This window comes from Halorientalis persicus, assembly GCF_900110215.1.
GTDB lineage: Archaea > Halobacteriota > Halobacteria > Halobacteriales > Haloarculaceae > Halorientalis > Halorientalis persica.
On sequence record NZ_FOCX01000007.1, the window covers coordinates 1 to 56,371 of the forward strand.

The following is a 56,371-nucleotide window of genomic DNA, read 5'->3' on the forward strand; positions in this document are numbered from 1 at the left end:
GTCACCGCCGACCACGCAAAACATTTCATTTTAGCTGTATGTGAAGAGTTCGAAGATGATTTGATTGTGGTGCTTGATGGAGCACCGTATTTCCAGGCGTCGGCCGTCACGGACCTAGCGGCCCGTGACGACCTCGCCTTCGTGACGCTACCCTCGTATTCACCGGAGTTGAATCCGGTCGAAGAATGCTGGAGACAGCTGCAAAAGGCTCTTAGCAACCGTTTCTTTGACTCGCTCGACGAGCTAACAACAGCGATCGACACCGCTCTCGACAAACTCTCTGTTCCTAAAGTGAGCAATTACTTCTAGTGTCTACTATAGTCGCGACAAATGAAATTTGTGAGCAAATGCTCTCCAAGATATAATCGGTATCCGGATATCCAACCGGATCCTCAGTCGTTCAGTTTCCGTTCGCCACTCCAAACACACTGCCAGCAGGGGAACTCACCCCGAAGTTCTGGACAATCGCAGTCCGACTCATCGGCATTGTTCTCGCTTGATTCACTGTTGTGCTCCGGTTCGGAAGCAACCCCACCATCGGCCGCGACGGATTTCGCGTTCACAGCCGCCAGAACAGGGTCGCGAATCGCGACCGCCACACGATGTTTGCAGCCACCGTCGAACCGTTCGTCGGCCGGGCACGTACACGCCGTCGGCAATCCATCTCGAACAGTTACAACGTACTCGTGCTCGCTCGGATCGGCGTGACTGCAGTTGCGAACGCGAACACCCTCGGCGACGACCGAGAACTCGAAGGCTTCGTACTGGGCACGCTTTGCGACACGGCTCGAAACGTCGAGTCGTTCCAGTGGATGCATTCAGATCGAGCACCCGAGAAGGCGCTCACCCACCGGTGCGCCACAAAGAACGCACAGGACGACACCCGATCAGGAAACCTCGTAGCGAACGATGTCCGACCGGCCACAGGTCGGACACGCCTCGCCATCTGGATCTACGGTCGTCCCGCAGTGACGACACTCGTAAACCACCTGCGTGCTCGCCGTCCCCAGTAACGCCCGGTGGAAGAATCGCTTCATGCCGACACCCCCAGTCGGTCACGAACGAGTTCACGATTCGACCGCACCGTGGCCGGGCAGACATCAGCAGCGTTCGCGAGGGTACGTTGTAGGACTGACTCGCCCTGCTCGGCCGCAGCCACTGCCAGACAGCCCGCCGCGAAGCCGGCTGGGTTTGACCCGCTGATCAGCCCTGCCGTCTGCGCTCGTTCGGCGAGGTCCCGCGCCAGTCGCCGCGTGTCCGCAGCTACCTCGACGGCCGAGGCCAGTTTCGGGACGAACGCGACCGGCTGCCGTGGTGGGACGGCCAGTTCCAGTTCTCGCTGCAGGACGCGGTAGGCATTCCGAACCCGACTGCGTTCGACCCGCCCCACCGCGACAACCTCGTCGAGCGTCCGGGTGTGGCCGTTGCATCGACAGGCCGCGTACACGCAGGCCGTCGCCATCGCCTCGATCGACCGCCCGGGGAGGAGCGACGCCTGCTGGGCCGTCCGGAAGAGTGTACTCGCCTGCTCTCGGAGACTCCGCTCCAGACCGAGCGCCGACACCATTCTCGCGATCTCCGTACAGCCGTGGCCGAGGTTCCGTTCCGCCTTGGAACGCCACTTTGCCCGACTGTGCTCGCGTCTGAGCCGGGAGAGTTGCCGTCGCTTCCGGTCGGGGAGGGAATTGCCGTTGGCGTCCTGGTCACCGCCGATCTCCGTCGACAGCCCCCGATCGTGCCGTACGTTCGTCAGCGGCGCGCCCGTCCGTTCCCGTTCTCGATCGTCCTCCGGGAAGGACCGCGGACCACGACGGTCGACCCGGGCGGCTTCGATTATCAGTCCGCACTGGTCACACCGTGTTTCGCCGGCCTCGGTGACGACCCGGCCATCGCATTCAGGACAGTCGTTCGTCCGCACGCTCCCAGTCGTTTCTTCGTCGACACACGTTTGGTAGATGTCTCTCGTAGCCATCTCGAATCAGCGCGACCACTGCCTGTGGCCCCGCACCCCCCGGGGGCCACAACCAAACACGGAGATGCGAGACACTCAGTTGTGTTTGGAGCGACTTTGGCACACACTGTGGGAGGGACGGATCGCCCCATGAGAATCGTCTAGCTTCAAAACAAATTTAATCCAGACATGAAGAGAGGAAATCAAGGTACGAGGTGCGGTCCAACGTGTTACCGCGACCGGAACTCCCATCTCTCTGGACGACAGCACAGGCACGCTCTTCGGACAAAAGCAAGCAATCCAGCACAGGAACAGGAGCAACTGACCAGCCACTTCCAGCAGTCCCCGACGAGCCACAGACACGGCCGTATATCGAGATTCGGCCGACCGATACGCCACTTGATCCCGGGACTGTCGCACACGGCATCGATGTTCTCGTCACGGCGTTGCAGGAGGCGAGTCAGGATGGGCTCTGGCACACACTCATGGACTCCGTGCAACAACCCCATGTCGAATGGGTCCTCGTCAGTGACGGCCGCTCCGATGCACAGATCCGGTATTTCGTCGGCACGGACGACAACGAGTTACTCCCGGACGTCAAACACGTTCTCCGAACGGCGCTCCCGAACTCCTACGAACTTCGGGAGGTGACCTGGCACCCACGCCAGATATACGAACAACTGCCGGTCGCAGCCACTCCGGAAGATTGCCATCCACATCCGGCGATCACGCCCGCTCGACCGTACGTTGCCGGCGTCGAGTATTGTGGTCACGCGAAGCGGAGATCTGACTGGCAGGCACCGTTGGCACCATTCGAGGAGATCATCGACAACAGCGAGGCTCCCCAACACCACCGCAACCAGAACCAGCGCGAATCCCGGCGCGTCCCGCTGGCAACTCTAATCGAAACGATGCGCGAGGCCAACGTCCCCGTAATCTATCAAGCGGTCTGTCGGTCCTACGACGACTGGACGGGCGACCGACGTTCCTACCTCCAGACGCTCCGGGACGACGAGGACTGGCTGATGGACCTCATCAGCCAACGGTCACAGGAAGAGAAGCGGGCGTACCAGCCACCCCCCGAGGACCAGGCCCGTATCGACGCAATCAGGACCCGGGACCCAGCGCGGTCGCTGTTGCTCTCGGCACGGGCAGTCGTCCTGACGCGAACCGATCCGCCCCTTGCCGACAGCATTGCGCGTGAACTGACCAGCGTCTTCGGCCACGTCGGGACACAGTTTCACGAGGTCCGCGGCCAGCTCCGGACGGATGACGACCTCCATCCCGCGAACCGCAAGCCACCGGGCGCACAGGTTTTCCACGATCTCGTCGATCGGACAGTTTACCCGGCGACGTACACCGGTCCCCGGACACGGCTACCGGGTGTCTCAACGACCAGCCGCGGGCTCGTCGTCTGCCCACCGGAACTGCCGAACTTCTGTCTCCTCGGGGGGCAGGGACTCACACCGGACGGCAAACGGGCCCTCGGGACCCGGGCCCGGGAACGGACTGGTGTGGCGTTGCCCCCACCGGACTTGTTGGCCCACTACACGGGCCCGGGGATGTCGCTGTGTATGCCGCTGACCCACGACCGGGATCCATACGGGCAGCCACTCTCGCTCCCCCCAGCGGAGCAGGATCGACACATCGTCGTCGGCGGTCGTACGGGGGCCGGCAAGTCCATCCTCGTCGAGACGGCGATGCTCACGAACGTCGACGCCACCGCTGGGCTGGACATTCTCATCGACTCGAAGGGGGGTGGCACCGCCGAGGAGTACCTGCGAGCCCACTACGCCCAGCACGGTGACCTCGACGATGTGCTCTACTTCGACTGTACGGAGGTGTTGCCGGCGCTGTCGTTTTTCGATATCCGGGCGCTGCTGGACGCTGATGTCCCTCATTCCGAGGCTGCCGCTCGCGTGGCCGGCCAGTACGAGGAGATTCTCCGGGGGCTGATGGGAGCCGACCGGTACGACCGGGCCGTCGACGCGCCGAAGGTCATTCGCAACCACGTCAAGGCGCTGTTCGATCCCATCCACGGCGACGAGACGTTCGGGCACGACGATCTCTATGCATCCTTGCGCCGAACGATGGAGATGGAGGCCCCGCCGACCGTCACCACCGACGGACTGGAGGAGTACTTCGACAACTTGGTCGAGCGCGACCGTGAAGTCTTCCAGAAGGTTCTGGGTGGAGCCGTTGGTCGCGTCGACACGATCGCCACCGACGAGCGACTCGCGTCAGTGTTCAACCACACACCCGGCGAGGGTGACGCGGCGTTCGATTTCGGGGAGTTGCTCGACGAAGATCGCGTCGTCATCTTCGACTTCGGTGGCATGGAGGACCGAATGAAGCGGACGCTGACGTTGGTCCTGCTCTCGAACCTCTGGACGGCGCTGAAAGCCCGTGCCGAGGCTGCCGACGCGGCTGCCGACCTCCCACTGGTCAACCTCTATCTGGAGGAGGGAGCCGAAGTCGCGGAAACGGAAGTGATGGACACACTGCTGTCACAAGGCCGGTCGTTCGGGCTGTCGGTATTGTTGGGCGTGCAGTTCCCCGAGCAGTTGAAATCGTCCGATCCCACGACCGAAACCTATCTCGAAGCCCTCAATGAAGTGGCCACGACCGTCGTCGGCAACGTCTCGGTCACCGACGACCTCGCTGGGGCACTGGCCACCGAGGACATGGATCCCGAGGCCGTCGCCCGTCGACTCAGTGCGCTCCAGCGCGGGGAGTGGTTCGTTCAGCCCGCCGCCCCGTTTGGCGAGCCACGGCCGCGGCCGTTCCTCGCGGAATCGCTGGCCCCACCGCCTGGCCACCCGGCCAGTGACCAGCCGTTGACCGCCAGCGAGGGCCAGGCCTTCGAGAACGCGTTCGAGTCCGCGTGTGACCGGACGCGTAAGACGGCTGGGTTGGCCCACATCGATGCTGGAGCGGTGCCAGCCCCGGACACAGAGGAGGAGTCCACGGACCCAACGACCGACCCGAATGCAACAGCAGCAGAGCTCACCGATCCAGACATCCGGCGGGATTCGCTCCTCCCACACACCCAGCGACGCCCCGACTGTATCGCGTACGACGCCGACGCCCACACCCTCCGGTGTACGTCCTGTGACAATCGCTACGATCCGACGGTCGACGGTATGCGTGATGCCATCGAGTGCTGTCACTCACTGGTCGATGTCGACCGTGATGACATCCCTGTCTGTGAGATCAATCTGAAACTCTCACCCGAGGAGATCGAGGCGTCGGAGTGGTCGGTGACGCAGTTGCTGTTCCTGCAGGCCGTCTACAACGCACAACAGCTTCGCTTCGACGTACTCGAATACGACATCGTCCGGGATAGCATGGTCCGGTTGCGGGAGTACGTCGGCATCGAGTACGACGCTGTTCTGGAGTTGGTCGATGCAGGGATCCTGCGGGACCACGGGAAAGAGCCTCACAAGCTGTACTCGCTGGCTCCCGACGGTCGCGAAGTTATTGGTGAGAGCTACAGTCGCGGCGTCGAGTTCGGGCACGGGGCCGGCGATCTGGAGGAGTCAGCCCAGCACGTCCTGTTGGTTGAGTTGCTCCGTCGGTATTTTGTCGACGAATTCGCGGAAGATTCTGCCTCGGCTGTCGAGCAGGTCGTCCCCTATTACGAACTGCAGGAGGGGGAGGCCCCAGCCGCATCGTTCATGGGTGATGGCGAAGACACGGCCGAGGTGGAATCGGTCGAACGGCGTCGGCTGGACGTGGCCGGCCTCGATGCTGACGGGGAGGTTGTCGTCGTTGGTGAGGCCGAACGGTTGAACAACGACAGCCACGAAGCGATTCCGGCCGATTACGACAAGATGGCTGCCTGTGAGCCCGAGGAAGCGATCTGGGCGACGCTGACGCGAACGGACGCACACGAAGTGCTGGAGACGTTGAACGATCCCGCTGACGGGGAGCCGAGGGTCGAGAAAACGTACAGCAAGAATACGCCGGCACGGGACATCAGAATCGACACGCCGGGAGCGACGGAGATCTACCCGATCAGCTATCTGCGACGGTTGCTTGGAGAGGAGTGACCACCAAACCACCAGGGAGGACAGTCACTTGATGGAAACAGCAGTACCGTGGTTTAGTTCCGCAGGTTGGTCACGGTCATCAGGTCGGTCAGATATTCAGTTTCGAAGTCTTCGTCAGCGACGACGAGTTCGGCACCGGTCGAGCGGGCAGTCGCGGCGATCAGGAGATCGCGGACGGACATCTCGTCCCCGCCGTGCCGGAGTTCGTTCTGGATGCGTGCGGCTTCCATCGCGACGGTTTCGCTCAGGTCGATAGAGCGGACACCACCGATAGACTGGCGGGCGACGTGAGCGGAGATGTCGTCTCGCCACATCGCGCCGTTGACGAACTCGTAGATGCAGATAGTCGAGGTGAACCACGGTTCGTTATCATCGAGATACGACACGGCGTCACTCTCATCGCGCTTGTAGGCAAGAATAGCAGACGTGTCCAGAAACAGCATATCAGAAGCTCTCCCGGCTCCGTTCTATGTTCCTCTCGATCTCGTCAAGAGCTTCGTCGGAGAGGTCGCCCTGTTGGATCGGTTCGTCCTCGCCAGCGATCCGCGTCAGGAACTCGTCCCACGTCTCGTTATCCTGCTTCAGGTTGTCGAGTCGCTCTTTCGTCGATTCGTCTACCGGGATCGAGGTTCGGCTCATACTAATTTATTCTAAATTCATGGTATTGTGTCTTTCGCCGTTGACCTCCTCCACCTCCGTGTGAACGCGGAGGAATCCCGCCACGGGATTGGAACAGCGAACTACCGGACCCGGACTCCGAGAGGTCATAATTAAAGTAGCAACATCGATACACCGAACCCTGAATGTCTGGAATTGGTCGTGGCTGCGCGCGCAGCGGCTGCGAGGGCGAACACCGTGAGGCCTCGGAAGGCGAGCGGGGAACGCGAGGTCTTCGACCTCGGTTCGAGCGGGCGATGCCCGCGAGAACGACGTGACCCGCGAGCAGCGAGCACGGAGCGGAGGGTGGGGCGGTGGGTCGTGGGTGGTCTGGTCCACAGCAAAAAGAAGGGCCATCGCGAGCAGGGAATTAGTCCGGGAGTTCGCGCCGTCCCGTCCGGACACACTCCCAACACGGGAAGCCGTCCCTGAGCTCGTCGCAGTCACAATCCTTGTTCTCGTCAGTCACCTCGGACCCATGCCCACCTTCGGTTGCCGTCCCTCCATCCGCTGCAACCGTCCCAGCAACCGCCGCGTCTAACACCGGCTCACGGATGGCCACCGCAACCCGATGCTTGCACGCCCCATCGAACCGGGCATCCGCAGGACAGTTACAGTCGGCTGGCAGCCCGTCGTCGATCGTCACTAGGTACTCGTGATCGGCCGGGTTTTCGTGACTACAGTTCTGTACCATGATGCCGTCGTCACTGATCGCAAACTCGAAGGCTTCGTACTGGGCTCGCTTCGCCACTCGGGTCGTGAACTCCAACTGTTCCAGAGGAGTCATCGAATCAGGGCACTCACGAGAGCGCCCGCCCATCGGGGCGCGCTACAACCCCACGAGTGGCGACCAGATCTTCCACGAGAAGCACGCCCCTGACCGGGTCAGGGGATCTCGTAGCGGGCGATCTCCGACGACCCACACTGCGGACACGGCTCAGCGTCGCCGTCGACTGGCGTCCCGCACCGACAACACTCGAAGACGACTGTCCGCCCCGCTGTACCGAGCAGAACGCGCGACCAGAACCGCCTCATGCCATCTCCACTAACCGACCACGAATCTCATCACGGTGCCCCCGGACCGTCGCTGGACAGACGTTGGCCGCCTGGGCCAGATCGGCCTGTTGTACGTTGATCCCGCGTTGGCCTGCAACGACGGCCAGACAGCCCGCCGCGAACCCAGCCGGATGACAGCCCGACGCCAGGCCACGCTCCTGGGCCCGTTCGGCGAGGTCGGTCGCAGCACACCGCGTTTCCGGTGGAATATCCAGTGCAGAGGCCAGCTTCGGGACAAACTCCGCCGGCTTCTGTGGAGGTATCTGTAACCCAAGTTCGCGCTGCAGGACCAGATACGCGTTCCGTACGCGCGATTGGCCAACGCGAGAAACAGCCACGACCTCCTCGATCGTCCGGGTCTGGCGTGCGCACCGACAGGCTGCGTACACACAGGCCGTTGCCACCGACTCGATGGCCCGCCCGGGGAGCAACCCCGCATCCTGTGCCGTTCGGAACAGCGTCGACGCCTGCTCGCGGATACTCCGGTCCAGGCCCAGCGCCGCGACCATGCGGGCGATTTCCGTACAACCATGCCCCAGATTCCGCTCGGCTTTCGACTGCCACTTCCCGCGGCGATGCTCACGTCGTAACCGCGCCAGTCGTCGTCGTTTCCGCGCTGAGAATGTGTTGCCCTGGGTGTCGCGACCACTGCCAATCTCCGTCGAGAGTCCCCGATCGTGGCGCGCGTTCGTCAGCGGCGCGCCCGTCCGTTCCCGTTCTCGACCGTCTTCCGAGAAGGACCGCGGACCACGACGGTCAACCCGGGCGGCTTCGATGATCAGTCCGCACTGCCCACAGCGGGTTTCGCCGGCCTCGGTGACGACTCGGCCATCGCATTCAGGACAGTCGGTCGTCGGGACGCTCCCAGTCGTTTCCTCGTCGACACTCGTTCGATAGATGTCTCTCGTCGCCATCTCGAATCAGCGCGGCCACTGCCTGTGGCCCCGCACCCATCGGGGGGCCACAAACCACACCACAGGGCACTGCTGATCCTCATTGGAAAATCCGACTGTATTGTTCCAATCCATGGAGAACGTCGTCCAAGACGAGTTTTGTACGGCAGGGAAAGGTGTCCAATAGATTTAACACCACGAGCTCCTTCTAAATCGTTATGCCCAGTCAACAGCCCGAGCCGAGCGATGAACAAGAGCTGGCAGAGATTCGGGACGAATATCCGAGTGGCTGGCGCGTTCTCACTCAACACGAGAGCGTCGGTTACATGATTGATGCACTAATGGATGCACCAGACTACCACTTCAGCAAGTCAAAGTTGGCAGAGAAGGCAGGGGTAAGTCGACAGTCCGTCCACACACATCTCGATCTCCTCTTGCGGCTCGGTATCGTTGAGGTCGTCGACGATGCGTCTCCAGCGAAATATACGCTCAGCTCGGACAACGAGGTGGTGAGAGAACTTCACCGACTCAACGGACTTGTAAATCAGAAGCTCAACGAACCGTAGCGATGGACGGGCGAGCCCGTATCGTATGGAAACTGGCACGGAACCACACGTGGGGGTCACCGATCCCCGCCGAGGAGTTGATCCGACTGACAGCAACAGACGAGGATTACGACGAGATGCAGGGTGATCTCGAAGAAGTGTGTGACTACTCGTTCGTCGCTCGTGACCCGGACGGAATTTATATACCGAACGGCCAAGATGCCCACGTCGAAGCCGCAAATTGGCTCCGCAAAAACACAGAACGCGAGGACTTCGTGATCGCGAGTACGCTTTCCCGTCTCCCGCAAGAATGGCTGGATATCGACAACGACGGCACCTAGGCCTTAATACATTGTTCTTGGCCTGATACTAACAGGCCGCAACGCTGGGCCTGAAATCCCGTAGCGGGATTCCTCCGCGTTCACGCGGAGGAGGTCAATCACGAGACTGATTCATTCTCGTCCTCTGAATCGGTCAACAATTCGGTCAACCTGTCTCGGTTAGTATCGATCCCATGCTGGTCGACGATATCGAGCGCGGCGAGAACCGCGCCATCGTTCGTGATTCCATCCGCTGTGAGTTTCCGGAGCCGTGTGACTGCGGCCGCTTCGTCTGTGGCACACCGATGGAGGTCGGGCACGAGCTCAAGCGCCAATTGCTTCCAGTCAGTGGCCGTGCCAGTGAGTTCGAGCGACCAATCGTCAATGGCCCCGTCACGTTGGTAGCCGTCCATCGCGTGGTCGGCGAGGAGATCGTCGACGAGTATGGACTTACAGACGGTTGGTCCACCACCCCTGAACGTGGGATCGATTACCGTCTCGAATGCGTCAGCCGACCGGATCTCACGTTCGATGTGCAGGGAAACCCCATCGTGTTCTGCAAGGATACTCGCTGGCTCGTCGGCACTCACCTGCCGGGTGAACGTCGCAGGCCCGGACGCGACGACTGTCAACTCCGCCACCGATGGGTCTGGTTCTGTCTGTACGTCTGTCCTCTGGGTCGGTGTGTCGGGTACATCCGAACTCATCGTTTCGTGAAGGGGCTGCTCCCTCCACCCTTGGAGGGGGACAAAAACACAGCCTCCGAGAATCGATCAGGATGGGCACGTAGCCGACGTTTAGAGCGTCATACTACGGTTTTCATACCTGTCCTTTGCCTGCCAATCCGATCGGTACAGACGATGTATCGACCGAATCAGACGCACGAACCCACCAATCTGATGGGCACACAAATTGAGGCTTGGAGTTACTCACCGGCCGCGTTCAGCGCACTGTTCAGCTCGAACAGTTCCTGCACGACATCGCTCTTGGCGACTCGATACCGGCGAGGTGATGAGTTCGCTACTTCCTCAATGATCCCGGTTTCTACCAGGAGATCGATGTATTTGCTCACTGTCTGCCGGGTCACACCAGTGTGATCCGCCAGTTCTGTCTTGGTGAACTCCCGCCCCGGCGGAAGGGTGAGGATGGCATCGATGAGGATCGGGACGCTCTCGTGCTGAAACAGATAGAGGACGCCGCTCGGGTTCTCTAAGCGGGCCTCCTTGGTATCCTTCTCCGCTGCCGGGTGTTTCTGCGAGGACTCGCTCATACTGCTGGTTTACCGGTGTAAGCATATAACTATTCTCCCGGACGTAAACGCGCGTTAACGTACTCTTATCAGGAAGGGGTAGGAAACGAGGGATATGCGTAAGCCGTCGGTGAAATGTGCTCTCCTCGCCGCGATGATAGCTGAGCATCGGTGGGGATCACCCATCGTTGAAGAGAATCTCCTCTCTATTGCTGCTATCGAGACAAATGACTACCCCACTGCTAGCGATATATTCGACGATCTGCGGTCCAAACCCTACATCACGAACCAAGGTAACCGAGGGATCGAACTCGACAACAGTGAGTTCAGTCAGCTGGCCGATGTCCTCTACCACGAGTGCGACTGGGAACCGTTTGAGATCAAGAGCCGACTGAAGCACTACGAGGGCTGGGAAAACCACAACTGGGCATAACCGTGTTCAGCCCGCAGTGGCAGGCGATCTTAAGATAGATATGCAGACACACTGAGCAGGAGACGCATTCCCAGAAACCTCAAAATCAATCTACCCTAGGAACTGTTCTATGACAGTCTGAGAATGCTGTTCAGGGCTCAAATCCGAGGAGACGGGTAACTGCCACTACATGGTGTCGCCTTCCTTCAGCTGGTCGTCGACTGCGTCGATGACCGTCGTCGCGGTCGTACTGATCCGCTGAAGCCTGTCAGTGATCGTGTCCGTCTGGTCGTCAGCCCACACCGCCAGATAGAACGCCGCATTGCTCGTGTCGAGGCAGAAGTACCGCCCGACGACGTACGCCACCGCTTCGGCTTCGACCTCGCGTTTCGCCCGTTCGCTGTCGTCGGCCACCTGAAAGTGCAACAGCGCATGGGCATACTCGTGGATCAGTGTCGTCACGAGGTCTGCCTCGTTATCTCTATTCTTGGCTTTCACAATCGGTTGCTCGTCCCGTCCCGACTGACTACAGACACCTTTTGCACCAGAGTAGGTCCATTCGGACTGAGCAACAATACGGACCTCGACATCGAGAGCGGATGCCGCCTCCTGTAGTGCGTCGACCAACTCGCTCCCGTCGCCGTACGTCTGAGTGTCGAGTTCCGGGAGCGGCTCGCCTTCGGTCTGAGAGACATCGAACACCGGCGCGGGTTTGAACCCGACCAGGCCCTCGTCCCAGTCCTCTGGTGGTGTCTCGTCGTACTCACAGTCCGACTCCTCGTGATACGACGGCGCGTTCTCACATTCGGGACACCGGGTCGTGATGATCGGTGCCCAGATCCAGATCGCCGACTCGCCCTCTGAGACGTGCCTGTCGAACTCTTCTTGCCACGTCCGGTAGCCCGCGACCTTCGTCGCCTCCGGACACTGCTGTTTGATCAGGAGCGTATTCCGATGCGAATACTCGTGGAACCGACTCTGGACATCCAGCCACTCCTGAAACTCCGCGCTGGCTTGTGCCTCGTCGACGAGGTCGGTGAGGGTCTCGACCCACTCGTCGATGGTCGCTCGCATCTGTTCGTCGCGCGTCTCCCGGTCGTCGAATGTCGTGGTATCACTAGTCGCCATCTCGAATCAGCGCGACCACTGCGTGTGGCCCCGCACCCCTCACGGGGCCACAAAACAATTCACTTCAGAGACGGGCTACGGGAGCAGGTTATCTGGCAGATAGTCGCGACAATCAATCGGTATTGCCTCCCACGCCGCTTGGATCGCCTGAAAGCCAGTCCATCCTTCACCCCGGAGTAGTTCACCACACGCCAGACAGAACTCCTCTTCCGTGAACGCACCCCGAGGTCAAGCCCCGGGGCTTCCTGCTTCTACGACGCGCTTTGCACTCACTTCCTCTCGGTGAGGCGTGAGCGTAGGGAGCGCAGTCTGCACAGGCGTTGATTCGGAGCGTCCCGCCCCTAACTGCTTGAGTCCTCTGTAGAGAATATTCTTCGCTGCGTTGAGGTCGCGGTCTTCCGTATGGCCGCACGCTGGACAGGAGTGTTCGCGTACCCAGATTGGCTTGGCTGTTTCCACACCACACACAGCGCACTCTTTGGTCGTTCCTTGTGGTTTCACCTTCTCGACGTGCGTGCCATGGAGGTCAGCCTTGTATTCCAACAGGTCAAGAAAGCGTGACCACGCAGCGTCTTGCTTGTTCTTGGCGTTGTGGCTGGTTTCCAGCATCGGCTTCACATCCAAGTCCTCCACTGCGACGACATCGTACTCTGTGACTAGCCACGTCGTGAGTTTGTGCTGGTAGTCTCGCACCTTCCGCTTGATTGCTCGTTTCGCTTTGGCTACCTTTCGTCGTTGCTTCTCCCAGTTGGCAGAGCCGTGTTCTTTCCGGTCGAGTTTCCGCTGTTCGCGTGCGTAGCAGTCGTACTCGTCGGACAGGTCAAGCGTATCCACAGACAGGTTCTCCGAAGTGTGGATGTAGCTGGTGATTCCAAGGTCAACACCTACGCAGTCTTCGGGTTCAATTTCACTGAGTGGCGGTTTCTCGGGTGTATATTCTACAGTGGTCACGAGTGAGACGTACCACTCACCAGTCGTCTCTTTTTTCAGGATAACCTCGTCAATGTCCTCTGCTGGTGGTACGTCGCGGTCTGCACGGATGTTGAACCAGCCAATCTTTTCGAGTCGGAGTCGGACGAATCGGTCGTCGCCCGTGTTGTAATCCACGTTGAAGCGACTTAACTGATTGTACGACACTGACCGAAATTTACCGTTGCCTTGCCACTGCAACCGCCCAACATCGTAGCCTTCGTTTCGACGTTCTTGCAGCGTCTCTAGGTCGCTGTGAATCTGGCTGATAGCCTGTTGTGCAGCGTGTTGTGACGGTTCGGCAAAGGTCGGCCACTGGTCTGTCCAATCTTTGAGTTTGCTGTGTTGGTCGTAGTCGGATGGCCTGTCGTTGTAGTCCGAGTTGTAGTAGTCCCGGACAGCGTGATTGCGAATCTGCCGGAGAATGTCGATGTGCCGCCACGCTTCGCTTGCCACATCGTCGGACAGGTACGCGCGGAAGCGAAGCGTGTGTTTCATTGTGGTTAGTCGAGTTTTTCGACGGTGAGTTTCAACTGGTCGCCTTCTTCCAGATTGAGTCCCTCACGGACTTCTTCTGGGATTGTGACTTGCCCGCGTTCTCTGAGGTTCGGGTAGCACTTCATCGAACTCATTGTTATTTATTCATACTTAATCGTAATAACGGTTGGGTGTTGTCGGCTTCAACCCCGGGGTCAAGCCCCGGGGCAGTCGCCTTGACCGCCTGTACACGCCCCGTGTTCCAACAGCAGGTAGAGTAAGAACGGCGGTGCAACGGCTTTCCCATCCTCGCTCTGCGAATCGAAGACACGGTTAATCGCCATCCGTCCGTGCTTATCCATCAATATTGCATACGTGTACGTCTCCGGGTGTTGCTCAACCTCACGCTGTATCGATGTCTCGCCAGCATCCTCGCCATGTGGGCGTGGCACACATGGAACGACGGTGAATGCCTCGGATTCGCCCGTGAATGGTTCGAGCGCCGCCTTGCTGCCATCGTGGATCCATCGCTCTCGTGTTCCGTCCGGAGCATGGGCGGATTTCTCCCGTGTATGGCGCTGCAGTTCCTGTTGACAGACGTTCGTCGTCGTGAGGTGTAGCGTCTCGATGATGTGTGACCAGAGGTCGGTATTTGCAACCGCGATCAGGGCGTCACTATCGACGATGACAGGATGGCGAGTGTCATCTGTCATCCGTCACTGCTGGAACACACCATCTGTGTCGAGGGTAGCTGCCTCCTCGAAAGCATCGCGTTCACGCTCAATTTCTTCAAGTGCATCTCCTATAAGAACGATAGCGACTTCCTCCGAGAGGTCACCGCGTCTGTACTGCTCATACAGTTTGATTTTCTCTTCATCAGAGAGTGTTTCTCGGAGTTTCTCTTTGAGCCCTTCTCGCGCGAGTTCGCTGATATTGATCCCACCGAGACGCATCTGGTCGACAACCTGACTCGCCTCTTTTTCAGTTGCTCCCCTGAACTGAATTTTGTCGTTCTCCATCGCCATCGGTACGTCCCCATAGTCAGCGTGCGGATTTAGGCGTTGTGACAAGCCATCCATGTCATGACAACACCCTCCATCTCAGCATCGATCGCGCCGCACTGGCCTGTGCCTCGTCGACGAGATCGGTGAGGTCTGCAACCCACTCGTCGATGGTTGCTCGCATCTGTTCGTCACGCGTCTCACGGTCGTCGAATGTCGTACTATCACTCGCCCATCTCGAATCAACGCGACCACTGCGTGTGGCCCCGCACCCCTCACAGGGCCACAAAAATCGATCTCGCCAGCGACCGCTACACACAACGACAGAGCGTACCGAACGTTCGAGGCAGGAGAAATGGAGACGATATCGGGGAGTCAGTTCCAGACGACAGGAACACCTTGTTCGTCGATGTCAGTGTCGGTCGTGATGACGGCCTCAGTCTCGCGGGTTCGGTAACTGGCGACGATCATCGCATCATGAAGCGAAAACGTTCCTCGTGAGCCAGCGACGTATTGCAGATCGTCGACTGTCGTCTCAACGACCGAGACCGGAAGGAAACTTCGGAGTCCAGCGACGATGTCGTCCGGTGCGCCGGGAAGTTCAACACCCTTCGCTGGATGGCCCTTCTGGACCCGATAGAGTGTTTCGGCAGCCGCTATTGCGGGGAGTTCGATGACAATCTCGCTCTGTTCTGCGAGTGCGTAAAGCCGATCCGCCTCACTCCCGAGCTCGTCCACGAGATAGCGAATGAAACCGACCGCGTCAGTGGTATAGCGTTTCATACGTCCCAGTCTGACCGTTGCTTCTCGCGGACATCTTCGGTCATCGCCTGTGCTAGCTCTTCCCGATCGGATTCATCCAGACCTTCGACCAACATACCGCGGCCCGAATCGTTGTCGGCGCGGACGAGACGAAGTCCGTCGTCAGTGTCGATCCAGATTACCTCATCACCGGGATTGATGCCGTATTTTTCGCGATACTCCTTGGGAATCGTCGTCTGACCTTTGTCCGTGACCTGCGTCGTCTCTGTCATACTTGCTGGTACGTGTGTAAGAACTAAATTCTTACCGAGCACTGCCGATCGCCGGACAGACGACAAGTTATCTTCTGCTCTCATGATACAGCAGAACACCATGTCGACGAGGCCACCATTCAGCACCCTGCCCGACGATGGTCGGTTGCATTTGCTCTACGGACGACTGGGCATCGTCCGCCGATCGGCCGTCCGAATGAGGAGGTCAGCCCTATCCGGAACCAATTCACTAAGCTTCCGCTGCAGATACTGCTGTGCCTCGTCAGGCGTGAAGACGCCACGGTCGACCATGTCACCGACGATGTCTTTCAGCGCCCGGAACTCGCCCTGGGCAGCGCCGTCACCGACTGGCTTACCGTCAACCCATCGCACCGTCCGGATTGCACCGTTTCCAACTGTGGGTGCATCGGTGACCGTCTCACAGTCGTACGTCAGCCCTAACCAGTGCGTCCTGTAGGCCATCACCTCGAAATCCTGGGCAACCACGAACAACGCCTCGTGGTGGAGAAAGTCCAGGTACTCGGTGACAATCTCGTCTTTCGTGAGTCCGATGGCCATCGGGTCGTGGTTGACCTCGGAGGCCAGGAGGTTCGCCTCACGAACGTACTGTGAGATTGCCTGCTCGTCGGTGCTTGTTCTGAGCGTCCGGCAGAGCAACTGATGGGTTTCTGCTGGACGGTCACCGCCGAAGGGTGTCTCGGGTGTGATATCGTGTTTCAGCCTGAGGTTGCAGGCCCCCCAGTGCGAATAGTGCAAGTTGTACGATCCATCCGGTCGGTCGTATGCGACGAGTGCACGATGTCCCATCGAATCACGCGGGACGGGTGATCGCCCCGCACCCCTTCGGGGGCGATACACATAGCAGGGGGACTCGAACGAAGAACAGAGAGACGAATCGCCAATTGGTAACCGAAACGAATAGTGTCTCTAAGAAACTATTTTGTATTGGAATCAAATCATGGCTCAGTCGAATCAGTGGTTCGAGATCTCAGCGTTTTTCCACCCGACTACGACTGCCAACCTCGGAGAAACGTATCCTTATACGTGGTCGCATCGGTGGTCTCAATTCGAGGCAGTCGCAGTCCGTACTGACGAGGCGTTTCAGCAAATGAAGAAGAGCGGCGTTCAACAGGTGGAGTCGTCGTTTGAGCAGGAGCCCTTCTTTCGAACTGACGCCTTAGTACTTGAGACGGAGGGATCTGCCGAGCAAATGTTGAACGGGATTGTGGGGCGGCTCGGATCACATCTACCGTCGAAATCAATTGTGACGACGACGACATTGCCCCGAGAACCTGAAGTCTCAATCCTGCAGGCAGGACAACAGTCTGACTTCATCGATCGATCTCAGATTCGAAACCTCCTGACGCAGTAGGAAGGCAGCACAGATCCGTTGGACGGAATTGATCCGAGATGGACACGGTCGTGGCTGCCGGCCGCTCGCGGCCGGGAACGTTCGACACAGTACCGACTCAGATAGACACGCAGTTCCGAATATTCAATCCAGGCGGTCGAGTGAGCCGTAGAGTTCCGAATTCTGAATATGGGTGCAGAACTGCGCACACAGTCGACAGCAGTCAGTAGCATCGGTGAACGTCCGAAGACTCGTATCCCAGCGTGCGTTGACTGATCCGAGCATGGCACTCCGTACCGACGGTTCGGTCACCACCATCAATCGTTGTGACCGCTCAGGTGGGGTTGCATCCGCTGCTTGACCAGCCATTCCATCGGTTGAAAGTAAATCCTCGAGGACGCTCCCGATTTCGATACCAACGCCGAGATTGTCGCCAACCTGTGGGGCGATAAAAATCGTGACGTTGCTCGCCCGCGCGAAGGCGATACTCTGTGACGCGGCATCCATCTCTTCCAGTGGAATGCCGACATCGATCGCGAGAAACGCATTGAAGCCTCGATCCCGAAGACAGTCGCGTGTTTCTTGAAGCAGACGCAAGACATCGTCTTCCGCGTACTCGCCGCTGGACTCGTTCCACGTCGCGAACGACGGCACATCCGTTTCGGCATCGGCCCCTCCGGGAAGCAACGCATCGACATCGAACGTCCGATACGGCCCCATCAGATACACGAGAAACTGTTCACGCCGAGCGGGTGAAAGCGCGTCCGAATCGCCAACAGCCTCCGGAATCCGTTCGATAATTCGATCCCGCATTCAGGCTTTCAGTCGAAAGTGGAGTATATAAAAATAGGTGTTCTCAAGAATATTCTACGAGAGAATAACTAAGTGCATAGCGCGCACAGTCTCACGTAGAGCAACCCGATGGTCGAAACTGATCGCCGATCCACAGACGAGGTTCGCCAGCCCGAGCCGCCACTCCCCGAAGAGAGCGGGCTGACGCTTGAGGAGTATCTCGCGATGCAGCAGGCGATCGGACACCCAACCCGGTTTCGCATCCTCCGGACACTCGACATCAACGACGAGCTGAGCGCCGCTGAACTCAAATCCGCGATCGATGTCGAACCCCACAATTTCCACTACCATCTCGATGAACTGGTCGATGTCGGACTCGTCGATAAGCGCCAGCGACAAACGGCCGACAGTCACGGTTTCTACACGTACTACCGGCCGACCGCGATGGGACGTGGCATCCTCGAACACGGTGTCGAGGAGTTGATGCGCCGCGAACGCGAGTTCAACGACGCATACTCCTGATTAATTCGGCTGTCGTCAGGACGGCCTCTCTCCTACGGGCGACCATCTGGATAGCGCCGTAGAATACTACTGAAACAAAGAACTATACTTCTGTGCCCAGTAGATGAAGATATGACCGACTCACCCGACCCCGAATCATTTGCGGACATCAACGAGAAAGTGGGTGAAGAGTGGGAAGCCCAGACTACACCGTACGAACGGGTTAGAGAGGTGATTAACAGAGCATATAGTCCGATCTCGGCCGAGGCTGTTGCAGATGACGCTCGGACCTCACCCAAAACCGCTCGGAAGCATCTTGAAGCACTCGCTGACGAGGGATTCGTAACGACGTCGACGAGTGAAACCGGTGGGAAACGATATCAGCGGTCGTCGGAGTCGCTCGTGGTGGAACAGGCTGCCGAAATCCTGGCTGAAATCTCAACCGACGAGCTCCGAGAACGGGTCGCTGACATGCGCGAGACAGTCCGGGAATATCAGAACGAATTCGGCGTCGAATCGCCCGAAGAACTGTCGGTCACACAAACGAACGAGGTACTCGCCGAGACAGGAACCGGGTCCGAGACGATCGACGAGGACACACTACAGGAGTGGCAGACCACGCGTCGTAATCTCGCGTTCGCAAATGCTGCGCTCTCGATCGCTAACGCACAGAAGTTCGTCACCGACGATACGCATACGTCCAGCGGGAGCATCTCACCCTCGTGACCAATGGGTGGACCACAGTCATCCGAGTCCCATTCGCTACGGGGTGCGATCGACAGACCAGCGTTGATCGCAATTCGGGATTTCTATAATGAGGAAGAACCACTTGCCTCTGCACAGCTTGATGACTTCCTGAATCCGTCTGTCCTCGAAGTCGAACTGGACGACGGACTGTTGGATGCAACAGCGGCTCGCATCGACGTACAGTGGACCACTCGAGACGACTACAAATACCACTATACAGATACGCGCGACGTGAACGTCCGGTGGGGTCGACATCCACACGACGGCGATTACATCCACGTGTCTGGGCTAGAGCACTTCCATCCGCCACCGAACGCCTCGTCCGATCCAACCGACGTCGAGGCGTCCTGTATCGAGCAGTTGCCCGAGATACTCGTCACTCGGGCAGTCCGGACACTCTGGCGAACAGCCTACCACTCCCAGTCGCTTTCGGCACTGAATGCCGGACAGAATCCACCCTAAAAACCCCCCAGAAGAGCACAATAGTACGGTGTCCTCATTTCGGAAACCGTCCTATGCCATAAACCTTCACGGAGACTGTCGGTCGTGGCTGCCGGCCGCTCGCGGCCGGGAGCGGAGGGTGGGGCGGTGGGGTTGGCGTGGACGGGTCGTCCAAAAAGAAGGGAATGTCTCGCTGCCTACTCTCGGATTGTCACGAGCGTCGACCCGGTGACCGCGACCGAGCAGCGATCCTGGTACCAGCTCTTCTTCGCGCCACGGAGGACAACCTGATCGCCTTCTGCCACGGGACGCTTTTGACTTTTCACCCAGATCGTGAACTTGATCCGCGCTGTCTCGTCTGCGATCAGCCCGGTTTGTGCGATGGCCGGGTGCCGGGGCGTCCACAACTGAGCGACTTCACCTTCCAGGCTGACTGTCGCCCGATCGACCTCGGGAACGGCCGCAATCGGCACGACTGTCCCCGGCTCGCGCTGACAGCCCTCGACCACGTCCAGCACCGCCCGTGAGATGTCTGCACCGTCGACGACCCGCGCGGCCAACCGCCGCGCGATGGCTGCTCGCGACCACCCGTCGACCTCCTCGACCAGTCGGGCTGCCTGCTCGTTGATCGTCGCCAGCTTCGCCTGCGAACACGACTCCCGAGGATCGCTCGGTCCCTGTGACGGAGCCACGCTCACCGCACGCTCCTCGAACTCCTGCCGTCGCTTGTGACTGCCTGACCTGGCCACCTCGCGAGTCCGTCGTTCCCGACCCGACTGTTGCCGATCGTCCAGCCGCTGGCGCGTCCGTCTGATTTCCACCTCGCGTGCCGCGAACCGTTCCTCGTCTTCGAGCGTCAGGCTCCCAGTCTGAGTGTCCGGGTGGTTGGTGTCCACCTTCGCCTGTGTCTCCAGTTCGACCGTCGCCCGTAGCTCAGGATCGTCCTCAACTGTGTACGCCGCATCGTCCGCGTACTTCGCGTTCTGTGCATCGACCGTATCTTTATCTACGACTGTCTTTCTAGAAGTCATTGGAGTTACTCTCCGAAGGCGCGCACGCGCCACTGCCGCGATGCTGTGACATCGCGGCTTTCTGCACGGAACTGCCCGACCAGTCACGACTGCGCGCGTCGCTCGCGCCTTCGCGAGCGCCCCACTGGGCGCGAGCGACGCGCGCTTTCGGCCGGCCAAGCAACCAGCACCGCGCGGCGTCCTGCCGAGCGGTGCATGGCCGACCATCGGGAGGCCATCGTGAGCGGGGAGCACCGCGACCCGCGAGCAGCGAGGCAGGGCTCGGAAGACGAACGGAGTGAGTCTTCCGGCGACCCGCCCGGAGCGAGCGGCCAGCTTTAAGCCGTTTCTCGCGTCCGGCCCGGACGGCGGGTCCGTGTCCAGCGCGACTGTCGCCGAGACCGCGCGCCGCCCTGTGGCGCGCGACAGCGCAGGCGGCATCAAGCGCTGGAACGCGAAAGCCCGCGAGGGGCGCAACCGAAAACGCGCTTAAAGCTGGCGTCGAGGGCACATTCATTTTAGCCCGGAACGCGGTCGAGTGACAGAGGAACGAGACCGCGACAGCCCGGAATGGTCGGTCGCGAGCGTAGCGAGGGCGGCACGCGGCGCGCGGTGCGGGCCGGTACGACACACCGAACCAGGAGTGATGCCGACCGACCGGCCAATCCACGCCGGGTGGAACCGACCGGGGCCGCGGGCTGGGGGCGTCCCGTGCGCGACTGCAAGGAGCGAACGGGATCGTGACAGACGAGCCCCGCGAGTCTGTCGGCGACCCCGGCGACGCAAGCACCCACGGCGCGCAGCGAGCCGCGGGACCCCAGCCCGCGGGGGCGGTCCATATCGACTACCCCCACCGAGACTACACAACCGATCCGAACCCATGTGACCAGTCATCCAGCCAAGAACCACCAGACGGGACGGCTGTGGTGATGGGCACGAACGGCTCTGTGGACACCCCGACTCCACAGCTGGCGGGCAGTATCAAGAGGACGCATAGTCAGCAACCCAGTGTACCGTGGCTCGGTACGCCATCGCCGGTCTGTCGGCTGACGGAGTTTGTGTTTCGAGCCAGTCTCTGGGCACCGCGTAGGAGTTATACTACAGTATTACATATAATACACCATGGCAAGTGTCAGTTTCCGGGTCCCCGACGAGGTGAAAGCACGGATGGAAGAACACGACGAAATAAACTGGAGTGCAGTGCTCCGTGACCACATCGAGGAGGAACTACACAGTCTGGAATCGCGGAATATCGCCCACGCAGTTGCGACCAGCGAGCGACTGAGCAGTGCCATCGACGCCGACGAGGTGGCGACGACGAACACGGCAGAAACCATCCGGGAGTTCCGCGATACCCGATACGGAGCGGAACAGTCCTGATGGCCGACATCGTCGTCGACACCAGCACTGTCGTGAAGTGGTACATTCCCGAACAGCATCACGAACAGGCCCGGGCACTCCGCGACGATTTCCTCAACGGCAAACACAACCTGTGCGCACCGGCGCTAATGCCCTTCGAGGCGGTCAATGCACTCACGTACAGCGGCCACTACGATGGTGAGCGCCTTCGCGAGGCCGCACACTCGCTGGACAACTACGGTATCGAACTCGTCGCATTCGGGTCGGTCGGCCCCATCGCGGAGATTACGAATACCGTTGACATCACGGCCTACGACGCTGCCTACGTCGCACTCGCCGTCGAACGGGATGCGACAGCCTACACCGCCGATGGAAATCTCTTGCAGGATCTAGACGGAAGTGAGTATCAAGACACCGTCGCCCACATTCAGACCTACTGAATGATCGGCTCTCACCCACGTCAACGCGACAACCGTCGACATCTCTCTCGTTAGTGGAATCATCGGTATCTGGCAGTATTTATAACTCCGTGACACAACAGTCGCCGGACGAACCGTCACCACAACCGGTTCAGGACCGCAAGAAAGGGAAATTAGAGTGGTGAAACAACAGTGGTGATGTCCAACAGTGATCCAGTCCGGAGCCAGCTCTGTGACAAAGGTGCCCCATACAGCCCCGCGAGCGATGCTCCGGCCAGATGAGCAACGTGGCGCTGCTTGTGCAGTCGGAGCCAGAGTGACAGCATCAACAGCGAAACCGCAAACCGCAAGACGGCATGGTTGTGTGGTCAGATCCACCGTCATGACTGCAGTCGTCAGTGAGGCGTTCGTTTCGGCCTCCTCAGCATCCAGTCAGCATTTTGAGTGTTTCTACGGTATGTTTTCGACCAATTCAGGTCTGTGGAGGTTCCAGTCTGGCGTGGTACTGCACTGTCACCAGAATTGTAAGATTCGAACTGCTTAGTGTTATCTTGCGGTCGAAAACGGGCTTTGTGGAAATCCGGAGACCAGCTGTACGCTTCGAAACGGGCCAGAGACAGCCTCTAAAGCCGCCATTCGCTGTGTGGACGGACTGACGACGCCTCGGTGGCAAACCATGGCGTCCACAGAGCCGTCTGCGCCGGTTATATCGAGACGATTCTGCACCAGCCGGGTGGGTGAATCCGTGTCGATCCATTTTGGCCTATGTGTTCGTACCGTTAGCGAACCTAGTGGCTGAAGCTCGCGTGTGGGCCCACCTCCCGACAGCACTGCACTCTTGCGGGGGTTCTCGGAGATGACCTCTGTCAGTTAATCAGCCGCGGCCGAGTCCGGCGCGTCGGTTGGTCCGTCACTCATTCCAAGGCAGATAGGAGAAGTATCGCCTGATGGCGTCGAGACAGGCCCCGTCGTCACACTCGCAGTCGGCCATATCTCGACCGGTGTAAAACTCCGATCCACCGAGTTCCCGTCTCGTTCCCTCGACACCCAGCGCGAACTCGACGAGCAACGGCTCGACGATATCGATCGTTACCACGGCTGCCAGCGTGTCTCTGGACGCCGTCTTCGGGTGTGATCGGTAGAGTTCTGCTCGGTACGTATCGACACTCTCCCGATCGTAGGCCACACTGTCTCTTGCCAACTGAAAAAAGGACGACTCGATGTGGACTACGACTCTTGGTCAGCGGTCGCCAGCATACTCAGGAAAAAGGAACAGAAGATGGTCTGAACCCCGAGCAGCGTGACGGTGGAGGCGAGCAGGTTCACGCTGGCGCTTGGCACGGCCGCGTAGCCGGTGATCGTCCAGCCGACGACGCCGTAGCTCAACACGAGCGCGCCGGCGGCGAACAGCAGGAGGCCCAGCGACGCGCCGTGTTCGAGCTTGAAGTTGCCGCGAACTCTGCTCGTGATCGGGTCGCGGGGCTCGCGGATCGGGTCCGTCGCCAGCGAACTGAACATCGCCAACGTGCCGACCTGATAGCCGACGACCGTAACCAAACTCCCGCCGATCATCGTCTGGAGGCCGAAGGTCACGCTGCCGAGCGAGGTCCCGAACAGCGACAGCCCCATGACCGCGATGCCCGCGAGCGTGAGCAACGCGGCCGGCAGCGAGAACAGGTAACCGGGCGCGTTCACGAGCATGAACTTGACGTGCCGCCAGCCGTCACGGAAGCTGTCGAGAGTCGCTTCACCCTCGCGCTCGTGGTAGGTGATCGGCTTCTCGGCGATGGTCATGTCCTTGGCCGCGGCGTCCATGATCATCTCGCTGGCGAACTCCATCCCGGTCGTCTCCAGATCCAGCCGGGCCAGTGCGTCGGCGTCCAGCACGCGGAGGCCGCTGTGTGCGTCACTCACACCGGCGTCGTAGAACGTGTTCAAAAACGCGGTCAGGAGCGGGTTGCCGACGTACTGGTGCAGCGGCGGCATCGCACCGGCCTTGATCTCGCCGTCGAGGCGGCTCCCCATGGCGATGTCTACGTCGTCGCGGTTGGCGAGCTTGACCAGTTTGGGCAACTCCTCGAAGTCGTAGGTCGTGTCGGCATCGCCGATGGCGATGTACTCGCCGCGGGCACGCTCGAACGCGTACTTGTAGGCGTTGCCGTAGCCACCCTCGTCCGGTTCGACCACGATCGCCCCGAGTTCGCGAGCAATCTCGGGGGTGCGATCCGTCGAGCTGTCGCTGACGATAATCTCGGCGACCACGCCGAGTTCGGCGATGGCCGTCTTGGCGCGTTCCATGCACTCCGTGATGCCCTCCTCCTCGTTGAGGGTCGGCATCACGATCGTCAGGCTCGGCTCCTGGTCGCTATCGCGCTGTACCAACAGATCGTCGCCGGCGTGGTCCGTCCGTGACGAACCGTCCGACGACTGGCCGACGGACTCGTCCACCCCAGGTGCGGAACCGGACCCGCCGATTCCGCTGTTCGAGTCCGTCGCCATCAGTCCGTGGTCTCTCCGCCGTCGGTTCCGACGCGCGATCGGATCGGCGACCCACCACACTCCGCACAGACCTACGAGCTATCGATCGTCTCGACAACTGGCGCGTTACAGTCGATACACTTGATGCTAGCAGCCCTAACCGCTTTCGGATATCGGCCCACCGTGTTCACCCTCGTCACATAATTGTAACTGACTAGTTGCTAAAGTAATTTATGATTCCATTGATAATTATGTCAGGATAGACGATGATAAATCGGACGAGCGAACTATCCGCTCGGTTCGACGCCGCCGTAGCCGTACTCGCCGTATCCCTGGACGCCGTACGTGTCGGAATCCAGTTCGGTGGTGGTTGTGGTCGCTGTCGTCGCAGTCGTCGTTTCCGTGGTCGTCGTGGTCGTCGTCGCGTCGGCCGTCGACGTGCGTGATTCACCGTCGCCACTGCTCGCCGCGACGCGTCCGTCGGCGTCGGTTCCGTCGCGTTCGGTCGTCGCGTTTCGTGTCTCGGTCGCCGTCATACCTGCGGCCGTGGTGGTCGTCGCACCGGTCGGCACGCTCCCGTCGGTCCGGGTGGATTCGGTCGGCACCTCGGTCGTCTCGATCGGGGTGCCACCGTATCCGTACTGCACGTCGTCCGACGAATCCGCGTCGCCAGCGAGCAGGAACCCACTCGCACCGATCGACGTGATAGTCGTCAGTGCACCAGCCTTGAGGACCGTTCGCCTGTCGATCGAAACTCCCGCCTCTTCCACACCGTCCGATTGCGCTGTCCCGTCCGAATCGGGGGCCGCGTCCGCCTCACTCGACTCGTCCGGTTCGGCCACGTCGTCCGTCACGGTCGGTTCGACCGACTCCCCAGGTCCCTCCCGCACGTCCGCCTCGTCGGTAGTGGGTGAGGATTCGTCGCTCATCGGTCACGGCGGCCACGGCGCTGTGTCGCGACACCGCCCCGGCAAAATCCATATTTTTCCAACACTCTCGATCTCATATCTGCGAACTCGAGCAGCCACACGTAAAGGTGTAAAGTGCAAATTATCATTCGATATTCTTGGCTTCCGGTTTCATAGCAATAATCCAACTTTTCGAAGGTGCGCGTCTCGAAACCGGGCCAAAGGTATTACGGGCGTCAGTCGTAGGCCCGTGAATGACAGATTCGACGGGACTCGCCGTCGGCGAGCGTGTTCCGGACGTTTCCGGCCAGTTGGTCGACCCCGACGGGGCCGAGCGGACGGTGACACTGACGGAACTGCTGGAGGACAAGCCAGTCCTGTTCAACTTCTACACGGCCGATTTCAGCCCGGACTGCATCGACGAGTGGTGTGACTTCCGGGACTTCGACTGGTTCGCGACGGGCGATCAGGTCCAGGTCGTCGGCGTCAGCAAGTCCGGGGCCGCCCTCCACAAGCGGTTCATCGACTATCTCGACCTCGGGTTCCCGCTCTTTGCCGACCCGGATCTGGACATCGCGGAGGCCTTCGGCGTCCGCTACCGGGCGTTCAAGATCAGCAGTCGCGCGCGCCGGTCGACGTTTCTCGTCGACCAGGACCGGCGGGTCCGCTACAAGTGGCTCTCGAATCACTGGCTCGACCCGACCCGTGACACCCCGCCAGTCCGTGAGATCCACGAGGCTATCGTCGAGGAACTGGGGAACGAACCCGAGAATTTCGGGATGAGCTGATCGACAGCCCGTCGCGGTTCAACGGCCGCCGGTCGCCCCGGTTTCGGCGAGCCAGGGTTTCAATAGTAACGAAATCTTTTATTGCCGACACGACGAGGCGAACCCGTGAACGACGAACGACGATCGGCGACGCGCCGTCGGTGTCTCGCGGCCGGCACGGCCGTCACGCTCGGCGGCCTGACCGGCTGTCTGGGGCTGTTCGGATCGGACGGATCCGACGGTGGGGAGCCCACCGAGGGGTCACCGACCGGGAACCTGGCCGAGTACGACGGCCCGCTGCAGGTGAACGGGATCGAACGGGTCGACGGCGGCGGCATCGTGGTCCGGACCGAGGCCACCGTCGAGAACACCGGCGAGCGCGCCAGACAGGCGATGCTCGTCGTGTCCCTGTCCCACACCGAGGCGGAGGGGTCCATCGACCGCCGGCGACCCCTGCTGCTCGCGTCCGGGCAGGAACGAACCGTCAGCCTCGCCTTCCAGCCGCAGTTCTTCGGCGGCGAGGGAGCCGGCCGGCCCGAGCAAGGGGAGTTCCGGTTCGCCACCACCTTCGCGAGCGATCAGGTCGTTGAGGACTACCCCGGACTGGTATCGCCGGCGGCACGGTCGGCCATCGACGGCGGCGCGTCCTGGCCCGCCGCGGCGTACGACCCGGGGGCAAGCGCGCACAATCCCGGGACCACCGCACCAGGGTCCAGTCCGACGGCGGCGTGGACCGCGTCTGCCGTCGAGTTCGCTCACCGCGACACCGCCCCGGTGGTCGCGAACGGCACCGTCTACGCCGGGCGCTCGCTCAGGGCGCTGTCCGTCGACGACGGTACCGAGCAGTGGGCCCACGGCGACCCGCCACGGACGACCATGCCCGCGGTCGGGGACGGCGTCGTCGCCTTCGGAACACCCGAGGACTTCCGCGGCGTCGACGCGGCGAGCGGCGACGTTCTGTGGACGGTCCCGGCCGCCGGGAACATCTGGCAGGGCAGTGGCACCGTCGCCGACGGCACGGTGTACGTGACCGACGACGAGTTGTACGCCATCGACGCCGCATCCGGAGACGTGGTGTGGTCCGAGAACGTGGGCGAGCCGTTGCTCGGGGCACCCGCAGTCGCCGACGGGGTCGTCGTCGCCGGCCGAGACCCGCTCCAGGCGTTCGACGCCGCCGACGGGTCGCTCCTGTGGGCGGCCGCCGGCGGGGAACCCGTCGCCGCGGCGGCCGTCGCCCACGACACCGTATTCGCGCTCAGCGAGTCCCATCTGGCCGCGCTCGACCTCGCCGAGGGACGCACGCGGTGGTTCGCACCAGGCCCGTTCCAAGAGGAGCGCATCGCGGTCGGTGACGAGGCGGTGTATGCCCAGCGCTCCCGCTCGTACCGCCCGGTCGCGTTCGAGGTTACCGACGGCCGAACGAAGTGGGTGGCCGACGGGACCGGGTCCGTCCTCGGCCCGCCAGCCGCGTCCGACGGAATCGTGGTGTTCAACGACGGCGACGGCACGCTACTCGGACTGGACGCCGGGACGGGCGAGCGGGCCTGGACCAGAAGCGTCGGGAACGGCGTCCGCGGGGCGGTGGCCATCGCGGACGGGACCGTCTATTTCAACGAACCAAACGGGCCGCTGTGCGCCCTGACGGCGGAGTAAGCGCCGCCGATCAGGTCGGGTCCGTCCCGTCTCGGACCCACTCCGCCGACCGATACTTCGCGTCTGCACGCTCCCGTGCACGCGTCAGTTCGTCGTCGGTCCATTCGCCGTCGTCGGCGTCGGCCCACGTCGCGAGCGCGTCCGTCAGCGATTCGACGGCTTCGGTCCGGGAACGGTCGGCGTAGTCCGCGATCGCCCCCACCCGCTCTTCGAACGCGTCGCCGGTCACGTCGTGGCCCGAAAAGACCGCGAGGTGGCGCTCGGGTCGGCCGGCGTAGGTGAGTGACCCGTGCTGGATGACGCTGTCCTTGCGACGGTACTGGGCGTTACCGCTGAGTTTGCGCCCGTCGGTCGCCGACACCACGTCGTGGGCCGGGTGGAGTGCCCGGAGGTAACAGGCCGGCTGGTAGACGGCGGGTCGTTGCTCCTCGGCGAAGGTCGCCGGCACGTCCATGGCCGCGAAGGCGTCCATGATCGGCGTACAGAGCAGGTCGTAACACTCCATCAAGTCACCGGGGAGTTCCTCGGCCGGCGCGACGATCGAGTAGGAGATGTCGCCGTGCGTGTCGTGGTAGATGCCGCCGCCGCCGGTCGGCCGCCGGGTGACGGTGATCCCCTCGCGGTCGCAGTAGTCCCAGTCCACAGTCTCGGCGTCCTGATTGTACCCCAGCGAGAGCGTGCTCGGGTCCCACTGGTAGACTCTGAGCGTGCGCGGGCCGCCCCGAGCGGCGGTCTCGGCCGCGATCTCGTCGAGGGCCATGTTCATCGGCCCGTCCCAGGCCTCCTCGCGAATCAACCGCCACTCCCGGTCGGCGAGGTCGGTCATGGCCACCCGTTGGCCCCGGGTCGGCAAAGCGGTTGTGCCCCGCTCGGCCGAGGACGACTGGGACGGCCACGGAACAGTCGTCCCCCGTTCGCTCGGCGCGGACGGCTGGCGTGGCAAGCCTCAAAATCTTACAGTAACCGGGTCCGCCGACCCAACTAACGGAGTGTATTTTGATTGTTTTTCGTATCTCCGACAAACACCGTGTTTCGTAAAGAGATAAGATTTAGTGTTGTCTGTTCATTCGGATTGGTAGAGAGATGGTAGTCGAACGTCCGTATTCGGTGAGCCGCGAGGAACGATCCGGTGCCGCATCGGCGCGTGATCGGCTGTGAGCGATTGGGTGCCGACGACGTGTATGCGGTGTGCCGTCGGCTGTGGCCACTTACAGCGGAGCCCGGACGCCGGCATCGGTATCGAAGCGGTGCGGGGCGACGCGACCCATCCGGTCAACCAGGGGTTGGCCTGCTCGCGTGGGATCGAGGAGAGCCGCGACCCCGACGGCGACTGGCTCACACAGCCACTCGTCCGGGAGAACGGGAAGCTACAGCGGGCGACGTGGGACGAGGCCCTCACGACGGCGACACAGCGACTGCGCGATGCCCACGCGTCGGACCCCGATTCGGTCGCCGTGCTGGGGAGTGGGCAACAGACCAACGAGGCCGCCTACGCGCTCGGGAAAGTCGCCCGCGGTGGCCTCGGCACGCGCAATTACGACGCGAACACGACGCTGTGTATGGCGTCGGCGGTGACTGCCTACTACCAGGCCTTCGGGAGCGACGCACCGCCGTGTACCTACGACGATATCGAAGACGCGGACCGGCACGTCGTCTGGGGTGCGAACCCCGCCGTCGCCCATCCAGTGCTGTTCCGCTGGATCAGCGAAGCCGCCACGGACACCGAGCTCGTCACTGTCGATCCCGTGCGCTCGGCGACGGCCGAGGCCAGCGACCACCACGTCGCCCCCGAGCCCGGGAAGGACCTCGCCCTCGCCCGGGCCGTCCTCGCCCGACTGGTGGCGACCGACCGCATCGACGAGGCGTTCGTCTCGGCGGCCACCGACGGCTTCGAGGCGTTGCTGGCGACACTACCCGACGCGGAGACGGCAGCCGCGACGGCCGGCGTCGGAATGGACGACGTCGAGCGCCTGGCCGACGCACTGGACCAGCACGCGCTCCTGTACTGGGGGATGGGCATCAATCAGCACGTCCAGGGAACCGAAACGGCGCGTGCCCTGATCGACCTCACGCTGGCGACCGGGAACCTCAGTCCCGGCGGCGGTCCCTTCTCGCTGACCGGCCAGGCGAACTCGATGGGGACCCGCATCTGCTCGTCGAAAGGCTCCTGGCCGGGCCAGCGAGCCTTCGGCGACCCTGACCACCGGCGACTGGTCGCCGCGGAGTGGGGCGTGCCCGTCGACCGTCTGCCGGACGACACCGGCCCCGGCCCGGTCGGCATACTGGAGCAGGGGCCCGAGGTGGTGTGGGCCGTCGCCACGAATCCCGTCGCGGGGATGCCCGCGGCCGACAGCGCGCGCGAACAGTTGGAGGACGCCTTCGTCGTCGCTCAGGACGCCTTTCACACGGAGACGACCGAGATCGCCGACGTCGTCCTCCCCGCGGCGACGTGGGGTGAGAGCGAGGGGACGACCACCAACATGGAGCGGACCATCTCCCGCGTCCGGGCCGCGACGGACCTCCCGGACGGGGTCCGGCCCGACCTCGACATCATCGCGACCATCGGGTCGCGGCTGTGCCCGGACCTCTTCGAGAGTTCGTCACCGGACCCCAGCGAGGTCTTCGCGGAGTTCGCGGGCCTGACCGAGGGGACCGTCGCCGACTGCTCGGGCATCTCCTACGACCGCCTCGAACACGAGCAGGCCGTTCGCTGGCCCGCACCCGACCCGGACCAGTCTGGTAGCTACCGGTACTACGAGGGGACCGACACGAGCGCCGAACCGGACGCGGGTAGCGAGACACCCACCGACGGCGAGTCGTGGGCGTTTCCCACGGCGACCGGGAACGCGCAGTTTTCCACCGGCCAGCAAGACCCCCTGCCCGAGCCGACCGACGAGGCGTATCCCCTCACCTTGACCACCGCCCGCGAGGCCGACGGGTACAACACCGGTGTCCGCTCCCGTGGCGGGGAGGCTGGTGCCCTCGTGGCTCGGATCCACCCGGAGACGGTCGACGAGCACGCGGAGCTCGCCGGTGACGAGCGACTGACCGTCACGTCGCGGCGGGGGTCCGCGACCGTCCACGTCGAGCGCGACGAGGGCGTTCCCGAGGGGATGGTGTGGCTGCCGATCCACCATCCGGCGACGAACCGACTGACGCTCTCGGATCGGGACCCCCAGTCGAGGGAACCACACTTCAAACAGTGTGCCGTTCGATTGGCGACACCCGAAGCGGAACTGCCGGCGGCGGCCGACTGAAGCGGTTCGACGGCGGTATCAGTCGTCGCCGATCGTATCCGAGCGGAGGACGCCGTCGCGGGTCACGGGCGAGGACTGGTCCGGAAGCGACAGCCGGACCGCACACTGCTTGAAGTTGGGTTCGTTGGAGTCGGGGTCGACCGCCGGGAGCGTCAGCTCGTTCACCTCGGGGTTGTGGATGTCCAGCCAGATGGCACCGGTAGGGATGCTGTCGTCCGGCGTGAGCGTGACGGTTACCGACCCCCGGCGGGACTCGACGACGGTCTTCCCGCGGTCCACCACGTCGATGTACTGGCCGGCCGTCTCGGGGTGGACGCGGGCGTTCGGGATCGTCTCGTCGTCGTTCCGGACGCCCGTGTTGTACGCCTCGGCGCGTCGGCCAGTGGTCAGGAGCAACGGATACGTCGGATCGGTCGGTTCGGGGACGCCACGATACGAGGCCGGCGAGAACCGCGCCAGCCCGGACTCGGTCGGGAACGACCACGAACCGTCGTCGTAGTACCGGTATCCCCCTTCGGTCGTCTCGTCGGGGGCAGGCCAGCGAACGGCTCGCTCGGCTTCGAGACGTTCGTAGGAGACACCCGAGATATCGGCCGGCGTCCCGGCCGTCAGATCGCGAATCTCGTCGAAGACCGGCTCCGGCTCCAGCGGCGGCTCGTCGAACAGGCCGTCGGCGAGTCGGTTCCCGACGGCTGCGATGATGTCGATGTCCTGCCGGACGGTGTCGATGACGTCGCTCACGGCCGTGACCCTGGAGATGCGCCGTTCCATGTTCATCACGGTCCCCTCACTCTCGCCCCACGTCGCCGCGGGGAGGACCACGTCGGCGTGTTCGACGGTCTCCGACCGGAACGCGTCCTGGACGACGAGGAAGACGTCGTCGAGCGCGCGCTTGACGTTGGTGGCGTTGGGCATACCGACGGCGGGGTTCGTCGCGACCGTCCAGCAGGCCTCGATGTGCCCCCTGTTGATCTCGTCGACGATGCCGACGGGGCCGGGACCGGTCGACGACGGGAGCCGATCGAGCGGAACGTCCCACGCCTCCGCGACGCGTTCGCGGGTGGCGTCGTCGGTGAACGCCTGGTGGCCCGGCCAGGTCCCCTTCGACGAGCAGACGCGGGTCCCCATCGAGTTCGCCTGGCCGGTCAGCGAGAAGGGGCCGCTCCCGGGACCCACGTTCCCCGTCGCCAGACAGAGGTTGATCAGCATCCGCGCGGCGTCGGTCCCGTGCGTGCTCTGGTTGATCCCCATGCCCCAGTACAGGAGCGTCTTCGCGTCGAACGCGGCCGCCAGTTCGTCGACGGTCGCTCGCGAAACGCCGGCGGTCTCAGCGGCCGTCTGGACATCCGGGAGCGACTCGACCAGCCGGTCGAAGCCCGCAGTGTAGTTCTCGACGAAGTCCTCGTCGATGCCACCACTCTCGACCCGCTGTGCCAGCACCGCCCGGGCGAGCATGAGGTCGGTTCCCGGTTCGGGCTGGACGTGGTGGTCGGCGTCGGCAGCGGTCTCGCTCTCGACGGGGTCGACCACGACGAGCCGACACTCCGACGCCATCGCGCTGTCGAGAATCCAGCGATACAACACCGGATGGGCGACCGCGGGGTTGGCCCCCCAGACGACGTGTGTCTCCGCCTCCGGGATGTCGTCGTAGGTACACGGCGGCGCGTCGCTCCCGAAGGCGTCGTAGTACGCAGTCACCGCCGACGCCATACACAGCGTCGTGTTCGCGTCGAAGTACTGTGTCCCGATACCCCCCCTGGCGACTTTCCCGAGCGCGTAGGCAGCCTCGTTGGTCTGTTGCCCACTCCCCAGCACGGCGACGGTGTCGGGATCGTCGGCCATCGCTTTCAGCAACTCGGCGGCGACCGTGCCCAGCGCCACGTCCCACGACGTGGCCACGAGCTGATCGCCCCGCCGAATGAGCGGTTCCGTGAGCCACTCCCCTCGCGGGTTCTTCGTCTCCCGAATCCCGCGTTCACAGGAGAGGCCTTCGGCAGTCGGATGTTGGTGATCGCCCTGCACGTCACCGACACCGTACCCCCTGTCGGTACCCCGCTGGAGTTGCCCACAGCCGACGGCACACCGCATACACGTCGTGGGCTTCCATCGAGTCATCGTCTCTCGGTACCCCGACCGGATGGGGGCACACGCCGCCCCCCGGTCTCGGCGGCTCCGCGGACGCACGAGCCCGGAACGGCGTGGGAGGGAGTGATAGCGAATGGATGTTCGTACATGGTTTCAGCTCGTGTTAATACATAGTCGTATTATCGCCCCACTAAGTCTTTTGATTGGCGAAAATAAGAATAGTTCGTGAACGTACATCCACCAGAGAACCACTCGCCGTTCGGTTCCGACACCGCCCCGGGATGGGCTCACCGTCACTTGGCCCGACAGTGTCCGGACGAACCTGGATTGACGAATGGACAGCAGTCGAGACCACTTTTCGAGATTGGACAAAATCGACACCGGGACCGAGCGAGAGACGGACACATTGTCCGGTCGTTGGGCAGCAGATGCAAAGTTGCCGATTTCTAAACGGGTACGACTATAAGCACCTGTTCTTAATGAAATCTTGTAGCAATGTGGCCATACATGGCACAAAAGAGATCGAAAGTTGACGAAGTGGAACCTGGTGTGTCGGGCAGATGGGGTTCATCGGCGTTCCCGGAGGGGATCGCATGGGACTGATCAGGATGACGAAGTACCGGACGCTGTTGCTCGCGACGATCGGCTTCAATTTCTCGTTTCTGATCTGGTTTTCCTTCGCGCCGTTCACGGGTGGGATGGCCCAGGAGTTCGGGCTTTCGACGGCCGAGATCGGCATCCTCGCCAGTTCGGCGATCTGGATGGCCCCGTTCGGTCGCATCCTGACCGGGTGGCTCTCCGATAAGTTCGGGGCACCGGCCATCTTCGCCATCGTCCTGGCATACGTCGGCGTGTTCTCGATGGCCTCCGCGTTCGCGCAGGACTACTCGATCTTCTTCGTGACGCGGCTCATCGTCGCGACGGCCGGAATCACGTTCGTCATCGGCATCCAGCACGTCGCCGAGTGGTTCGAGGAGGAGAACCTCGGACTGGCCGAAGGGATCTACGCCGGGGTCGGCAACGCCGGGGCCGCCGGCGGCGCGCTCATCCTCCCGCGCGTGTTCGGCCAGGGGTGGAGCGGGCCGCTGTTCTCGACGAACTGGCGAGCGGCCTTCTTTTATACCGGGATCGTCTCGATCGGCCTCGCAATCGCGTACTATACGCTGGGTGAAGCCGCAAAGACCGAGGAGAAACGCCAGGCGACCAAGGACAACGCCAGTCTGAAGGGGTGGATTCACACGGCCACCCGCTACGGGACGGTCGTGCTCGCGGCCGCCTACATCATGTCCTTTGGCCTCGAACTCTCGATGAACGGCTGGCTCGCGACGTACTACCGTGAAGCATTCGATCAGAACAACCTCGTGATCGCGAGTACCTTCGCCGCGACGTTCTCGATCGCCGCGGGACTGCTCCGGCCGTTCGGTGGCTACGTCAGCGACATCCTGGCCAGAAAGGAGAAGAACATTCTCCCCTTCTTCACGGGACAGTACCGCGGACAGTGGACGTTCCTCGGCCTCTGTTTCATCGTCGTGATGATGTTCGCGATGACGCTGGCCGGACTCTCCGGCGTCCTGCTGAACGCAGTCGTCGTCGGCTTCCTCGTCGGTGCGGGCTGTGCGTGGGCCGAAGGGGCGATCTTCGCACAGGTGCCCGCGATGTTCCCGAACAGTTCCGGGGCGGTCGCGGGCGTCGTCGGCGGCATCGGTACCGTCGGCGGCATCGTCTACCCGCTGTTTTACTCCGCGCCGTGGCTGGCGAACCTCCATCTCGGGTACTCCGTCGCCGCCGTCACGATGATCCCGATCGTGTTGCTGTCCGCGTGGGTGTTCAGACCGGAAATCGCCAAAGTCGCCAACGCGGCCGGCTTCACGGGAGTTGGCAGGGAAGAGGGTGCCGTCGCGGCCGACGACTGAGACGGACCGGGCCCGCTCGTGGGGCCGCCGACCCAGCCCACTCGAGGTGACTCTCGCACACGCTTTTTCGGACACGTTCGGACAGCGGCCGTCGCTCTGCCCGCCAGCCGTGTGTCCGTCGGCAGGGTAACCGAGCGGTGGGCGAACGCGCCAGCGCCACGGTGGACGAATGCCGGTCAGATCGGCCGAACGGTGGAAGATGCCGAATCGACCCCGAAACGGAGCACGCTCGAGGCTCCGACTTGCTGTTTGTCGTCCCCACCGGCATAGAATGGCCATTCGTTAACGAATAGACTTATTGAATGAGGAGTATGGTAATATGACGAGAAATGCGTGACATTCAGATCAACTTTGGCGAGATAACTGAACAGAGCCTGTCGGTCGTCGGGGTGGACGATGGGTAAGGACAAAGAAGCGATCAAGGGGGAGCTGTACGGCGACGAGGTACGCGAGAAGTTACTCGAGTTCGCCGAGAAGGGGTGGGATTCGATTCCCGAAGACGAACGCGAGGAGTGGTTCTCCCGGTTCAAGTTCTGGGGGGTGTTCCACCAGCGTGGCGGACAGGAGTCGTACTTCATGATGCGCCTGACCAACTGCGGGGGGGTTCTGGAGCCGGGCCAGTTGCGAGCCATCGGCGAGGTGGCACGCGAGTACGCCGATGGACCGGTCCCGAACCCCGAGTTCGGCAACGGGTGGCTCGATTTCACGACGCGCCAGTCCATTCAATTGCACTGGATCAAACTCGAAGACGTCCCCGAGATCTGGGACACACTGGAATCGGTCGGTGTCTCCTCCCGGTCGGCCGGCGGTGACACGATGCGCAACATCTCCGGCTGTCCGGTCGCCGGGAAGGGCGAGGAAGTCGTCGAGTCCCGTCCGATTCTGGAGGAGATCCAGGAGACGATCCGGGACGACGACGAGCTCTGTAATATGCCCCGGAAGTTCAACATCTCCGTCTCGGGCTGTCGACAGGGGTGTGCCCAGGACGCCATCAACGACATCGGACTCGAACCCGCCCGCAGGATCGTCGACGGCGAGCCGGACACAGGGTTCAACGTCCGGGTCGGTGGCGGACTGGGCGGCCGCGAGGCGCGCCGGGCTCGCCCGCTGGACCTGTTCGTCCGGCCCGAACACGCCGTCGAGACGGTTCGGGCGTTCGTCGAGTTCTACCACGAGGCCGGCGACCGGACGAACCGCTCGAAGAACCGTGGACGCTTTTTCGTCGACGATCTCGGGACCGACGAGATCCGCGACGAACTGGACGACCGACTGGACTTCGAGTTCGAGACCGCCGGGACGGACTTCCGCGGCGAGTACACCTACAATGCCGGCAAAAACACCGATCTCGGTACCCACGACCACGTGGGTGTCTACGATCAGGCCGACGGTCGAAACTACGTCGGCCTCTCGGTGCCGGTCGGCCGGCTCCCCGCCGCGGACGCGATCGAACTGGCCGACCTCGCCGACACCTACGGCTCCGGGGAAGTCCGGCTGACCCGTCGGCAGAATCCCCTCATCATGGACGTCCCTGACGACGCGCTCGCGAGCCTGCTGGACGAGCCGTTCCTCGAGACGTACTCACCGGAGCCGAACCCGTTCACCCAGGGGGCGATGGCCTGTACGGGGACGGAGTTCTGTTCGCTCGCGCTCACGGAGACGAAAGCGCGGATGGCACGCCTGCTGCGGTGGCTCGGCGACAACGTCGACATCCCCGACGACGTGGACCGCATCAAGATGCACTTCTCCGGCTGTACGGCCGACTGCGGACAGGCGATGACCGCCGACATCGGCCTCCAGGGGATGCGCGCCCGGAAGGACGGCGAGATGGTCGAAGCGATGGACGTGGGTGTCGGCGGCGGGATCGGCGAGGACCCCAGTTTCATCGACTGGGTCCGCCAGCGCGTCCCGGCCGACGAGGTACCCGGTATGATCGCCAACATGATCGAGGCCTACGCGACGCTCCGCTCGGACGGCCAGACGTTCAGCGAATGGGTCGACGCCACCAGTCACGAGACCATCGTCGAACTGGCCGAACCGGAGGAAGTCGAGGGCTACGACGACCCGTGCCCGACCGACGCCAAGCAGTCGTGGTACCCCTTCGACGACGGCGAGAGCCCCGCCCCGACCGACGACGACGGGCAGCCCATCTCGGCGGACGACTGAGCCACCGACACGTGGCAGCGTGACACGCCCTCTGGCGTCTTTTCGGGACCTGAGCGTGCCGCTGCTCGCCGTGCGATCGTGTCGTGAGGACTGCATCACGAGTCACATCTCGACAGGCGGAGACGGCTCGCCGAACGGGCATCCGGACCGTCGTCGCCAGAACGACTGAACCACGCTCTCTCGGACTCCTGTTCCGGGGTGGTTCCAACGAATCGAGCCAGATTCGATATAGCGCGATGGGATTTACGGCCGCCAGCGACCGGACGCGTCGGGCTTTTACGGACCGGTCCGCTACGGGCGTCTAATGGTCGAAAACGTCGCGCCGCTCATGCGAGAGCTCGAACCCGAGGACTTCCACCTGCTCTCGGGGATCGAGCAGGGGATGCGGTTCTCGGAGTGGGTGGCCAAGGGGAAGATCCCGGAATTCTCGCGGCTCTCGCCGGAGAACGTGGATTACCGGCTGGACCGGTGTGAGGACCGCGGGCTGGTCGAACGGAAGACCATCCAGTACCAGGGGTTCAAGCTCACTTTCGAGGGGTACGACGCGCTCGCACTGCACAGCTTCATCGAGCGCGAGACCGTCGAGGAGTTCGGCGCACCGCTGGGCGTGGGCAAGGAAAGCGACGTGTACGAGGTCCGCTCCTACAAGCCGCTGGCCCTGAAATACCACCGCGAGGGATACACGAACTTCCGGGAAGTGATGAAAGAGCGCAACTACACCTCGGATCGCGACCACGTCTCCTGGCAGTACACCGCGCGCAAAGCGGCCGAGCGGGAGTACGACGCCCTCGAAACGCTCTATCCCGACGTGAGCGTCCCGCGCCCGGTCGATCAGAACCGTCACGCCATCGTCATGGAGAAGATCGACGCGACCGAGCTCTCCCGGACGAAACTCGAACCCGAGCAGGTCGTGCCGATCCTGGACCTGATTCTCGCGGAACTGGCGACGGCCTACGACGAGGGGTACGTCCACGCGGACATGAGCGAGTACAACGTCTTCGTCGGGAACGAGGGCGTGACCGTCTTCGACTGGCCCCAGGCCGTCCCGACCGATCACGAGAACAGCCGCGAACTGCTCGCGCGCGACGTGGAGAACATCGTCGGCTACTTCCGTCGGAAGTACCCGAAACACGTCGACGACGTGACCACCGACGCCGTCGCGGCCGCCGTCGCGGAGGGCCGCTTCGAGACCGTCGACGATCACCGCGAGTGATCGCCGACATCGGTACGTCTGTTCCGACATTCTGTCTGTAGCAGCCCTGTATCGGCAGAACCCTCTCGTGAAAGTGGACACACCGAAACTCGAAAGATAAATCATATATCGCTATATCAAATCGGAGCGGAGCGGCGAGACGGAGCAGACACCGTTCGGTGAGTAGAGCGCCGGAGACGGCCGTTCAGTCCCGTCGGAACCGCCACTCGAACAGGACGCCGGCGAACAGGCCCGCGGCGGCGGCGTAGACGAACTCCCACATGAGCCGGGTCTCGATCTCGTCGCCGGTCTGCCCGGGATCGAGCAGGAGGGTGGTTCCAAGCGTCAGGTCGACGAGCCAGCGGCCGACGGCCCAGAGGCCGGCTGCAGCCATCGTGGTGACGACGACGAACAGGACGGCGAACGTGGGCGTCATACGGACATCCGTGAAGAGGTGGAGTTCGACGGCGACGGTGAGCGCGACGGCGGCGACCGCGACGTAGATCAGCGGCGTCGCGGCGAGCCACGGCTGGGCGAACACCCCGCCGAAGACCGGAATTGCCGGGAGAACGAGGAGTTGCCAGGGGAGCGTTGCGCGGGGGTCGCCGTAGGCGACCGCGGGGACGAGCGCGAGCGCGACGACGACCGCAACGGGGACGGCGAACGGAACCGCCCCGGTCGCGACCGCACCGGCGACTACGAGAGCGAGGACACCGACGACCAGCCACGAGCGCCGTGCGTTCGTCCGATCGCGTCGCACCACCTCGTCGAGGCTGGTCACGGGCGAGCGTTCGTGGGCGATCGGGCGGAGAGGGCTATCGTCGTCCGGCTCGTGGCGATCGAGGCCCCGTCGGAGCGAGTCGACGACCGACGAGACGCGTTCGGTCGCGAACGCCGCGGCGACGACGGCTCCGAACATATCGAACAGCAGATCCCCCAGCGTGTCCGTGAGCCCGTACTGCGTGAGGATCGGCTCGAAACCCAGGAGCCGGGCCCCCAGCGCCGTCCCGAACTCGAGGATCTCCCAGAGGACGCCCAGCCCGAGCGTGAACACGAGGACGTAGACGTACAGGAACCGATCCGTGAGGACGACGGCCCTGCTGTGGTCGTCGATGGCGCGGGCCAGAACGTAGCCGACGGTCGCGACGACCGCCGCCGAGAGTGTGTGCGTGAGGCGGTCGTACCACCCCACCTGGTGGTAGAACCCGAGCATCCCCAGTGCGTGCAGAAACAGCGCGAGAGTGATCCAGAGCGTGAGCCGCGCGTCCAGTTCGATCCGAAGGTCACGCTCGATTATCGCGGGGACGAGCGTCGTCGCGAACGCGATGGCGGCGTTGACTACGATCCCGACGTTGCGTGTGTAGAGGCCGACCACCAGTATCGCCAGCATACTGGCTTGCAGGAGACGGGTGCCGGCGCGGGCGAGGCGTCGGCGATCCGAGAGTCTCGACGGAGACATACGACGTTTCGGGGGACGGAGGGTGGCCTGTTAAACGCGTGCGTGATTCCCGGCGTTCGGTAGCAACCGCCGAGATTAATTTCCATCGATCCGACGTGTCTGTATGGCCGAGGGGGGACCGACGAGAGTGTTCGAGTCACGAGCGGCCCGCTGGCGGTTCGCTGTGGCGGCGGTGGTCGTCGTCACCGCCGTCGCCGGTCTCTGGCTGTTCGTCCGGGAGTATCTGCCGATGCTCGCCGACGGAGCCGCACTCCGCCGGTTCGTCGACGGGTACGGCGTCCTCGCGCCGCTCGTGTTCGTCGCCATCCAGGCGATCCAGGTCGTCGTCGCACCGATCCCGGGACAGGTGACGGCCTTCGCCAGCGGCTACCTGTTCGGGAGCGTCCTCGGGACCGTCTACAGCATCGTCGGAGTCACGATCGGGAGCGCCATCGCCTTCTGGCTGTCGCGGCGGTACGGCCGCCCCTTCGTGGCGAGCGTGGTTCGGGACGACCTGCTGGCTCGCTTCGACGCCTTCGTCGACGAAGCCGGCACGGTGAGCCTGTTCGTGATCTTTCTCGTCCCGGGGCTGCCCGACGACGTGCTCTGTTTCGTCGGCGGCCTGACCGATATCGACCTCCCGAAACTCGTCGCAATCTCGTTTTTCGGTCGCCTGCCGGCCTACCTGCTGGTGAACCTCTCCGGGTCCGGACTGGCCAGCGGCGACCTCAGGCTGACGGCGGTGACGCTGCTGATCCTGCTCGTCGGGTCGGCGTGGGGATTTCTGAACCGCGAGCGACTGCTCACCTACTTCGAGTAGGTACCACGGGAGGGTCGGCGGTGGGGCCGGGGAGAGTTCGAAGTGTTTAACCCCGGCAGTGGGAAAGAACGAGGTAACTCGCTGGTCGACGGGCACCAGCGGGCACCTGCCGAGATCGAGTCGCTCGGTCTCCACAGGACGGGATGTGATCGGCGGGGTCTCTGACCCCGGGCAGGCGGCCGGGCCGTCCGGCCCCCGGAGGATTGAACCACTCGACGCCCGTGGTGATAGCCCATGACACGGAGCTTCTACTCCCACATCCGAGAGGCGTGGGAAGACCCCGACGACGGACAGCTCGCAGATCTCCAGTGGCAGCGCCAGCAGGAGTGGCGCGACCAGGGGGCCCTCGAACGCATCGAGCGCCCGACCCGACTGGACAAGGCCCGCTCGCTCGGCTACAAGGCCAAGCAGGGCGTGGTCGTCGTGCGCGCCAGCATCCGCAAAGGCGGCGCACGCAAGCAGCGCTTCACCGCCGGCCGGCGCTCGAAGCGCCAGGGTGTGACCCGGATCACCCGCCGGAAGAACCTCCAGCGCGTCGCCGAGGAGCGTGCCACCCGCAAGTACCGCAACCTGCGTGTGCTCAACTCCTACTCCGTCGGGCAGGACGGCCGCCAGAAGTGGTTCGAAGTGATCCTGCTCGACCCGCACCACCCCGCCATCGAGAACGACGACGATCTCAGCTGGATCTGTGACGACTCCCAGCGCGGCCGGGCCTACCGCGGCCTGACCAGCGCCGGACAGTCCAACCGCGGCCTCCAGAAGAAGGGCAAAGGTACCGAACACAACCGGCCGAGCAACAACGGCGGTCAGGGCCGCGCCAAATAAAACCCACTTTTTAGCTCCCACTTTTTACAGCGGGGGGATTCGCCGGAGGCGAACCCCCCGCTCCAAAAACGTGGGGAAAAAGGCCGCGAGCGCGGCTTCGCCGCGCTCGCGGGTGCTGCACTGGTGTTCCCGCACAGCAACAGCCACAGCCTCCGCGACCGCACCGCGATACACCCCCTACATTCAGGTGGCCGGAGCCGAACCTGTCGGTAATGGAACCACCGGCAGACGACAGGTCTGTCAGCCGACGCACGGTGCTGGGCGGGATTGCCGGCGCGACGGCGGGCGTGGCCTGCACGACCGGCGCGGCGGCACGCGCTGGAGCGGCCCAGTCGGCCCCCGAACTGACGGTCCTGACCCGGAACCTCTCCCTCGGCGTCGACCTCTTCGCGCTGTTCGAGGCGCGCTCGCTCGACGACGTGCGGCGGATCGCCGGGGACCTCCTGAGCGACTTCGATCCCGACCGGGCCACCACGCGGATCGGTGCCATCGCGGCCGAGATCGAGACCACCCAACCGGACGCCGTGGCATTGCAGGAGGCCGCCGCGCTCCGGGTCCAGCGCCCGAGCGACTTCGGGACGGACTCCCCGGAGCCAGCCGAGACCGTCGTCGTCGACCTGCTGGACGCGATCCAGTCGGCACTGGCCGAACGGGGGCTGGAGTACGAGGTCGCGGCGTCGACCGTCACGACGGACGTGGAACTCCCCGCGGAGACCGACGACGGCACGGCCGACGTGCGTCTCACCGACCGGGACGCCGTACTGGTCCGGCGCGACCGCGACGCCACCGCGACCGCGAGCAGGACCTACGAGGCGGCGTTCGAGGTCGAGGCAGCGGCCCTGTTTCTGGGCCTCGACGACCTCGCGGTCCGGCGTGGCTTCTGCGCGGCGGACGTGACGGTAGCCGGCGAGACGGTGACCGTCGTCTCGACGCACCTGTCGTCGGTGAGTCGGGAACTCAGGGTCGACCAGGCCGCGGAACTGCTCGACTGGCTCCCGACCGACCGGCCGGTGATCGTCGGCGGCGATTTCAACAGCGGCCCCGGCGCGGAAACGGCGGCCTACGAGCGACTCACTGGCGAACTGACCGACGCCTACGCCGCGCGCCACCCCGACCGCGACGGGTTCACCTGCTGTCAGGACGGGACCCTCCGGAACGCCGAGTCGCGGCTGAACAGCCGCGTCGACGGCCTGCTCGTCCGCGGCGACGTGTCCGCGACGGCGGCCAGTCGCGTCGGCCACCGCTCGGCGGACCGCGTTCGCTACGAGAGGGACGGCGAGACGGTGCAGGTCTGGCCCTCGGACCACGCCGGCGTCGTCGGGACGTTCGCGATCACGGCCGCGGGATCGGTCGGGACAGCGACGGCGGCCGAGACGGGGACGGAGCGACCGACGGCCACCCCGGCGGCGACCTCGGCGTCGACGACCGGGGCAACACCCGACACGACGGCAGGCACGGGGCCGGGGCTGGGCGTCCTCGCGGCGCTGGCGGGGGTCGCCGGCGGCGTCGCCGGTCGGCTGTGGCGGGACTGAGTCGCGAGCAGTCACACGGCGGGCGAAACGGCGACCACGTTTTTACGAGACGGGGGCGACGGGTGGCCTATGGAGAGTCGAAGTCGGTCGATCGTGGCGGTCGGTGCCGTGGCAGTTCTGCTCGTCCTCGCGGGCTGTAACGGCGCGCCGGGCGGGGGGACGCCGACGCCGAGCGCGACGGAGTACCACGAGCCGGCGAGCGAGTACCTGCTGTCGGCGGAGACGCTCGTCGGCTGGGAGGACAACGGTACGCGCGCGCCGGGCGCGGAGCCAGCGGGCATGGAGTCCGGGCAGGTACTCGAACTGAAAAACGGGACCGCGAACCTCCAGATCGCGGTGCTGGTGTTCGAGTCGCCCGCCGACGCGCGGACGTTCCTGGACGCACAGCGCGAGACCTACCGGTCGGAAGGGATCAATACGACGGACGTGACCATCGGGGACCGGGCGTTCGGCGTGCCGGAACTGACCGGGCCGAACAGTACGATCGCGGCCGTCGACGCCCAGGAGTCCAACGTCTACGTGCAGGTGACCGGCAACGTGCCGCTGAACGCCTCGGAGCGGATCGCCCGGACGCAGTTGCGGGCGATCACGGGCGGCTGAGCGACCACACTCCTTGCTCGCGGTCCATGAGCGTCACGACGGCGACGTGTGGCAGCGTCAGCACGGCGATGAGGACGAGATAGAGCCCGATCCACCCCAGCAACGCCGCGGGTGGGTTCGGGACCAGCAGGTAGAACCCGCCGAGTAGCGCGAGCGAGGCCAGCGTCAGCGGCGTGGCTTCCCTGGCGAAGCGAACCAGTGCGGGCCGGAGCCGACGGTCGTCGAGCGCGGCCCGGGAGTTCGGTTCGAGCGGGAGCAGGCGGGCGATGTGGCGGTAGGCGTGCCAGACGCAGAAGTAGACGCCGACGGCGAGCACGGGGGGCACGACGGCGAAGAAGGTGACCAGCAACAGCGTCTCGCCGGCGTCGACGGCCCAGGTCGAGCGCCCGACGGTGGAGCCGAGGTACCCCATCGCCAGGTACCCAAACACGAGCAGGCCGTACCCGATACCGAGCGCCAGGCGCGTCTCGAACTGGAAGACCCCGGCGATGCTGGCAGTCGAGCCGAGTGTGAACAGCGAGATCAGCGCGTCGGCGACCCGGCGGTACCAGTCCGGGAAGAAGACGAGGGGAACGAGCATCGGCAACCCGCCGCGGACGACGACCGCGAGCGCGCGCCGGAGGCGGGTGTCGAGGTAGTCCACGTCGGCGACGGCCAGCAGTGCGTAGAGGTCGCCCTGTCCCCAGTGGGCCCAGGTCAGCAGGATGAAGAAGACGAACGCGGCCGTGGGGGCGAGAAACCAGACGGCGGCGTAGGCGACCCCGAGGAGGCCGTAGAGGGCGAACACGCCGGCGATGGGACGGAGCGTGGGATCCTGGCCCCGGACGCGCGGGAGCGCGAGGTGGTCGATCGCGCCGTGGGGCAACCCGAGGACGAGGACGCTGGCGACGAGCGGGACGTACTGGACGACCGGCGGGACGGTGACGCCGAAGACGAACGGCACGATCAGGGCGGCCGTGACGACCCAGGAGGGCCAGAGGACGCCGCGGGTCAGCGTGTCTCGGATCGAGCCGTCGAGGTCGACGCCAGGGACGGTTCGGATCATGAGCCAGTGGGTGCGCTACGACGCCAGACCGTCCGGACCTGTTCCCAGCGATCGGTCACCCACCAAAAGAGAAGGAGACCCTGGACGAGGAAGACGTTGGTCAGGCCGAAGAAGAGGAGTTCCTCGATTGGGAGGCCAAGGATCGCGAGGCCGGTCATGTACGCCGGATCGAAGGTCCAGATGCCGAGTTCGATGGCGATGCGGTCGACGGCCGCGAGGTAAGCGGTGGGGACGCCCACGCCGAGTGCCAGCGTGCGGCGACGCTCCCAGAGGACGGGCCAGCCGAACGCCCACTGGATCGCGAGGACGGGGCTCGCCCACAGCAACAGCGTGCCGAGGTAGTAGGTCGACTCGGCGAGAAAGAACAGGCCGAGGGCGGCGACGAGGCCGCCGCCGAACAGGCCGAGCGCGCGCTGGGGAAGGGAGATGCCGAACGCGCGGTCGCTCCGGGTGGGCAGGCGGGCGAGCCAGAGACTCGTCAGCACGGGCTGGAGGACGAAAAAGAGGTACTCCTCGATGGGCACGTGCCAGATCCGGAAGAGCACGGTCCCTTCGCCGTAGGCCCAGACACCGGTGGCGATGAGGTGGTTGTCCCACGGCGTCGTGTAGCAGACGGCGACGGCCGCGAGCAACGCCACGCCAAAGGGGCCGGCGTAGGGACGCTCGGCAGGCCCGGCGAAGACGAGCAACGCCACGAGCGGGGGCAGGATGAACAGGAGGTGAAACTCCAGGTAGGTGAGCGCGACGAGGGCGATCCCGTCGCTCATCGGGGCGGACCTCCACGGGAACGTGGGGTGTCGAATCCGGTCATGGTGGTGGTATCCAGGGCGGGTCGGTTAGTGGTTCGTGTGGTATCGGTCGGTGTCGTGTACGAAAAAAATCGCACGCGGTCGGGGATCAGTCGGCGGCGGCCGCGTCGCCGGCGGCGGTGCCGGTCGTGGCCTGGTCGAGGACGCCCCGGCTCCGGAGCAACAGGAAGCCGAAGCCGACCTTCGCTAGCACGTCGAGCACCATGAACGCGGCCGTCTCGTAGTACAGCGGGACGAGGCCGAGGCCTTCGGTCCCGACGATCCACACGATCGGGTAGGCCAGCCACAGCAGGATCACCACGTTCCTGAGCGTCCCGAACAGGTTACCCACGTCACCCGGCTGGTCGGCCGCCTGGGCGGTCAGCCGGCTGACGAGGATGTACAGCAGGACCAGGAAGAAGCCACAGCTGATACCCCACCAGGCGATCCGCATCGCCTGGCTCGCGGTGGTCAGCGCGGCCACCAGGCCCGTGACGATCATCCCGACGTCCAGTCCGACGAGCGTCGAGATCGTGTTGCGGTCGGCCCCGGCCAGCAGTGCCAGGTCGAGCAACAGCAGCGGCGTCGTGAACAGCCAGTCGGCGTAGCGGGCCCAGTAGATGTCCAGGGCCTCCCCGGCCACCATGACCTCCGTCAATCCGAACCCTATGGCCATCGAGAAATACGACGTGGCCGCGATGGCCGGGATGAATATCGTGATGATGTAGTATTCCTGTTTCTTTGCGTCGTTCTCGTTCCAGCCCATGCCGATAAACGCCAACGTCCCCAACGCCATCAGTGCGGTACCGATCCACAGCCAAACGCTCTCTGTGCCAGGTTGTGCCATAATGCATTGTATAATTAGGTTTAGATAGTTAAAACAGCCTTGCCCAACCAGTTGGGTTTGGGAGGTATAGCGGCTGAAATTCGGAAGCAGACATAGTTTCGAAGTCGAGAAGCAAGAATTGATCGACAGTCGGGTGGCCATCGACCCAGTGTGTCCGTGTCGACTGGCACGTGATACGTCGGCGAGTGGGGCCAACGAGTGACCGAAGCTAGATTCCGGAGAGAGGCCGTGCGTGGTTCGTCGTCGCCGGATGCGGGCGTGTTTTTTCCGGCCGTGCGCGCCTGTAACACACACGCAAACGCGAGGTGATATTACGGACGTTCCCGTGGACGCTCCGGATGCAATGGCGACTGAAACAGACACGATCGTGGAGCGTGGAACGGGGCCGGAAGACTGGCAGGCCGGCGTCGCAGGTGGCATCGTCGGTGCGGCGGTGATGTCGGCGTTGACCGTCGCGATGAACCCGCCGACGATCACGGCCGCGATTCCGGCGCTGTACGGACTTTCGGGTGGTATCGCTGGCATCACCGTCCACATCGCCCACGGGGCGGTGCTGGGCGTCGCGTTCGCGGCGATCCTGCGGTTCGCGCCGATCCCCGAGGATTCGGCGGCCGCCGTGGTCGGAACCGGACTGGCCTGGGGTGTCGTGACGTGGATCGGACTCGCGGCGCTAGTGATGCCCGTGTGGCTGGGCGCGGTCGGGTTCCCGAAGGCACCGCCGCTTCCCAACTTCGCGATCCCGAGTCTCGTGTGGCACCTCGTGTACGGCGGCGTCCTCGGTGTCGTCTACGCGGCGCTGCGCTGAACACTGTCGTCGACACAGCATCGGCGCGCACCGACGACAACAGGAATTTAACCCCCAACCGTCTCTGCCCGGACATGGAGCCGCCGGGCGCTGAGACGGTCGTCGTCCGCTACGGGGACATGAGTACGAAGAGCAGTCGCGTCCGTCGTGGCATGGAAGAGCGCCTGGTCGAGAACATCGAGGCGCTACTTGCCGACCGCGGCGTGGACGGTGACGTGGAGCGACGACCGACCAGACCGCTCGTGTGGACCGACGAGCCCACGGCGGCCGCCGAGGTCGCCGCCGACGCGTTCGGCGTCGTCTCGACCAGTCCGGCCCGGGCACTCCCGGCCGAGCCCGAGCCGATCCTCGACGCCATGGCCGAGACCGCACAGGCCTGTTACGACGGCGGCAGTTTCGCCGTCAACGCGCGACGCGCGGGCGACACCTTCCCGATGGACAGCGAGGACCTCGGTCGGGAGGGCGGACAGGCCATCTGGGACGCCGTCGAGGACGAGTTCGAGCCCGAAGTGGACCTGGACGACCCCGACGTCACGGTCAACGTCGAGGTCCGCGAGGACGCCGCCTTCCTGTACCTCGACGAGATCCCGGGGCCGGGTGGCCTCCCGCTGGGAAGTCAACGGCCGGTCGTCGCGCTGGTCAGCGGCGGCATCGACTCGCCCGTGGCGGCCTACGAGATTATGCGGAAGGGCTGTCCCGTCATCCCGGTCTACGTCGACCTCGGGGAGTACGGCGGGCCGGACCACCGGGCTCGTGCCGTCGAAACCGTCCGGACCCTCGGCTCGTACGCGCCCAACTTCCGGGAATCCCTTCGAGTGGTCCCCGGCGGCGAGACGGTCGAACTCCTGGCTGCCGAACTCGACCAGGGGCGGATGCTGGCCTTCCGGAGGTTCTGTCTCGCGGTCGCCGAGGAGATCGCCCTCGACGCGGGCGCGGCCGGCATCGTCACCGGCGAGGCCATCGGCCAGAAATCGAGCCAGACCACACAGAACCTCAGCGTCACCGACCCGATGACCGACCTGCCCGTGTTCCGCCCGCTCCTGACGATGGACAAGAACGTCATCACCGAACGGGCCAAGGAGATCGGAACCTTCACCGACTCGACGATCCCGGCGGGCTGTAACCGCTTCGCCCCCGCCCAGGCCGAGACCAACGCGCGGCTAGACCGACTCCGCGACCTGGAACCCGACGACCTTCGCGAGCGCGCCCGCGACGCCGTCGCCGACCTCGAACTGGTCGAGCCCTGAGCCTTTTGTCCGAGAACGGGACCAACCCGGCCCGTGACCACCGTGGGACAGCGCGCACTCGTCGCCTATGAACGGACGGACAGCCGGTACGACCTCCACTACGCTCACTGGGGTGCCTACCAGTGGCTTCTGGCGGCGTCACTCGCCGCCGTTCGGCCGGGAAGCCGGTTCGATCCGACCGACGGCACCGGCACCCCGACCGGCGTCGATCCGGAGCCGCTGGCGACCGACTGCCCCTTCGAGGACCTCCTGACCAGCCACGTCGACTGGCAGACCTACGACGCCTGCTACGTCGTCGCGGCCGACGGGACCGTCCAGCCCTACCTCGCCGCGTGGTTCGGTCTGCCGGGCCACGACACGGTCCGCCCCCGCGACGGCGCGCTAGTCGGCGTCGACCCCGACCACGTGGAACCGGACGGGGAGTTCCTGCGCGGCCGCGTCGCCGGCCTGAAAGCCGCCACGCTGGCGATGGTCCGCGACGACCGTCTCCCGCTCGCAACCGCCCGATCCTTCCTGGCCAGCGAAGTCCAGTCCTGGCACGCCGAGGGCCGGACGGTCCACCTCGGACCCGACGCCGACCCGGATGGATGGGATGGCTGAGGCGGTTCGGGAACAGTCAGTATCTGCAGGCGCTACGTCCACATCCTGGCGGACTGAAAGGGCGAGGCCGTCTCGACGAACCCCGGCGACGCAAGCACTGCAGGCCGCGACGCGGCCGAAGCGCACAGCGAGCCGCGGGAGTCGAGACGGCCGAGGGCTTTCGGAGCAGTCCCACCCGATTCACCGCCGTCGCCCGCTCCCGACGCGCTTATCCGCCGACCGCGACTACGACCGGGCAGTGACAGACGAGGGTGACGAGAGTGTGGACGCCGAGGACGCGGCCGCAGTGACGACCCTCGCGAGTCCGACGCCCGCCGACGCCCGGGAGGCGGTCGCCGCGGCCTTCGAGCGCGAAGACGTGGTCTCGGTCTTCGGCACCTGTACGGTCGAATACGAGGGCCGGGCGTCGAGCCATCTCGGCCCGGGCGACCGACTGGTCGTCTGCAAGCCCGACGGGACGACGCTGGTCCACACCGACGAGGGCCACCAGCCGGTCAACTGGCAACCGCCGGGGTCCACCCAGGAGGCCCGGTTGACCGACGGCCGCCTCGAACTCCACAGCCTGCGCTCGACCCCAGAGGAGGAGTTGCTGGTCCGTTTCGAGGAGATCCTGCAGGTCACCGCCTACGACGTGACCGACGAGACCGAGCTCGCGCTGGAGGGCACCGAAGAGGACCTCCGGGAGCGCATCCTCGACGACCCGGATCTCGTCGAGTCGGGGTTTTCCCCGCTGGCGACCGAGCGGGAGACGCCAGCGGGCGCGGTGGACATCTTCGGCGAGGACGACCAGGGGCGGCGGGTCGTCGTGGAGTTGAAACGCAGGCGGGTCGGCCCGGACGCGGTAGGGCAACTCGGCCGATACGTCGACGCCTTAGAGCGGGACCTCCACGCCGACGCCGACGTGCGCGGGATTCTAATCGCGCCCTCGGTGACCGACCGGGCACGGCAACTGCTCGCCGAGCAGGGCATGGAGTTCGTGGCGCTGGAGCCCGATCCGAACTCGTAGAACCAGAATGATTTTTTCGCCGACACGTGTCGGCGACGGTATGCCCTCCAGACGAGCGATCCTGCGGCGCGGGCTCGTCGGCGTCGGACTCGGCGTCGGGACGGCCGGCTGTTCAACGCTCGGTCTCGGCGGCGGGGACCCGCCGGCGCTGACGCTCCAGTTTCTGAACTACACGGACCGAGATCGGCTGATCGTACTCCACCTGTTCCGCGAGGACCGGACCGCGTACCAGGAGGCCGACGCGTTCTACGACACGGTCGACGTCCCGTCGATGGACGACGCCACCGATCCCGTGACCTACGAGGACGTGGTGCCGAGTCGACGCTACGTCGCCCGGGCGGGGATCGGTCACGATCCGCTGGTACAGGACGCCACGACCGACTACCACTACTACCCGCGCCGGTGCGACGACGGTGACGTGCTCACGGTCATCTGCCGCCCGTACGTCGAGGAACACGACCGGGACGGCGTCTACTTCACCTTCGAGCAGGAGCGGTGTTGACCCGGCCTCAGCCGTCTTCGACCTGCTCCTGAAGCTCCTGTAGCAGCGCCAGCGCTTCCATCGGCGTCGTCGTCGCGAGGTTCTGCTCCCGGATGGTCTCGGCGAGGTCGGCGTCGACCGTCTCGTCGCCGTCCGCGGACCCGTCTTCGGCCGCCGCGCCGTTCGTCGCGGCCGGCCGATGCCCGTTCGTCGCCACCTTTCTTTCGTGGGCACTGTCTGAGCCGTCCACGTCGAGCAGTTCCCGGGAGCGGTCGACGACGGCGTCGGGGATGCCGGCCTCGCGGGCGACCTCGACGCCGTAGGAGGCGGCGGCGGGGCCCTCGCGGATCTCGTGGTCGAATATCACGTCCTGTCCGTCCTGATCCGCCCGGAAGTGCAGGTTGAACACGCCGTCGAGGTCGTCGGCGGCATCGGTGAGTTCGTGGTGGTGGGTGGCAAAGAGCGTCCGCGCGCCGATCTCGTCGTGGACGTGTTCGGTCACCGCACGGGCGATGGCGAGACCGTCAGTGGTGCTGGTGCCCCGGCCCACCTCGTCGAGGAGGATCAGCGAGCGGTCGGTGGCGTCGTCCAGAATGTCGGCGAGTTCGGTCATCTCGACCATGAACGTCGACTTCCCGCCGGCGATGTCGTCGCTGGCACCGACGCGAGTGAACACCCGATCCACGAGCGAGAGGGAAGCGTCGGCCGCGGGGACGAAACTCCCGGCCTGGGCCAGGAGCTGGATCAGCGCCACCTGGCGCATATAGGTCGACTTCCCGCTCATGTTGGGGCCGGTGATGACGGCGAAGCAGTCGTCGGCGTCGAGGCGGGTGTCGTTGGGGACGAACGTTTCCTGCGTGCGCTCGACGACCGGGTGGCGACCGCCCTCGATCACCGTCCGCTTGGGGTCGTCGACGAAGGTCGGGCGGGCGTAGTCGTACTCGGCGGCGACGGTGGCGAACGAAACCAGCACGTCGAGGCGGGCGAGGGTGTCGGCCAGCGCCTGGACGCGTTCGGACTCGGCGGCGACGGTGTCCCGGACCTCCCGGAACAGGTCGTATTCGAGGTCGTCCGCGCGCTGTTCGGCCTGGATGATCTCGTCTTCCCGTGATTTGAGTTCGGGCGTGTAGAACCGTTCGGAGTTCTTCAGGGTCTGGCGGCGGGTGTAGTCCTCGGGCACCGAATCGAGGTTGGCGTTCGTGACTTCGATGTAGTAGCCGTGGACGGAGTTGTGGCCCACCTTCAGCGAGTCGATGCCGGTCCGTTCCCGTTCCTGCGCTTCCAGCGAGTCGATCCACTCCTTGCCGGAGCGCTCGGTCTCTCTGAGGTCGTCCAGTCGCTCGTCGTACCCCTCGGCGATGACGCCGCCCTCGGTGACCTCGATGGGCGGTTCCGCGCGGATTGCACGCCCGATCAGGTCCCGGATCTCGTCGAGCGCGTCGAGATCGGCTCGGATCGCCCGGAGCGTGGCGCAGTCGGCGTCCTCGAGGGCAGCCTCGATCTCGGGTACCACGTCGAGGGTGTCTTTCAGCGACCGCAGATCACGAGCGTTGGCACGGGATCGTGAGACCCGGGATATCAGCCGCTCGACGTCGTACACGTCCCGCAGGAGATCGTGCAGGCGCTCGCGGGTCCGCACGTCGCCGGCGAGTTCGCCGACCGCGTCGTGACGAGCCTCGATAGCCTCGCGCTCGATCAGCGGTCGCCGGAGCCAGTCTTTCAGCTCACGGGCCCCCAGCGCGCAGGCGGTCTCGTCCAAGACCTCCACGAGCGTCGCCCCCGCACGGCCGTGGACCGCCCGGCGCTCGAACAGCTCCAGACTCTCCAGGGCCACCCGGTCCAGCAGCATATACTCCCGCGGATCGTAGCGCGTGACGTGGTTCAGGTAGTCCAGCCGGCCGCGCTCGCCGTCGGTGTCGTCGCTCTCCGCACCCCTGGTATATTCCGCATAGTCCAGCAAGGCACCGCAGGCCAGAACCTCCGCGGCGTTCCCGAGGACTGTCCCCGGACCACCGAAGTACGACTCGACGAGCCGTTCGGGGCTGTCTCCCTCGAAGGCACTCCGGTCGTGGGGCGTCACCATGCAGTCCTCGTCGAAGGGATCGGTCGACGCGTCGGGGCCGACGACGGCCTCGGCAGGGGCAAAGCGACCGAGTTCGTCGGCAACGGCGGACTCGTCGGTCGTGCTGGTGACGTAGAAATCGCCAGTCGACACGTCCAGCAGCGCGAGGCCGAACCGGTCCCCCGAGCGAGCGAGACAGGCGACGAAGTTGTTGTCGTCGGTCCGGAGCAGTTCGTCCTCGGTGAGCGTGCCGGGCGTGACGACCCGGGTGACCGCGCGGTCGACGACGCCGGTGGTCTCCTCGGGCTCTTGCACCTGATCGGCGACGGCCACGCGGTAGCCCGCGTCCAGCAGGGTCTCGATGTAGCTCTCGGCGTTGTCGATGGGAATGCCGGCCATCGGGTACTCGCCGGTCGAGTCCTCCCGCTTCGTGAGGGTGATCTCACAGAGTCGCGACACCCGCTCGGCGGCGTCACAGAAGGCCTCGTAGAAGTCCCCCACCTGAAAGAGGACGAGCGAGTCCTCGTACGCCGAGCACAGCTCGAAGTACTGCGACATCATCGGCGTCAGCTCGTCGGCCCTGTCCTGCATCGTCTCGGGTGGGCCAAGCGCCGCGTCCATGGGCGACCGCAGTGTCGCGGACGGCATATGCCCTCCGGATAGCCAGTGGGTCGCAGTCGGTCGTTCGGGACGGGGTTCTTGTGGGCCCCGTTCGTACCGCCGGCCATGCGAACGGGCGTGATCGTCGCCGGCGGGTACTCCACGCGCTTCGGGGACGGCGACAAGGCCGTCGCCGACCTCGCGGGCACGCCCATGATCCGGCGGGTCGCCGACCGCCTCGCGCCCGTGACCGACCGACTGGTCGTCAACTGCCGGCCCGACCAGCGAGCGGCCATCGCGGAGGCGCTGTCCGGCTACGAGCATCCCGTGACCGTCGCCGAGGACGACGAGCCCGATCGGGGACCGATGACCGGCATCCTGACTGGCCTGCGCGCGGTCGAGACCGAGTTCGCGGTCGTCGTGGCCTGTGATATGCCCTTCGTCGCGGCCGCGCTGGTCGAGCACCTCTTCGAGCGGGCCAAGGATCACGACGCGGCGGTCCCGCGGGTCGACGGGCGCGATCAACCCCTGCAGGCGGTCTACCGCACCGACGCGACCGTCACGGCCTGTGAGGTCGCGCTCGCCCGGGACCAGCGGGCGGTCTTCGCCGCCCTGAACGACCTCGACTGGGTGTTCGTTCCCGAGGCGGAGATCGAGGCCCACGCCACGCTCGAATCGCTCCGGAACGTCAACACCCGCGAGGACCTGCGGGCGGCGGCCGCCGACCTGGGACAGTGACCTTCGGCCGTGTGAGTGGCCCCCCTCGCTTATGGTGTGTGAGAGAGATGATGACAGGCATGGAGTATTACAATGGTGACCAACTGTCACACATGGGCGACCTGCCGGCGATGGCAGCGTCCCGGTACGGGGAGCAAACAGCGTTCGTCTTCCAGGGACTGGAGACGAGTTTCGGCGAGGTGGAAGCGGAGGCCAACCAGGTGGCGAACATGCTCGTCGACCACGGCGTCGAGCCGGGCGAGCGTGTCGGCCTGTTCATCCCGAACACGCCGCGGTTCCCCAAGAGCTACTTCGGGACGCTCAAGGCCGGTGCGATCCCGGTCCCGCTGAACCTCCGGATGGACCCCGAGACGCTGGCGTTCGTCATCCAGGACGCGGGCATCGACGTGCTCTTTGGCTCGCCGTTTTTGGCCGACGAGGTCCAGAACCTGGCGGCGGCCGCCGAGGTCGGGACGCTGTTCCTGCCGGGCGTCTCCGAAGAGGGCGTGGTCAACTACTCCCACGCCATCGCCGACCACCCGGAGACGTTCGACCGCGAGGCCGAGGGCGTCGACCGCGACTTCGAGGACGTAGCGGTCCAGCCCTACACCAGCGGAACGACGGGCAAGCCCAAAGGTGTGCAGTTGACCCACGAGAACCTGCTGTCGACCATCGAAGCGTACGACAACGGCGGCCTCCCACTCGATCCGGACGACACCTTCCTGCTCGTCTTGCCACTTTTCCACATCTACGGGCTGAACGCCCTGCTCGGCTCCGGGCTGTACAGCGGGTCGACGATGGTGCTGGTCGCCCAACCGGAACCGGAGCCGATGTTGAACGGCATCCAGGACAACGACGTGACCAACTTCGCGGGCGTGCCCGCCATGTACACGATGATGTTCCGGGAGTACCGCGAGAACCCCGAGAAGTACGACCTGTCGAGCCTGGAGTCGGTCACCTGCGCGGCCGCGCCCCTCGCGGACGCGACCCGGCGAGAGATCATGGACGAGTGGGACGTGCCGATGGTCGAGGGCTGGGGAATGACCGAGACCAGCCCCGCCGGCACGGTCGAGCCCTCCCGTGGCGTCCGGAAAGCCGCCGGCTGTGTCGGGCCCGTCCTCGACGAGGTGGAGATCAAACTCGTCGATCCAGGGACACGGGAGACGAAAGTATCGACCGACCAGCTGGAGCCGTTCCCCGACGACGACCTCGACTTCGACGACGAAGCGAGCGTCACCGGCGAGATCGCGATCCGGGGGCCCAACGTGTTCGAGGGATACTACAATCGCCCGGAGAAGAACGAACAGGTGTTCGACGACGAGGGCTACTTCTACACGAAAGACATCGCCCGCGTCGACGAGGACGGCTACTTCTGGATCGTCGACCGCGCCGACGACATGATCATCGCCGGCGGGGAGAACATCTACCCCGCCGAGGTCGAAGACGCCCTCTACGAACACCCCGACGTGGAGGAGGCCGCCGTGGTCGGCGCATCCCACGAGGTGAAAGGCGAGGCACCGGTGGCCTACGTCGTCCTCTCGGAGGGGACCGAGGTGAGCGAGGAGGAGCTCCGGGAGTTCGCGCTGGATTACGTCCCGACGTACGCCCACCCCCGTCGGGTGTTCTTCGTGGACGAACTCCCCCGGAGTGCCACCCAGAAAGTCCAGCGGTACAAGCTCGAAGAAGAGACCGAGGACCGCCTGAGCGAACCGCTTCGCTCCGAGGACGAGGACCTCTAGGTCCCTTCGACCAGCCGTCGCAACTGCTCGGGCGGGACCGCACCGCGGGCCGCGTACCCGTCGTAAGCGAAGGTCGGCACGCCGCTGATACCCTGATTTTTCGCGTCGTCGAACAGCGAGCGGACGCGCTCGCGGAGGTCTTCGTCGTCGAGGGCCGCGCGAACGTCGTCGGGGTCGACGCCGGTCTCCCCGGCGAGGTCGATCAGTACGTCGGGTTCGCCGATGTCGCGGCCGTCGGTCCAGAGCGCCTCGAAGATCGCCCAGTCGAAGTCGAGCCACGTCTCGTAGTCGTACTCGTCGCGCACGCGAACCGAGGCGATCTGGGCGGCAAGCGAGTCGATGTCGCGGGAGAGGTCCAGATCCATCTCCACGTCGTACTCGTCCTGGAGGCGACGGACGTTCTCTTTGGCCTGTTCGTAGTAGTCCTCGTCTTTGCCGT

Annotated in this window: 56 protein-coding genes (1 of these 56 cut by a window edge); 27 read left to right on the forward strand and 29 right to left on the reverse strand. The window is 64.1% G+C overall.

The annotated features are described in order from the left end of the window. On the forward strand, window positions 1-309 hold a 309-nt coding region (locus BMX17_RS09305), incomplete at its 5' end, for a transposase (protein ID WP_170845351.1). Window positions 310-392: 83 nt separating this feature from the next. On the opposite strand, the gene BMX17_RS09310 is transcribed toward BMX17_RS09305, so the two are convergent. After that, window positions 393-818, reverse strand: coding sequence for an SWIM zinc finger family protein (locus tag BMX17_RS09310; RefSeq protein WP_092659303.1), 426 nt, complete (start codon window positions 816-818; stop codon window positions 393-395). 215 nt (window positions 819-1,033) lie between these two features. After that, window positions 1,034-1,972, reverse strand: coding sequence for a transcription initiation factor IIB (locus BMX17_RS09315; protein ID WP_092659305.1), 939 nt, complete (start codon window positions 1,970-1,972; stop codon window positions 1,034-1,036). Between the two features lie 206 nt (window positions 1,973-2,178). On the opposite strand from BMX17_RS09315, the gene BMX17_RS09320 reads away from it, so the two are divergent. Continuing rightward, a complete protein-coding gene (locus BMX17_RS09320; protein WP_139203456.1) occupies window positions 2,179-6,003 on the forward strand; it encodes an ATP-binding protein in 3,825 nt (1,274 codons plus the stop codon). A 53-nt stretch (window positions 6,004-6,056) separates the two neighbouring features. Here the strand turns inward: BMX17_RS09320 and BMX17_RS09325 are convergent, their stop codons facing one another. From BMX17_RS09325 to BMX17_RS09340, 4 genes are all read right to left on the reverse strand, one after another. Continuing rightward, a complete protein-coding gene (locus tag BMX17_RS09325; RefSeq protein ID WP_244514970.1) occupies window positions 6,057-6,446 on the reverse strand; it encodes a PIN domain-containing protein in 390 nt (129 codons plus the stop codon). Window position 6,447: 1 nt separating this feature from the next. Then, entirely contained in the window at window positions 6,448-6,642 is a 195-nt protein-coding gene (locus BMX17_RS09330; RefSeq protein ID WP_092659309.1) for a DUF7557 family protein, read from the reverse strand. Between the two features lie 388 nt (window positions 6,643-7,030). Continuing rightward, on the reverse strand, window positions 7,031-7,447 hold the full coding sequence (locus tag BMX17_RS09335) for an SWIM zinc finger family protein (protein WP_092659311.1): 417 nt from the start codon (window positions 7,445-7,447) through the stop codon (window positions 7,031-7,033). A gap of 244 nt (window positions 7,448-7,691) precedes the next feature. Beyond that, entirely contained in the window at window positions 7,692-8,630 is a 939-nt protein-coding gene (locus tag BMX17_RS09340) for a transcription initiation factor IIB (RefSeq protein ID WP_092659313.1), read from the reverse strand. 197 nt (window positions 8,631-8,827) lie between these two features. Here BMX17_RS09340 and BMX17_RS09345 point away from each other — a divergent pair, with 197 nt between their 5' ends. Further along, window positions 8,828-9,175: a winged helix-turn-helix domain-containing protein gene (locus tag BMX17_RS09345; RefSeq protein WP_244514971.1), complete on the forward strand. Its 348-nt coding sequence runs from the start codon at window positions 8,828-8,830 to the stop codon at window positions 9,173-9,175. A gap of 2 nt (window positions 9,176-9,177) precedes the next feature. Then, entirely contained in the window at window positions 9,178-9,495 is a 318-nt protein-coding gene (locus BMX17_RS09350) for a hypothetical protein (protein ID WP_092659315.1), read from the forward strand. Window positions 9,496-9,593: 98 nt separating this feature from the next. Here BMX17_RS09350 and BMX17_RS09355 read toward each other — a convergent pair whose 3' ends face one another. Continuing rightward, window positions 9,594-10,115: a hypothetical protein gene (locus tag BMX17_RS09355; RefSeq protein WP_092659317.1), complete on the reverse strand. Its 522-nt coding sequence runs from the start codon at window positions 10,113-10,115 to the stop codon at window positions 9,594-9,596. Between the two features lie 284 nt (window positions 10,116-10,399). Next, on the reverse strand, window positions 10,400-10,744 hold the full coding sequence (locus tag BMX17_RS09360) for a helix-turn-helix domain-containing protein (protein ID WP_092659319.1): 345 nt from the start codon (window positions 10,742-10,744) through the stop codon (window positions 10,400-10,402). A gap of 94 nt (window positions 10,745-10,838) precedes the next feature. On the opposite strand from BMX17_RS09360, the gene BMX17_RS09365 reads away from it, so the two are divergent. Continuing rightward, window positions 10,839-11,156, forward strand: a complete 318-nt coding sequence (locus BMX17_RS09365) for a hypothetical protein (protein WP_092659321.1) — start codon at window positions 10,839-10,841, stop codon at window positions 11,154-11,156. A 165-nt stretch (window positions 11,157-11,321) separates the two neighbouring features. Here the strand turns inward: BMX17_RS09365 and BMX17_RS09370 are convergent, their stop codons facing one another. The 9 genes from BMX17_RS09370 to BMX17_RS09415 form a co-directional block, all read right to left on the reverse strand. Beyond that, window positions 11,322-12,263, reverse strand: a complete 942-nt coding sequence (locus tag BMX17_RS09370; RefSeq protein WP_092659323.1) for an ImmA/IrrE family metallo-endopeptidase — start codon at window positions 12,261-12,263, stop codon at window positions 11,322-11,324. Between the two features lie 228 nt (window positions 12,264-12,491). Further along, on the reverse strand, window positions 12,492-13,730 hold the full coding sequence (locus BMX17_RS09375) for an RNA-guided endonuclease InsQ/TnpB family protein (RefSeq protein WP_092659325.1): 1,239 nt from the start codon (window positions 13,728-13,730) through the stop codon (window positions 12,492-12,494). A gap of 5 nt (window positions 13,731-13,735) precedes the next feature. Beyond that, window positions 13,736-13,864 carry an AbrB/MazE/SpoVT family DNA-binding domain-containing protein gene (locus BMX17_RS09380; protein ID WP_139203457.1) on the reverse strand — a complete coding sequence of 43 codons (129 nt, stop codon included), beginning with the start codon at window positions 13,862-13,864 and terminating at the stop codon, window positions 13,736-13,738. A gap of 60 nt (window positions 13,865-13,924) precedes the next feature. After that, window positions 13,925-14,422 carry a hypothetical protein gene (locus tag BMX17_RS09385; RefSeq protein ID WP_211611312.1) on the reverse strand — a complete coding sequence of 166 codons (498 nt, stop codon included), beginning with the start codon at window positions 14,420-14,422 and terminating at the stop codon, window positions 13,925-13,927. Window positions 14,423-14,425: 3 nt separating this feature from the next. Further along, on the reverse strand, window positions 14,426-14,734 hold the full coding sequence (locus tag BMX17_RS09390) for a DUF8065 family protein (RefSeq protein WP_092659598.1): 309 nt from the start codon (window positions 14,732-14,734) through the stop codon (window positions 14,426-14,428). Between the two features lie 351 nt (window positions 14,735-15,085). After that, on the reverse strand, window positions 15,086-15,448 hold the full coding sequence (locus BMX17_RS09395; RefSeq protein ID WP_139203458.1) for a hypothetical protein: 363 nt from the start codon (window positions 15,446-15,448) through the stop codon (window positions 15,086-15,088). Between the two features lie 41 nt (window positions 15,449-15,489). Beyond that, entirely contained in the window at window positions 15,490-15,744 is a 255-nt protein-coding gene (locus BMX17_RS09400; protein WP_092659331.1) for an AbrB/MazE/SpoVT family DNA-binding domain-containing protein, read from the reverse strand. A gap of 156 nt (window positions 15,745-15,900) precedes the next feature. Then, complete coding sequence (locus BMX17_RS09405; protein ID WP_092659333.1) at window positions 15,901-16,551, reverse strand: DUF6735 family protein; 651 nt, start codon at window positions 16,549-16,551, stop codon at window positions 15,901-15,903. A gap of 688 nt (window positions 16,552-17,239) precedes the next feature. After that, the gene (locus tag BMX17_RS09415; RefSeq protein ID WP_092659337.1) at window positions 17,240-17,908 is read right to left on the reverse strand and encodes a DUF7509 family protein; all 669 of its coding nucleotides are present in this window, start codon (window positions 17,906-17,908) and stop codon (window positions 17,240-17,242) included. A gap of 108 nt (window positions 17,909-18,016) precedes the next feature. On the opposite strand from BMX17_RS09415, the gene BMX17_RS09420 reads away from it, so the two are divergent. The 3 genes from BMX17_RS09420 (at window position 18,017) to BMX17_RS09430 (ending at window position 19,597) form a co-directional block, all read left to right on the forward strand. Then, a complete protein-coding gene (locus BMX17_RS09420; protein ID WP_092659339.1) occupies window positions 18,017-18,409 on the forward strand; it encodes a winged helix-turn-helix domain-containing protein in 393 nt (130 codons plus the stop codon). A gap of 111 nt (window positions 18,410-18,520) precedes the next feature. Beyond that, a complete protein-coding gene (locus BMX17_RS09425) occupies window positions 18,521-19,114 on the forward strand; it encodes a DUF7342 family protein (protein WP_092659341.1) in 594 nt (197 codons plus the stop codon). A 3-nt stretch (window positions 19,115-19,117) separates the two neighbouring features. Further along, complete coding sequence (locus tag BMX17_RS09430; protein ID WP_092659343.1) at window positions 19,118-19,597, forward strand: toxin-antitoxin system TumE family protein; 480 nt, start codon at window positions 19,118-19,120, stop codon at window positions 19,595-19,597. 176 nt (window positions 19,598-19,773) lie between these two features. Here BMX17_RS09430 and BMX17_RS09435 read toward each other — a convergent pair whose 3' ends face one another. Next, window positions 19,774-20,607, reverse strand: coding sequence for a hypothetical protein (locus tag BMX17_RS09435; RefSeq protein WP_092659345.1), 834 nt, complete (start codon window positions 20,605-20,607; stop codon window positions 19,774-19,776). A 1,101-nt stretch (window positions 20,608-21,708) separates the two neighbouring features. Between BMX17_RS09435 and BMX17_RS09450 the strand changes: the two genes are divergently transcribed. Together BMX17_RS09450 and BMX17_RS09455 are read left to right on the forward strand one after the other, a co-directional pair. Beyond that, window positions 21,709-21,966 carry a hypothetical protein gene (locus BMX17_RS09450; protein WP_092659349.1) on the forward strand — a complete coding sequence of 86 codons (258 nt, stop codon included), beginning with the start codon at window positions 21,709-21,711 and terminating at the stop codon, window positions 21,964-21,966. Beyond that, entirely contained in the window at window positions 21,966-22,385 is a 420-nt protein-coding gene (locus BMX17_RS09455) for a type II toxin-antitoxin system VapC family toxin (protein WP_092659351.1), read from the forward strand. The genes BMX17_RS09450 and BMX17_RS09455 overlap by 1 nt, the downstream gene beginning before the upstream one ends. A gap of 889 nt (window positions 22,386-23,274) precedes the next feature. Here BMX17_RS09455 and BMX17_RS09460 read toward each other — a convergent pair. The 3 genes from BMX17_RS09460 to BMX17_RS09470 all read right to left on the reverse strand — a co-directional run bounded on the left by BMX17_RS09460 (window position 23,275) and on the right by BMX17_RS09470 (window position 25,771). After that, window positions 23,275-23,550: a hypothetical protein gene (locus tag BMX17_RS09460; RefSeq protein WP_092659353.1), complete on the reverse strand. Its 276-nt coding sequence runs from the start codon at window positions 23,548-23,550 to the stop codon at window positions 23,275-23,277. A gap of 41 nt (window positions 23,551-23,591) precedes the next feature. Further along, on the reverse strand, window positions 23,592-24,863 hold the full coding sequence (locus BMX17_RS09465; protein ID WP_092659599.1) for a glycosyltransferase family 2 protein: 1,272 nt from the start codon (window positions 24,861-24,863) through the stop codon (window positions 23,592-23,594). A 266-nt stretch (window positions 24,864-25,129) separates the two neighbouring features. Beyond that, window positions 25,130-25,771 carry a hypothetical protein gene (locus tag BMX17_RS09470; RefSeq protein WP_092659355.1) on the reverse strand — a complete coding sequence of 214 codons (642 nt, stop codon included), beginning with the start codon at window positions 25,769-25,771 and terminating at the stop codon, window positions 25,130-25,132. Window positions 25,772-26,004: 233 nt separating this feature from the next. Here BMX17_RS09470 and BMX17_RS09475 point away from each other — a divergent pair, with 233 nt between their 5' ends. Together BMX17_RS09475 and BMX17_RS09480 are read left to right on the forward strand one after the other, a co-directional pair. Further along, the gene (locus BMX17_RS09475) at window positions 26,005-26,538 is read left to right on the forward strand and encodes a peroxiredoxin family protein (protein ID WP_092659357.1); all 534 of its coding nucleotides are present in this window, start codon (window positions 26,005-26,007) and stop codon (window positions 26,536-26,538) included. A gap of 105 nt (window positions 26,539-26,643) precedes the next feature. Then, window positions 26,644-28,170: a PQQ-binding-like beta-propeller repeat protein gene (locus BMX17_RS09480; protein WP_092659359.1), complete on the forward strand. Its 1,527-nt coding sequence runs from the start codon at window positions 26,644-26,646 to the stop codon at window positions 28,168-28,170. A gap of 10 nt (window positions 28,171-28,180) precedes the next feature. On the opposite strand, the gene BMX17_RS09485 is transcribed toward BMX17_RS09480, so the two are convergent. Further along, entirely contained in the window at window positions 28,181-28,996 is an 816-nt protein-coding gene (locus BMX17_RS09485) for a lipoate--protein ligase family protein (protein WP_092659361.1), read from the reverse strand. Window positions 28,997-29,324: 328 nt separating this feature from the next. Here BMX17_RS09485 and nasA (BMX17_RS09490) point away from each other — a divergent pair, with 328 nt between their 5' ends. Further along, complete coding sequence (nasA, locus tag BMX17_RS09490; RefSeq protein ID WP_092659363.1) at window positions 29,325-31,427, forward strand: assimilatory nitrate reductase NasA; 2,103 nt, start codon at window positions 29,325-29,327, stop codon at window positions 31,425-31,427. A gap of 18 nt (window positions 31,428-31,445) precedes the next feature. Here the strand turns inward: nasA (BMX17_RS09490) and nasA (BMX17_RS09495) are convergent, their stop codons facing one another. Next, complete coding sequence (gene nasA, locus BMX17_RS09495; RefSeq protein ID WP_092659365.1) at window positions 31,446-33,542, reverse strand: assimilatory nitrate reductase NasA; 2,097 nt, start codon at window positions 33,540-33,542, stop codon at window positions 31,446-31,448. Between the two features lie 563 nt (window positions 33,543-34,105). On the opposite strand from nasA (BMX17_RS09495), the gene BMX17_RS09500 reads away from it, so the two are divergent. The 3 genes from BMX17_RS09500 (at window position 34,106) to BMX17_RS09510 (ending at window position 38,801) form a co-directional block, all read left to right on the forward strand. Next, window positions 34,106-35,425, forward strand: coding sequence for an MFS transporter (locus tag BMX17_RS09500; protein WP_092659600.1), 1,320 nt, complete (start codon window positions 34,106-34,108; stop codon window positions 35,423-35,425). A gap of 396 nt (window positions 35,426-35,821) precedes the next feature. Further along, on the forward strand, window positions 35,822-37,588 hold the full coding sequence (locus tag BMX17_RS09505) for a nitrite/sulfite reductase (protein ID WP_092659367.1): 1,767 nt from the start codon (window positions 35,822-35,824) through the stop codon (window positions 37,586-37,588). A 304-nt stretch (window positions 37,589-37,892) separates the two neighbouring features. Then, window positions 37,893-38,801: a serine/threonine-protein kinase RIO2 gene (locus tag BMX17_RS09510; RefSeq protein ID WP_092659369.1), complete on the forward strand. Its 909-nt coding sequence runs from the start codon at window positions 37,893-37,895 to the stop codon at window positions 38,799-38,801. A gap of 184 nt (window positions 38,802-38,985) precedes the next feature. On the opposite strand, the gene BMX17_RS26930 is transcribed toward BMX17_RS09510, so the two are convergent. After that, window positions 38,986-40,239 carry a DUF2238 domain-containing protein gene (locus BMX17_RS26930; RefSeq protein WP_244514972.1) on the reverse strand — a complete coding sequence of 418 codons (1,254 nt, stop codon included), beginning with the start codon at window positions 40,237-40,239 and terminating at the stop codon, window positions 38,986-38,988. Between the two features lie 103 nt (window positions 40,240-40,342). Between BMX17_RS26930 and BMX17_RS09520 the strand changes: the two genes are divergently transcribed. The 4 genes from BMX17_RS09520 to BMX17_RS09535 all read left to right on the forward strand — a co-directional run bounded on the left by BMX17_RS09520 (window position 40,343) and on the right by BMX17_RS09535 (window position 43,995). Continuing rightward, window positions 40,343-41,038, forward strand: coding sequence for a TVP38/TMEM64 family protein (locus tag BMX17_RS09520; protein WP_092659371.1), 696 nt, complete (start codon window positions 40,343-40,345; stop codon window positions 41,036-41,038). A gap of 234 nt (window positions 41,039-41,272) precedes the next feature. Then, window positions 41,273-41,863 (forward strand): 50S ribosomal protein L15e, encoded by a 591-nt coding sequence (locus BMX17_RS09525; RefSeq protein ID WP_092659374.1) that lies wholly within the window; start codon window positions 41,273-41,275, stop codon window positions 41,861-41,863. 212 nt (window positions 41,864-42,075) lie between these two features. Continuing rightward, complete coding sequence (locus BMX17_RS09530; RefSeq protein ID WP_092659376.1) at window positions 42,076-43,395, forward strand: endonuclease/exonuclease/phosphatase family protein; 1,320 nt, start codon at window positions 42,076-42,078, stop codon at window positions 43,393-43,395. 69 nt (window positions 43,396-43,464) lie between these two features. After that, window positions 43,465-43,995, forward strand: coding sequence for a hypothetical protein (locus tag BMX17_RS09535; RefSeq protein ID WP_092659378.1), 531 nt, complete (start codon window positions 43,465-43,467; stop codon window positions 43,993-43,995). Here the strand turns inward: BMX17_RS09535 and BMX17_RS09540 are convergent. The 3 genes from BMX17_RS09540 to BMX17_RS09550 all read right to left on the reverse strand — a co-directional run bounded on the left by BMX17_RS09540 (window position 43,982) and on the right by BMX17_RS09550 (window position 46,816). Continuing rightward, on the reverse strand, window positions 43,982-45,040 hold the full coding sequence (locus tag BMX17_RS09540; RefSeq protein ID WP_092659380.1) for a Brp/Blh family beta-carotene 15,15'-dioxygenase: 1,059 nt from the start codon (window positions 45,038-45,040) through the stop codon (window positions 43,982-43,984). The two genes, BMX17_RS09535 and BMX17_RS09540, sit on opposite strands and share 14 nt — an antisense overlap. Beyond that, a complete protein-coding gene (locus BMX17_RS09545; RefSeq protein ID WP_092659382.1) occupies window positions 45,037-45,807 on the reverse strand; it encodes a lycopene cyclase domain-containing protein in 771 nt (256 codons plus the stop codon). The genes BMX17_RS09540 and BMX17_RS09545 overlap by 4 nt, the downstream gene beginning before the upstream one ends. Before the next feature lie 130 nt (window positions 45,808-45,937). Next, window positions 45,938-46,816, reverse strand: a complete 879-nt coding sequence (locus BMX17_RS09550; protein WP_394327899.1) for a bacteriorhodopsin — start codon at window positions 46,814-46,816, stop codon at window positions 45,938-45,940. Window positions 46,817-47,018: 202 nt separating this feature from the next. On the opposite strand from BMX17_RS09550, the gene BMX17_RS09555 reads away from it, so the two are divergent. From BMX17_RS09555 to BMX17_RS09575, 5 genes are all read left to right on the forward strand, one after another. Next, window positions 47,019-47,480 (forward strand): DUF6789 family protein, encoded by a 462-nt coding sequence (locus BMX17_RS09555; protein WP_092659386.1) that lies wholly within the window; start codon window positions 47,019-47,021, stop codon window positions 47,478-47,480. 74 nt (window positions 47,481-47,554) lie between these two features. After that, window positions 47,555-48,727: a tRNA sulfurtransferase gene (locus BMX17_RS09560; protein WP_092659388.1), complete on the forward strand. Its 1,173-nt coding sequence runs from the start codon at window positions 47,555-47,557 to the stop codon at window positions 48,725-48,727. 33 nt (window positions 48,728-48,760) lie between these two features. After that, complete coding sequence (locus BMX17_RS09565) at window positions 48,761-49,327, forward strand: DUF6735 family protein (protein ID WP_092659390.1); 567 nt, start codon at window positions 48,761-48,763, stop codon at window positions 49,325-49,327. Between the two features lie 238 nt (window positions 49,328-49,565). After that, window positions 49,566-50,333: an endonuclease NucS gene (gene nucS, locus BMX17_RS09570; RefSeq protein WP_394327900.1), complete on the forward strand. Its 768-nt coding sequence runs from the start codon at window positions 49,566-49,568 to the stop codon at window positions 50,331-50,333. 40 nt (window positions 50,334-50,373) lie between these two features. After that, window positions 50,374-50,835, forward strand: a complete 462-nt coding sequence (locus tag BMX17_RS09575; RefSeq protein WP_092659392.1) for a hypothetical protein — start codon at window positions 50,374-50,376, stop codon at window positions 50,833-50,835. A 7-nt stretch (window positions 50,836-50,842) separates the two neighbouring features. Here the strand turns inward: BMX17_RS09575 and mutS are convergent, their stop codons facing one another. Beyond that, a complete protein-coding gene (mutS, locus tag BMX17_RS09580) occupies window positions 50,843-53,497 on the reverse strand; it encodes a DNA mismatch repair protein MutS (protein ID WP_092659394.1) in 2,655 nt (884 codons plus the stop codon). 105 nt (window positions 53,498-53,602) lie between these two features. Between mutS and mobA the strand changes: the two genes are divergently transcribed. Then, a complete protein-coding gene (mobA, locus tag BMX17_RS09585) occupies window positions 53,603-54,214 on the forward strand; it encodes a molybdenum cofactor guanylyltransferase (protein ID WP_092659396.1) in 612 nt (203 codons plus the stop codon). Between the two features lie 59 nt (window positions 54,215-54,273). Further along, window positions 54,274-55,932: a class I adenylate-forming enzyme family protein gene (locus tag BMX17_RS09590; RefSeq protein ID WP_092659398.1), complete on the forward strand. Its 1,659-nt coding sequence runs from the start codon at window positions 54,274-54,276 to the stop codon at window positions 55,930-55,932. Here the strand turns inward: BMX17_RS09590 and BMX17_RS09595 are convergent. After that, window positions 55,929-56,371: the 3' portion of a DsbA family oxidoreductase gene (locus tag BMX17_RS09595; RefSeq protein ID WP_092659400.1), read on the reverse strand. The gene runs 193 nt beyond the window's last position; only the last 443 of its 636 coding nucleotides appear in the window; its start codon lies beyond the right edge, outside the window; it ends in the stop codon at window positions 55,929-55,931. The two genes, BMX17_RS09590 and BMX17_RS09595, sit on opposite strands and share 4 nt — an antisense overlap.

What these genes read in the sequence shown, in the direction of transcription:
- BMX17_RS09345 (WP_244514971.1), top strand. Translation starts at nt 8,828, where the DNA reads ATGCCCAGTCAACAGCCCGAGCCGAGCGATGAACAAGAGCTGGCAGAG.
- mobA (WP_092659396.1), top strand. Translation starts at nt 53,603, where the DNA reads ATGCGAACGGGCGTGATCGTCGCCGGCGGGTACTCCACGCGCTTCGGG.
- BMX17_RS09435 (WP_092659345.1), bottom strand. Translation starts at nt 20,607, where the DNA reads ATGACTTCTAGAAAGACAGTCGTAGATAAAGATACGGTCGATGCACAG.
- BMX17_RS09470 (WP_092659355.1), bottom strand. Translation starts at nt 25,771, where the DNA reads ATGAGCGACGAATCCTCACCCACTACCGACGAGGCGGACGTGCGGGAG.
- BMX17_RS09485 (WP_092659361.1), bottom strand. Translation starts at nt 28,996, where the DNA reads ATGACCGACCTCGCCGACCGGGAGTGGCGGTTGATTCGCGAGGAGGCC.
- BMX17_RS09450 (WP_092659349.1), top strand. Translation starts at nt 21,709, where the DNA reads ATGGCAAGTGTCAGTTTCCGGGTCCCCGACGAGGTGAAAGCACGGATG.
- BMX17_RS09375 (WP_092659325.1), bottom strand. Translation starts at nt 13,730, where the DNA reads ATGAAACACACGCTTCGCTTCCGCGCGTACCTGTCCGACGATGTGGCA.
- BMX17_RS09520 (WP_092659371.1), top strand. Translation starts at nt 40,343, where the DNA reads ATGGCCGAGGGGGGACCGACGAGAGTGTTCGAGTCACGAGCGGCCCGC.
- BMX17_RS09525 (WP_092659374.1), top strand. Translation starts at nt 41,273, where the DNA reads ATGACACGGAGCTTCTACTCCCACATCCGAGAGGCGTGGGAAGACCCC.
- BMX17_RS09555 (WP_092659386.1), top strand. Translation starts at nt 47,019, where the DNA reads ATGGCGACTGAAACAGACACGATCGTGGAGCGTGGAACGGGGCCGGAA.
- BMX17_RS09415 (WP_092659337.1), bottom strand. Translation starts at nt 17,908, where the DNA reads ATGCGGGATCGAATTATCGAACGGATTCCGGAGGCTGTTGGCGATTCG.
- BMX17_RS09530 (WP_092659376.1), top strand. Translation starts at nt 42,076, where the DNA reads ATGGAACCACCGGCAGACGACAGGTCTGTCAGCCGACGCACGGTGCTG.
- BMX17_RS09510 (WP_092659369.1), top strand. Translation starts at nt 37,893, where the DNA reads ATGGTCGAAAACGTCGCGCCGCTCATGCGAGAGCTCGAACCCGAGGAC.
- BMX17_RS09560 (WP_092659388.1), top strand. Translation starts at nt 47,555, where the DNA reads ATGGAGCCGCCGGGCGCTGAGACGGTCGTCGTCCGCTACGGGGACATG.
- BMX17_RS09360 (WP_092659319.1), bottom strand. Translation starts at nt 10,744, where the DNA reads ATGAGCGAGTCCTCGCAGAAACACCCGGCAGCGGAGAAGGATACCAAG.
- BMX17_RS09330 (WP_092659309.1), bottom strand. Translation starts at nt 6,642, where the DNA reads ATGAGCCGAACCTCGATCCCGGTAGACGAATCGACGAAAGAGCGACTC.
- BMX17_RS09540 (WP_092659380.1), bottom strand. Translation starts at nt 45,040, where the DNA reads ATGATCCGAACCGTCCCTGGCGTCGACCTCGACGGCTCGATCCGAGAC.
- BMX17_RS09390 (WP_092659598.1), bottom strand. Translation starts at nt 14,734, where the DNA reads ATGGCGATGGAGAACGACAAAATTCAGTTCAGGGGAGCAACTGAAAAA.
- BMX17_RS09350 (WP_092659315.1), top strand. Translation starts at nt 9,178, where the DNA reads ATGGACGGGCGAGCCCGTATCGTATGGAAACTGGCACGGAACCACACG.
- BMX17_RS09535 (WP_092659378.1), top strand. Translation starts at nt 43,465, where the DNA reads ATGGAGAGTCGAAGTCGGTCGATCGTGGCGGTCGGTGCCGTGGCAGTT.
- BMX17_RS09325 (WP_244514970.1), bottom strand. Translation starts at nt 6,446, where the DNA reads ATGCTGTTTCTGGACACGTCTGCTATTCTTGCCTACAAGCGCGATGAG.
- BMX17_RS09400 (WP_092659331.1), bottom strand. Translation starts at nt 15,744, where the DNA reads ATGACAGAGACGACGCAGGTCACGGACAAAGGTCAGACGACGATTCCC.
- BMX17_RS09550 (WP_394327899.1), bottom strand. Translation starts at nt 46,816, where the DNA reads ATGGCCACCCGACTGTCGATCAATTCTTGCTTCTCGACTTCGAAACTA.
- BMX17_RS09310 (WP_092659303.1), bottom strand. Translation starts at nt 818, where the DNA reads ATGCATCCACTGGAACGACTCGACGTTTCGAGCCGTGTCGCAAAGCGT.
- BMX17_RS09500 (WP_092659600.1), top strand. Translation starts at nt 34,106, where the DNA reads ATGGGACTGATCAGGATGACGAAGTACCGGACGCTGTTGCTCGCGACG.
- BMX17_RS09590 (WP_092659398.1), top strand. Translation starts at nt 54,274, where the DNA reads ATGGAGTATTACAATGGTGACCAACTGTCACACATGGGCGACCTGCCG.
- BMX17_RS09475 (WP_092659357.1), top strand. Translation starts at nt 26,005, where the DNA reads ATGACAGATTCGACGGGACTCGCCGTCGGCGAGCGTGTTCCGGACGTT.
- BMX17_RS09380 (WP_139203457.1), bottom strand. Translation starts at nt 13,864, where the DNA reads ATGAGTTCGATGAAGTGCTACCCGAACCTCAGAGAACGCGGGCAAGTC.
- BMX17_RS09340 (WP_092659313.1), bottom strand. Translation starts at nt 8,630, where the DNA reads ATGGCGACGAGAGACATCTATCGAACGAGTGTCGACGAGGAAACGACT.
- BMX17_RS09455 (WP_092659351.1), top strand. Translation starts at nt 21,966, where the DNA reads ATGGCCGACATCGTCGTCGACACCAGCACTGTCGTGAAGTGGTACATT.
- nasA (WP_092659365.1), bottom strand. Translation starts at nt 33,542, where the DNA reads ATGACTCGATGGAAGCCCACGACGTGTATGCGGTGTGCCGTCGGCTGT.
- BMX17_RS26930 (WP_244514972.1), bottom strand. Translation starts at nt 40,239, where the DNA reads ATGTCTCCGTCGAGACTCTCGGATCGCCGACGCCTCGCCCGCGCCGGC.
- mutS (WP_092659394.1), bottom strand. Translation starts at nt 53,497, where the DNA reads ATGGACGCGGCGCTTGGCCCACCCGAGACGATGCAGGACAGGGCCGAC.
- BMX17_RS09505 (WP_092659367.1), top strand. Translation starts at nt 35,822, where the DNA reads ATGGGTAAGGACAAAGAAGCGATCAAGGGGGAGCTGTACGGCGACGAG.
- BMX17_RS09575 (WP_092659392.1), top strand. Translation starts at nt 50,374, where the DNA reads ATGCCCTCCAGACGAGCGATCCTGCGGCGCGGGCTCGTCGGCGTCGGA.
- BMX17_RS09370 (WP_092659323.1), bottom strand. Translation starts at nt 12,263, where the DNA reads ATGGCGACTAGTGATACCACGACATTCGACGACCGGGAGACGCGCGAC.
- BMX17_RS09315 (WP_092659305.1), bottom strand. Translation starts at nt 1,972, where the DNA reads ATGGCTACGAGAGACATCTACCAAACGTGTGTCGACGAAGAAACGACT.
- BMX17_RS09425 (WP_092659341.1), top strand. Translation starts at nt 18,521, where the DNA reads ATGACCGACTCACCCGACCCCGAATCATTTGCGGACATCAACGAGAAA.
- BMX17_RS09420 (WP_092659339.1), top strand. Translation starts at nt 18,017, where the DNA reads ATGGTCGAAACTGATCGCCGATCCACAGACGAGGTTCGCCAGCCCGAG.
- BMX17_RS09545 (WP_092659382.1), bottom strand. Translation starts at nt 45,807, where the DNA reads ATGAGCGACGGGATCGCCCTCGTCGCGCTCACCTACCTGGAGTTTCAC.
- BMX17_RS09430 (WP_092659343.1), top strand. Translation starts at nt 19,118, where the DNA reads ATGGGTGGACCACAGTCATCCGAGTCCCATTCGCTACGGGGTGCGATC.
- BMX17_RS09385 (WP_211611312.1), bottom strand. Translation starts at nt 14,422, where the DNA reads ATGACAGATGACACTCGCCATCCTGTCATCGTCGATAGTGACGCCCTG.
- BMX17_RS09365 (WP_092659321.1), top strand. Translation starts at nt 10,839, where the DNA reads ATGCGTAAGCCGTCGGTGAAATGTGCTCTCCTCGCCGCGATGATAGCT.
- BMX17_RS09465 (WP_092659599.1), bottom strand. Translation starts at nt 24,863, where the DNA reads ATGGCGACGGACTCGAACAGCGGAATCGGCGGGTCCGGTTCCGCACCT.
- BMX17_RS09335 (WP_092659311.1), bottom strand. Translation starts at nt 7,447, where the DNA reads ATGACTCCTCTGGAACAGTTGGAGTTCACGACCCGAGTGGCGAAGCGA.
- BMX17_RS09405 (WP_092659333.1), bottom strand. Translation starts at nt 16,551, where the DNA reads ATGGGACATCGTGCACTCGTCGCATACGACCGACCGGATGGATCGTAC.